This window comes from Streptomyces sp. NPDC107559, assembly GCF_055657365.1.
Genome location: NZ_JBVKBD010000002.1, coordinates 453740 through 511410 on the forward strand (window position 1 = coordinate 453740; position 57671 = coordinate 511410).

Annotated in this window: 44 protein-coding genes and 1 pseudogene (2 of these 45 running past the window's edge); 13 read left to right on the forward strand and 32 right to left on the reverse strand. The window is 72.5% G+C overall.

The genetic code is table 11. The features are described 5' to 3' along the window. A protein-coding gene (locus ACZ7OY_RS08595) for a MarR family winged helix-turn-helix transcriptional regulator (RefSeq protein ID WP_471910705.1) crosses the window boundary here: on the reverse strand, nucleotides 1-88 show its beginning. It extends 353 nt beyond the left edge of the window; only the first 88 of its 441 coding nucleotides appear in the window; its start codon is at nucleotides 86-88; the stop codon falls past the left edge of the window. Between the two features lie 277 nt (nucleotides 89-365). On the opposite strand from ACZ7OY_RS08595, the gene ACZ7OY_RS08600 reads away from it, so the two are divergent. Next, a complete protein-coding gene (locus ACZ7OY_RS08600; protein ID WP_471910706.1) occupies nucleotides 366-2234 on the forward strand; it encodes an exo-alpha-sialidase in 1869 nt (622 codons plus the stop codon). Between the two features lie 27 nt (nucleotides 2235-2261). On the opposite strand, the gene ACZ7OY_RS08605 is transcribed toward ACZ7OY_RS08600, so the two are convergent. After that, complete coding sequence (locus ACZ7OY_RS08605; RefSeq protein ID WP_471910707.1) at nucleotides 2262-3299, reverse strand: bile acid:sodium symporter family protein; 1038 nt, start codon at nucleotides 3297-3299, stop codon at nucleotides 2262-2264. Between the two features lie 142 nt (nucleotides 3300-3441). Here ACZ7OY_RS08605 and ACZ7OY_RS08610 point away from each other — a divergent pair, with 142 nt between their 5' ends. The 3 genes from ACZ7OY_RS08610 to ACZ7OY_RS08620 all read left to right on the forward strand — a co-directional run bounded on the left by ACZ7OY_RS08610 (nucleotide 3442) and on the right by ACZ7OY_RS08620 (nucleotide 7503). Continuing rightward, nucleotides 3442-4353: a LysR substrate-binding domain-containing protein gene (locus tag ACZ7OY_RS08610; protein ID WP_471910708.1), complete on the forward strand. Its 912-nt coding sequence runs from the start codon at nucleotides 3442-3444 to the stop codon at nucleotides 4351-4353. 378 nt (nucleotides 4354-4731) lie between these two features. Beyond that, the gene (locus ACZ7OY_RS08615; protein ID WP_471910709.1) at nucleotides 4732-6558 is read left to right on the forward strand and encodes an AMP-dependent synthetase/ligase; all 1827 of its coding nucleotides are present in this window, start codon (nucleotides 4732-4734) and stop codon (nucleotides 6556-6558) included. Between the two features lie 108 nt (nucleotides 6559-6666). Beyond that, a complete protein-coding gene (locus tag ACZ7OY_RS08620) occupies nucleotides 6667-7503 on the forward strand; it encodes an aldo/keto reductase (RefSeq protein WP_471910710.1) in 837 nt (278 codons plus the stop codon). 22 nt (nucleotides 7504-7525) lie between these two features. Here ACZ7OY_RS08620 and ACZ7OY_RS08625 read toward each other — a convergent pair whose 3' ends face one another. The 4 genes from ACZ7OY_RS08625 to ACZ7OY_RS08640 all read right to left on the reverse strand — a co-directional run bounded on the left by ACZ7OY_RS08625 (nucleotide 7526) and on the right by ACZ7OY_RS08640 (nucleotide 12707). Then, a complete protein-coding gene (locus ACZ7OY_RS08625; protein WP_471910711.1) occupies nucleotides 7526-8227 on the reverse strand; it encodes an SDR family oxidoreductase in 702 nt (233 codons plus the stop codon). Nucleotides 8228-8342: 115 nt separating this feature from the next. Next, nucleotides 8343-9236, reverse strand: a complete 894-nt coding sequence (locus ACZ7OY_RS08630) for a class I SAM-dependent methyltransferase (protein WP_471910712.1) — start codon at nucleotides 9234-9236, stop codon at nucleotides 8343-8345. Nucleotides 9237-9387: 151 nt separating this feature from the next. After that, nucleotides 9388-11088, reverse strand: a complete 1701-nt coding sequence (locus tag ACZ7OY_RS08635) for a glycoside hydrolase family 6 protein (protein WP_471910713.1) — start codon at nucleotides 11086-11088, stop codon at nucleotides 9388-9390. Between the two features lie 131 nt (nucleotides 11089-11219). After that, nucleotides 11220-12707: a cellulase family glycosylhydrolase gene (locus tag ACZ7OY_RS08640; RefSeq protein WP_471910714.1), complete on the reverse strand. Its 1488-nt coding sequence runs from the start codon at nucleotides 12705-12707 to the stop codon at nucleotides 11220-11222. A gap of 275 nt (nucleotides 12708-12982) precedes the next feature. Here ACZ7OY_RS08640 and ACZ7OY_RS08645 point away from each other — a divergent pair, with 275 nt between their 5' ends. Together ACZ7OY_RS08645 and ACZ7OY_RS08650 are read left to right on the forward strand one after the other, a co-directional pair. After that, nucleotides 12983-15901 (forward strand): glycoside hydrolase family 48 protein, encoded by a 2919-nt coding sequence (locus tag ACZ7OY_RS08645; RefSeq protein ID WP_471910715.1) that lies wholly within the window; start codon nucleotides 12983-12985, stop codon nucleotides 15899-15901. A gap of 125 nt (nucleotides 15902-16026) precedes the next feature. Further along, a complete protein-coding gene (locus tag ACZ7OY_RS08650; protein ID WP_471910716.1) occupies nucleotides 16027-18708 on the forward strand; it encodes a cellulose binding domain-containing protein in 2682 nt (893 codons plus the stop codon). Nucleotides 18709-19658: 950 nt separating this feature from the next. Here the strand turns inward: ACZ7OY_RS08650 and ACZ7OY_RS08655 are convergent. The 3 genes from ACZ7OY_RS08655 to ACZ7OY_RS08665 all read right to left on the reverse strand — a co-directional run bounded on the left by ACZ7OY_RS08655 (nucleotide 19659) and on the right by ACZ7OY_RS08665 (nucleotide 21704). Continuing rightward, nucleotides 19659-20009, reverse strand: coding sequence for a hypothetical protein (locus tag ACZ7OY_RS08655; RefSeq protein ID WP_471910717.1), 351 nt, complete (start codon nucleotides 20007-20009; stop codon nucleotides 19659-19661). Nucleotides 20010-20621: 612 nt separating this feature from the next. Further along, a complete protein-coding gene (locus tag ACZ7OY_RS08660; protein ID WP_471910718.1) occupies nucleotides 20622-21368 on the reverse strand; it encodes a class I SAM-dependent methyltransferase in 747 nt (248 codons plus the stop codon). Between the two features lie 30 nt (nucleotides 21369-21398). Beyond that, the gene (locus ACZ7OY_RS08665; RefSeq protein WP_471910719.1) at nucleotides 21399-21704 is read right to left on the reverse strand and encodes a 4a-hydroxytetrahydrobiopterin dehydratase; all 306 of its coding nucleotides are present in this window, start codon (nucleotides 21702-21704) and stop codon (nucleotides 21399-21401) included. 376 nt (nucleotides 21705-22080) lie between these two features. Here ACZ7OY_RS08665 and ACZ7OY_RS08670 point away from each other — a divergent pair, with 376 nt between their 5' ends. Beyond that, nucleotides 22081-22944 (forward strand): helix-turn-helix domain-containing protein, encoded by an 864-nt coding sequence (locus ACZ7OY_RS08670; RefSeq protein ID WP_471910720.1) that lies wholly within the window; start codon nucleotides 22081-22083, stop codon nucleotides 22942-22944. Nucleotides 22945-22959: 15 nt separating this feature from the next. Here ACZ7OY_RS08670 and dnaK read toward each other — a convergent pair whose 3' ends face one another. From dnaK to ACZ7OY_RS08700, 6 genes are all read right to left on the reverse strand, one after another. Continuing rightward, nucleotides 22960-24858 (reverse strand): molecular chaperone DnaK, encoded by a 1899-nt coding sequence (dnaK, locus tag ACZ7OY_RS08675; RefSeq protein ID WP_471910721.1) that lies wholly within the window; start codon nucleotides 24856-24858, stop codon nucleotides 22960-22962. 279 nt (nucleotides 24859-25137) lie between these two features. After that, on the reverse strand, nucleotides 25138-25563 hold the full coding sequence (locus tag ACZ7OY_RS08680) for an OsmC family protein (protein WP_471910722.1): 426 nt from the start codon (nucleotides 25561-25563) through the stop codon (nucleotides 25138-25140). Nucleotides 25564-25627: 64 nt separating this feature from the next. Continuing rightward, nucleotides 25628-27364 carry a vWA domain-containing protein gene (locus ACZ7OY_RS08685; RefSeq protein WP_471911192.1) on the reverse strand — a complete coding sequence of 579 codons (1737 nt, stop codon included), beginning with the start codon at nucleotides 27362-27364 and terminating at the stop codon, nucleotides 25628-25630. Nucleotides 27365-27420: 56 nt separating this feature from the next. Continuing rightward, entirely contained in the window at nucleotides 27421-28482 is a 1062-nt protein-coding gene (locus tag ACZ7OY_RS08690) for an ATP-binding protein (protein ID WP_471910723.1), read from the reverse strand. A gap of 327 nt (nucleotides 28483-28809) precedes the next feature. Further along, nucleotides 28810-31005, reverse strand: a complete 2196-nt coding sequence (locus ACZ7OY_RS08695; RefSeq protein WP_471910724.1) for a phage holin family protein — start codon at nucleotides 31003-31005, stop codon at nucleotides 28810-28812. A gap of 178 nt (nucleotides 31006-31183) precedes the next feature. Further along, complete coding sequence (locus ACZ7OY_RS08700; protein WP_471910725.1) at nucleotides 31184-31615, reverse strand: hypothetical protein; 432 nt, start codon at nucleotides 31613-31615, stop codon at nucleotides 31184-31186. Between the two features lie 83 nt (nucleotides 31616-31698). Here ACZ7OY_RS08700 and ACZ7OY_RS08705 point away from each other — a divergent pair, with 83 nt between their 5' ends. Then, nucleotides 31699-32472, forward strand: a complete 774-nt coding sequence (locus tag ACZ7OY_RS08705; RefSeq protein ID WP_471910726.1) for an MBL fold metallo-hydrolase — start codon at nucleotides 31699-31701, stop codon at nucleotides 32470-32472. Beyond that, the gene (locus ACZ7OY_RS08710) at nucleotides 32472-33128 is read left to right on the forward strand and encodes a DedA family protein (RefSeq protein WP_471911193.1); all 657 of its coding nucleotides are present in this window, start codon (nucleotides 32472-32474) and stop codon (nucleotides 33126-33128) included. The genes ACZ7OY_RS08705 and ACZ7OY_RS08710 overlap by 1 nt, the downstream gene beginning before the upstream one ends. A 94-nt stretch (nucleotides 33129-33222) precedes the next feature. On the opposite strand, the gene ACZ7OY_RS08715 is transcribed toward ACZ7OY_RS08710, so the two are convergent. The 6 genes from ACZ7OY_RS08715 to ACZ7OY_RS08740 all read right to left on the reverse strand — a co-directional run bounded on the left by ACZ7OY_RS08715 (nucleotide 33223) and on the right by ACZ7OY_RS08740 (nucleotide 40568). Then, entirely contained in the window at nucleotides 33223-34419 is a 1197-nt protein-coding gene (locus ACZ7OY_RS08715; RefSeq protein WP_471910727.1) for an MBL fold metallo-hydrolase, read from the reverse strand. Continuing rightward, the gene (locus tag ACZ7OY_RS08720; RefSeq protein ID WP_471910728.1) at nucleotides 34416-35663 is read right to left on the reverse strand and encodes an aminotransferase class I/II-fold pyridoxal phosphate-dependent enzyme; all 1248 of its coding nucleotides are present in this window, start codon (nucleotides 35661-35663) and stop codon (nucleotides 34416-34418) included. The genes ACZ7OY_RS08715 and ACZ7OY_RS08720 overlap by 4 nt, the downstream gene beginning before the upstream one ends. Before the next feature lie 141 nt (nucleotides 35664-35804). After that, complete coding sequence (locus ACZ7OY_RS08725; protein WP_471910729.1) at nucleotides 35805-37463, reverse strand: hypothetical protein; 1659 nt, start codon at nucleotides 37461-37463, stop codon at nucleotides 35805-35807. Nucleotides 37464-37691: 228 nt separating this feature from the next. Next, nucleotides 37692-38060: a DUF6158 family protein gene (locus ACZ7OY_RS08730; RefSeq protein ID WP_471910730.1), complete on the reverse strand. Its 369-nt coding sequence runs from the start codon at nucleotides 38058-38060 to the stop codon at nucleotides 37692-37694. A 152-nt stretch (nucleotides 38061-38212) separates the two neighbouring features. Beyond that, nucleotides 38213-39832, reverse strand: a complete 1620-nt coding sequence (locus ACZ7OY_RS08735; protein ID WP_384726450.1) for an ABC-F family ATP-binding cassette domain-containing protein — start codon at nucleotides 39830-39832, stop codon at nucleotides 38213-38215. A gap of 79 nt (nucleotides 39833-39911) precedes the next feature. Continuing rightward, on the reverse strand, nucleotides 39912-40568 hold the full coding sequence (locus tag ACZ7OY_RS08740) for a histidine phosphatase family protein (RefSeq protein ID WP_471910731.1): 657 nt from the start codon (nucleotides 40566-40568) through the stop codon (nucleotides 39912-39914). 68 nt (nucleotides 40569-40636) lie between these two features. Here ACZ7OY_RS08740 and ACZ7OY_RS08745 point away from each other — a divergent pair. The 3 genes and pseudogenes from ACZ7OY_RS08745 to ACZ7OY_RS08755 all read left to right on the forward strand — a co-directional run. Next, nucleotides 40637-41215: pseudogene (locus ACZ7OY_RS08745) on the forward strand (phosphatase PAP2 family protein); the annotation flags it as partial. Between the two features lie 149 nt (nucleotides 41216-41364). Further along, complete coding sequence (locus ACZ7OY_RS08750) at nucleotides 41365-42186, forward strand: class I SAM-dependent methyltransferase (RefSeq protein ID WP_471910732.1); 822 nt, start codon at nucleotides 41365-41367, stop codon at nucleotides 42184-42186. A gap of 42 nt (nucleotides 42187-42228) precedes the next feature. Continuing rightward, complete coding sequence (locus ACZ7OY_RS08755; protein WP_152894404.1) at nucleotides 42229-42399, forward strand: hydrophobic protein; 171 nt, start codon at nucleotides 42229-42231, stop codon at nucleotides 42397-42399. Nucleotides 42400-42580: 181 nt separating this feature from the next. Here the strand turns inward: ACZ7OY_RS08755 and ACZ7OY_RS08760 are convergent, their stop codons facing one another. Continuing rightward, a complete protein-coding gene (locus ACZ7OY_RS08760; RefSeq protein ID WP_471910733.1) occupies nucleotides 42581-43342 on the reverse strand; it encodes a GvpL/GvpF family gas vesicle protein in 762 nt (253 codons plus the stop codon). 191 nt (nucleotides 43343-43533) lie between these two features. Beyond that, a complete protein-coding gene (locus ACZ7OY_RS08765; RefSeq protein ID WP_471910734.1) occupies nucleotides 43534-45495 on the reverse strand; it encodes a DUF5107 domain-containing protein in 1962 nt (653 codons plus the stop codon). Between the two features lie 154 nt (nucleotides 45496-45649). Between ACZ7OY_RS08765 and ACZ7OY_RS08770 the strand changes: the two genes are divergently transcribed. Next, on the forward strand, nucleotides 45650-45997 hold the full coding sequence (locus ACZ7OY_RS08770) for a DUF6204 family protein (RefSeq protein WP_351614523.1): 348 nt from the start codon (nucleotides 45650-45652) through the stop codon (nucleotides 45995-45997). Here the strand turns inward: ACZ7OY_RS08770 and ACZ7OY_RS08775 are convergent. The 9 genes from ACZ7OY_RS08775 to ACZ7OY_RS08815 form a co-directional block, all read right to left on the reverse strand. After that, complete coding sequence (locus ACZ7OY_RS08775) at nucleotides 45969-46523, reverse strand: GNAT family N-acetyltransferase (RefSeq protein ID WP_471910735.1); 555 nt, start codon at nucleotides 46521-46523, stop codon at nucleotides 45969-45971. The two genes, ACZ7OY_RS08770 and ACZ7OY_RS08775, sit on opposite strands and share 29 nt — an antisense overlap. Nucleotides 46524-46633: 110 nt before the next feature. After that, nucleotides 46634-47557, reverse strand: coding sequence for a S66 peptidase family protein (locus tag ACZ7OY_RS08780; protein ID WP_471910736.1), 924 nt, complete (start codon nucleotides 47555-47557; stop codon nucleotides 46634-46636). Continuing rightward, entirely contained in the window at nucleotides 47554-49518 is a 1965-nt protein-coding gene (locus ACZ7OY_RS08785) for a S9 family peptidase (protein WP_471910737.1), read from the reverse strand. The genes ACZ7OY_RS08780 and ACZ7OY_RS08785 overlap by 4 nt, the downstream gene beginning before the upstream one ends. 4 nt (nucleotides 49519-49522) lie before the next feature. Then, complete coding sequence (locus ACZ7OY_RS08790; protein WP_471910738.1) at nucleotides 49523-50827, reverse strand: M20/M25/M40 family metallo-hydrolase; 1305 nt, start codon at nucleotides 50825-50827, stop codon at nucleotides 49523-49525. Further along, nucleotides 50820-51653 carry a M55 family metallopeptidase gene (locus ACZ7OY_RS08795; protein ID WP_471910739.1) on the reverse strand — a complete coding sequence of 278 codons (834 nt, stop codon included), beginning with the start codon at nucleotides 51651-51653 and terminating at the stop codon, nucleotides 50820-50822. The genes ACZ7OY_RS08790 and ACZ7OY_RS08795 overlap by 8 nt, the downstream gene beginning before the upstream one ends. A 158-nt stretch (nucleotides 51654-51811) precedes the next feature. Further along, the gene (locus ACZ7OY_RS08800) at nucleotides 51812-52159 is read right to left on the reverse strand and encodes a DoxX family protein (RefSeq protein ID WP_351614536.1); all 348 of its coding nucleotides are present in this window, start codon (nucleotides 52157-52159) and stop codon (nucleotides 51812-51814) included. A 153-nt stretch (nucleotides 52160-52312) separates the two neighbouring features. Then, nucleotides 52313-53038: a class I SAM-dependent methyltransferase gene (locus ACZ7OY_RS08805; RefSeq protein ID WP_471910740.1), complete on the reverse strand. Its 726-nt coding sequence runs from the start codon at nucleotides 53036-53038 to the stop codon at nucleotides 52313-52315. Between the two features lie 213 nt (nucleotides 53039-53251). Continuing rightward, entirely contained in the window at nucleotides 53252-55699 is a 2448-nt protein-coding gene (locus tag ACZ7OY_RS08810; RefSeq protein WP_471910741.1) for an ATP-binding SpoIIE family protein phosphatase, read from the reverse strand. Nucleotides 55700-55910: 211 nt separating this feature from the next. Continuing rightward, nucleotides 55911-57671 carry the 3' portion of an MFS transporter gene (locus ACZ7OY_RS08815; RefSeq protein ID WP_471910742.1) on the reverse strand. It continues 648 nt past the right edge of the window, so 1761 of the gene's 2409 nt are visible here — the last part of the coding sequence; its start codon lies off the right edge, out of view; it ends in the stop codon at nucleotides 55911-55913.

Consider the following 57671-nt stretch of genomic DNA (forward strand, 5'->3'; position numbering starts at 1 on the left):
CGGCGACCAGCGTCCGGCCGCGGGCGGCGGCGCGGCCGAGGATCCAGCTGGGCAGGGCGCGGATCGCGGGGATCGGGGCTTCGGACATGAACGCAGCCTAGCGCCGATTCATTGGACTTCCCAATGATACGACGATACCGTTGGTGCTCCCAACGATACCATTGGGGTCCCCAACGACATCCGGCGGCCGAACCCGCGCAAAGGTCGCCCCGATCCCCTGCCGCACGCTCCTTGTCGGGCCTGGACGGCCCCAACTAACGTCTGCAGCACGCCCCTTGGACATGGGATGTCCAGACCTCCGGTCGTCCGGACCTCCATATGTCCGGACCTTCGGATGTCGAGACGCACGAAGGGCAGGTCGCACCATGCCGTCAAGTCTTCGTACACGCCTGAGATCCACCCTCGTCACGGCGTCGACCACCGCCGCGCTGCTCGCGCTGCCGAATCCCGCGCACGCCCGGCCCTCGGCGGCCGGCCCGGAGTTCGGGCAGCAGGTGCTGTTCAAGGCGTCCCAGGACCCCGGGTACGCCTGCTTCCGGATCCCGGCGATCGTCACCACCACGGACGGCACGCTGCTGGCGTTCGCCGAGGGCCGGGTCCTCAACTGCGGTGACGCGGCCGACATAGACATCGTCCTCAAGCGCTCCACCGACGGCGGGCGCACCTGGGGCCCGCTCCAGGTCGTCAACGAGGGCGGCGGCGACACCCACGGCAACCCCGCGCCGGTCGTGGACCGCGAGACCGGCCGCATCCTCCTGGCGGAGACGTACAACACCGGGCGTACGGACGGCGCCGGCTGTGCCGTCCCCTGCGACCGCACCCCGCACCTCCAGTACAGCGACGACGACGGCCTGACCTGGTCCGCGCCGCGCGACCTGAGCTCCGAGATCCTGCCCGCGAACTGGAACTCCTGGTACGCGACCGGCCCGGTGCACGGCATCCAGCTCACCCGCGGCCGGCACGCCGGCCGGCTCGTCCTCGGCGTCAACACCGAGACCTGGGACGGCAGCCGGGTCACCGCCGACCACGCGGCACTCGTCGTCAGCGACGACGGCGGCGACCACTGGCGCCCCGGCGCCGTCGACTCCTGGCCGGTCGCCGAGGACGGCACCTTCCGCCAGAAGCCCTCCGAACTGACCCTCACCGAGCTGATCGACGGCACCGTGCTGGTCAGCGGCCGGGAGCAGGACGGCACGGATCTCGGCCACCGCACCCAGGCGGTCAGCCGCGACGGAGGCGACACCTTCACCGCCCCCTTCCGCGACCTGCCCGACCTCTACGCGCCCCAGGTGCAGTGCTCGACCCTCCGTCTGGGCCTGCGTCTGCTGCTGGCCTGCCCCGGCGACCCCGACCGCCGCCGCGGGATGATGATCCGCTCCTCCTACGACGGCGGCCGCACCTGGGACAGCCTGGACCGCGGCACCACCGTCACCACGGACTTCTCCGGCTACTCCGACCTGACCCGGATCGACGAGGACACCGTCGGCCTGCTGTACGAGGGCGGTGCCGTCGACGCCCGCGACGAGATCCGCTTCGCCCGCTTCTCCGAGGACTGGCTCGTGCCGCCCCGCGGCCCGGACCCGACCACCGCCGACCTGGCCCCGGGCGCCGCCCCCGCGACCGTGCTGGGCGGCGCCCGGGTGACCGACGGGGTGACGGGCGGCGCGCTGTCCTTCGACGGCGTCGACGACGGCGTACGTCTGCCCTACAGCGACCGGCTCCCGCTCGGCACGAAGGACTTCACCGCCTCCCTGCGGTTCCGCTCCACCGCCACCACCGGTGAGCAGCCGCTGCTGTGGATGGGAGGCATGGGCACCACACAACCGCAGATCTGGCTGCGTGCGGAGCCGGCCGGCGACCGGGTGCGCGCCCTGATCACCGTGCGGGACGGCGCGACGGCCGTACGGTCCGCGTCCGTGAGCATCACCGGCACCTTCGACGACGGCCGCTGGCACCAGGTGGCGCTGCGCCGCGGCGGCGGACGGCTGACGCTCTTCGTCGACGGCACGCAGTCGGCCGTCGCCGACGTGACCGGTTCGGTGAGCCGGAACTCTCCGTTCGGCGTCCACATCGGTCAGCGCATGGACGGCCGGGAGTTCTTCACCGGCGTGATCGACGACGTCCACGTGTGGGACCGCGCGCTGAGCGACGCGGAGGTCGCCGGCCCACCGCCCGCCGACCTCGCGCACACCGTGCTGTGGCTGCCGCTGGACCGGGTGCGGGAGGACGGCTGAGCGTTGCCGGGGCCGGCGCGAACGGGGTCAGCGCGAACGGGTCCCCATGACCGTGCCGGTCCGCACCGGGACGGCCGGCGCGGCGGCGCCGGCCGGTTCCGGGTCGTGGGCCCGGCGCTTGGCGATCACCGCGCACACCATCAGCTGCATCTGGTGGAAGAGCATCAGCGGCAGCACCGCGAGCGAGGCGTGTGCGCCGAACAGCACGCTCGCCATCGGCAGTCCGGAGGCCAGGGACTTCTTCGAGCCGGCGAACTGGATGGCGACGCGGTCCTCGCGGCCGAAGCCCAGCGCCTTCGCGCCGTACCAGGTCAGCGCGAGCATCACGGCGAGCAGGACGGCCTCGACCAGGAGCAGCCCGCCGAGCCGGACCGGGCTGATCTGGTGCCAGACGCCCTGGACCATGCCCTCGCTGAACGCGGTGTAGACGACGAGGAGGATGGATCCGCGGTCCACGTAGCCGAGCGCCTTCCGGTGCCGGGCGACGAAACCGCCGATCCAGCGGCGCAGCACCTGCCCGGCCAGGAACGGCGCGAGCAGCTGGAGCACGATCTTGACGAGGGAGTCTGCGGAGAACCCGCCGCCGCTGCCGCCGAGCAGCGCGGCCGCCAGCAGCGGGGTGACGACGATGCCCGCGAGCGAGGAGAAGGAGCCGGCGCAGATCGCCGCGGGCACGTTGCCGCGGGCCATCGAGGTGAAGGCGATCGACGACTGGATGGTGGAGGGGACCAGGGTGAGGAACAGCAGTCCCTGGTAGAGCGAGTGGGTCAGCGGCACCGGGACGAGTCCGCGGGCGGCCAGGCCGAACAGCGGAAAGACCACGAAGGTGCAGAGCAGGACGGTGCCGTGCAGCCGCCAGTGGCGCAGCCCCTCGAGCGCCTCGCGGGTGGACAGCCGGGCCCCGTAGAGGAAGAAGAGGAAGGCGATCGCGGCCGTGGAGGCACCGGAGGCGACCTCGGCGGCCGCTCCGCGCGCGGGCAGGAGCGCGGCGAGGCCCACCGTCCCGAGCAGCAGCAGGATGTACGGGTCGATCGGCATCCGACTCGGCCGGCGCAGGCGTTTCACGGTGCTCCACTTGCTCGTGCGTTGCGGTCCGGGGCCGCTCAGGAGACCCCCCTCCATCGTCCTCTCCCGCTTCGTGATCGGGAATCCGTCATACCGCTCTGACTGTCATCGCGTGACGTGATGGCCGTATACGGTGGTGGGTGTGTACGACCCCTCCCAGCTGCGTACCTTTCTCGCGGTGGCGCAGACGCTGAGCTTCACCCAGGCCGCCGGGCGGCTGGGGCTGCGCCAGTCGACCGTCAGCCAGCACGTACGGCGGCTGGAGGACGCCACCGGCCGCACACTGTTCACCCGGGACACGCACTCGGTGGAGCTGACGGAGGACGGCGAGGCGATGCTCGGCTTCGCGCGCCGGATCCTGGAGGTGCACGAGCAGGCGGCGACGTTCTTCGCCGGCACCCGGCTGCGCGGCCGGCTGCGCTTCGGCGCGTCGGAGGACTTCGTGCTGACCCGGCTCCCGGAGATCCTGGAGGGCTTCCGGCACGACCATCCAGAGGTCGACCTGGAACTGACCGTGGAACTGTCCGGCACGCTCCACGAGCAGCTGGCCGCCGGGAAGCTCGACCTGGTGCTGGCCAAGCGGCGCCCGGGGGACCCGCGCGGCGAGCTGGTGTGGCGCGACGAACTGGTGTGGATCGGCGCGCAACGGCTGCGCCTGGATCCCGACCGTCCGGTGCCGCTGATCGTCTACCCGCCGCCGGGGATCACCCGGGCCCTCGCCTTCGAGGCACTCCAGCGCCAGGGGCGGGCCTGGCGGGTGGCGTGCACCAGCGGCAGCCTCAACGGGCTGATCGCGGCGGCACGGGCGGGACTGGGCGTGATGGCGCACTCGCGCGGGCTGGTCCCGCCGGGCCTGGTGCGGGTGCCGGAGCGGGCGGGCCTGCCGGAGCTGGGCCGCGTCGAGTTCGTCCTGGTGCACGGCCGGCGGCGGACGGCGGCGCAGGGCGCGGCGGACGCGCTGGCCGCGGCGGTCCTCGGCGGCGGGGACCGGCTGCACCGCCGCTGGCGCGGACCCGGCGAGGAGCGCGCCGGCGCGACGGCAGCGGGTACGTGAGCTGCTTGACCCGGCGCAGGAACGGCGTCGTCTCCGCGTGCCGGACCCCCGCGGCCGACCGCCTCCGCGCCAAGCCCCGCCGGACCCCGCACCGGGCCCCGCCGGACCCCGCACGGGGGCCCGGCGGACCCCGCACGGAGGCTCGGCGGGGCTCCCCGAGGATCGTTCAATGTCGTACAGATTCAGTGGAGATTACGGTCGCGAAACTTACTCAACCGTCAGGTTTGTGTCCGGTCCTCCCCGCTATCGACCCTTTTTCCCTCCCCCTGGACAGCCGGAGCCCGCCCTCGCCCGGCTTTCCGCCCCCTCCCGACCTGGCGTTCGGTGGGGTAGCTTTCACGGCGCTGTGCGGTGCGTCACTAGAGCGGGGAGCGGGGTTTGCGCGAGTTCACCAACCCTCCGTCGGCGTCGGCACCGCCGGTCGGCGGCCTGGCCGACGTCGTCTTCCAATATGCCGAGGAAGACCCGCTGCACATCGCGCTCGGCCGCAAGGACGAACAGGGACAGTGGCAGGACGTGACGTCCGCCGAGTTCCGCGACGAGGTGCTCGCCCTCGCCAAGGGGCTGCTGGCCGAGGGCATCCGTTTCGGCGACCGGGTCGCCATCATGTCCCGCACCCGCTACGAGTGGACGCTCCTCGACTTCGCGCTGTGGTCGATCGGCGCCCAGGTCGTGCCGATCTACCCGACCTCCTCGGCCGAGCAGTGCTTCTGGATGCTGTACGACGCCGAGGTGGCGGCGGCGATCGTGGAGCACGAGGACCACGCGATGACGATCGCCACCGTCATCGACCGCCTGCCGCGGCTGCGCCGGCTGTGGCAGCTCGACGACGGCTGCGTACCGGAGCTGTACGAGGCCGGCGCCCATCTCGACGACGAGGTGGTGCACCGGCACCGGGAGGCGGTCACCCCCGAGTCGACCGCCACCGTCATCTACACCTCGGGCACCACGGGCCGCCCCAAGGGCTGCGTCCTCTCGCACGGCAACTTCATGTTCGAGGCGGACACGGTGATCGCCCGCTGGGAGCCGGTGTTCCACTCCAAGAAGGGCGACGAGGCGGCGACCCTGCTGTTCCTGCCGCTCGCGCACGTCTTCGGCCGGATGGTGGAGATCGCCGCGATCCGCGGCCGGGTCCGGTTCGGCCACCAGCCGCAGCTCAACGCGTCCGCGCTGCTGCCCGACCTGGCCGCCTTCCGGCCGACCTTCATCCTCGCCGTGCCGTACATCTTCGAGAAGGTGTTCAACGCGGCCCGCCGCAAGGCGGAGACGGACGGCAAGGCCGGCCCGTTCGAGAAGGCCGTCGAGGTGGCGGTGAAGTACGCCGAGGCGGTGGAGAACAAGGCCTGGGGCCTGGGTCCCGGCCCGTCGGCGGCGCTGCGCGTGCAGCACCAGTTCTTCGACAAGGTCGTCTACGCCAAGGTGCGCGCCGCGATGGGCGGCCGCATCCGCAACGCCATGTCGGGCGGCTCCGCGATGGACCGGCGGCTCGGCCTGTTCTTCGCGGGCGCCGGGGTGCAGATCTACGAGGGCTACGGGCTCACCGAGTCGACCGCCGCCGCGACCGCCAACCCGCCCGAGCAGACCCGCTACGGCACCGTCGGCCAAGCCGTCCCGGGCGTGACCGTGCACATCGCGGACGACGGCGAGATCTGGCTGAACGGCGCCAACGTCTTCCAGGGCTATCTCAACAACCCCAAGGCCACCGACGAGTCCCTGCACGACGGCTGGCTGGCCACCGGCGACCTGGGCTCCCTGGACGAGGACGGCTACCTCACCATCACCGGGCGCAAGAAGGAGATCCTGGTCACCTCCGGCGGCAAGAGCGTCTCGCCGGGGGTGCTGGAGGAACGCGTCCGCGACCACCCGCTGGTCAACCAGTGCATCGTCGTCGGCAACGACCGCCCCTACATCGCGGCCCTGGTCACCCTCGACGAGGAGGCCGTGGAGCACTGGCTCCAGATGACCGGCAGAGCGCTGCCGTCCCCGGCCGAGCTGGTGCGCGACTCGGCCCTGGAGACCGAGGTGCGGCGGGCCGTGGTCGCGGCGAACACCCTCGTCTCGCAGGCCGAGTCGATCCGCACCTTCCGGATCCTGGCCCAGCCGTTCACCGAGGAGCACGGACTGCTCACCCCGTCGCTGAAACTCAAGCGCAAGGCGATCGAGAAGGTCTACGCCGACGAGGTCGAGGCTCTTTACCACGCCTGAGCCGTTCCCCGGCGGTTCGGACGGATTCCCTCGTCAGGAATGCATCACGGCCCGTGATCGTTGACGATGGGAGTACCACTTGACGGACAACCGAAGGATCAAGAGCTCGTGAGCAGCAAGGTCCCCCCGATCATCCTCAACAACGGCGTCGAGATGCCCCAGCTGGGCTTCGGTGTCTGGCAGGTGCCGGACGCCGAGGCGGAGCAGGCGGTCGCCACCGCGCTGGAGGCCGGGTACCGCAGCATCGACACAGCGGCGATCTACGGCAACGAAGAGGGCACCGGCAAGGCCGTCGCGGCCTCCGGCATCCCCCGCGAGGACGTCTTCGTCACCACCAAGCTCTGGAACAGCGACCAGGGGTACGACGCGACTCTGCGCGCGTTCGACACCTCCCTGCACAAGCTGGGGCTGGACTACCTCGACCTCTACCTCATCCACTGGCCGCTGCCGTCCCGGGACACGTACGTCGACACCTACAAGGCGCTCGAGAAGCTCTACGCGGACGGCCGGGTGCGCGCCATCGGCGTGTCCAACTTCCTGCCGGAGTACCTGGAGCGGCTGATCTCGGAGACCTCGGTCATTCCCGCGGTCAACCAGATCGAACTGCACCCCTACCTCCAGCAGCACGTCTCCCGTGAGCTGCACGCGCAGCAGGGCATCGCCACCGAGGCCTGGTCGCCGCTCGGCCAGGGCAAGGGCCTGCTGGAGGTCCCGGCGATCGTCGCGATCGCCCAGAAGCACAACCGCACCCCGGCCCAGGTCGTGCTGCGCTGGCACCTCCAGCTCGGCAACGTGGTGATCCCGAAGTCCGTGACGCCGACCCGGATCAAGGAGAATATCGCCGTGTTCGACTTCGTCCTGGACACCGAGGACCTCGCGGCGATCAGCGCCCTGAACGAGGACCGCCGGATCGGTCCCGACCCGGCGGTCTTCGACATGGGCTGACCTGGCCTGTCGAAGCTCTACGTCAGTTGGGCTGTCCGAGCGGCCGTACGACGACGGTGTTCACGTCGACCCCGTGCGGCTGCCGGACGGCCCAGACGATCGAGTCGGCGATCTGGTCGGCGGTGAGCAGCCGCCCGGGCGGCAGCGAGCCGTTCCCGTCCCAGAACGGGGTCTCCACCCGGCCGGGCGCGACCAGGGTCACGCCGACGCCGAAGTCCGTGACCTGCCGACGGGTGTTCTCGGCGAGGCCGGTCACCGCCCACTTCGTGGCGCCGTAGAGGTTGCCCGGCGTGGGCACGAACCCGGCGACGCTGCCGATCAGCACGATCCGGCCCCGGCTCTCCTTCAGCGCGTCGATCGAGGCCCTGATCAGCAGGGCGGGTCCCAGCACGTTGGTCAGGACCATCTCGGTCCAGCCGGCGGGGTCGCCGTCCGCGACCGCGTCGTGGGTGGCGATGCCGGCGTTGGCGACGACGGTGTCCAGCCGGCCGTAGGCCTTGACCGTGGCCTCGACGGCCGACCAGATCTGCGCATAGTCCGCCGCATCCCCGACCAGGGTCAGCAGGCCCTCGGGGTGGCCGAGTTCCTCGGCGAACTCGGTCAGCCGCCGCTCGCCGCGGCCGGTGACGGCGACCCGCTGCCCCTGGTCCAGCAGCCGCCGCGCGACGGCGGCGCCGATGCCGCTGCCGCCTCCGGTGATGAGCGTGACCGGAGAGTCGGTCATGGTTACCCCCTACGTCTCGGTGAACGTCGGGAGTCCATCATTTGGAGCGCTCTCGAAGTCAAGCGCGGCCGCCGCGGACCCCGCGCGCGGTCGGCCGGGCGGCACCGGGGCGTCGCTACGCGGGCCGCACCGCCGTGTACACGGTGTGCGCCGCCAGCACGAACACGTCCGGCCGGCGGTGCACGCCCGCCTCGTCGTCCGGGTCGAGCAGACGGTCGAGGACGGTGAGGTCCTCGGGGTCGATGTCCTCGGCGCAGTCCTCGCGCAGCCAGGACAGGGACGTGGCCACATAGGCGCGGGCGCGCTCGGACGCGGGCGCGGGCAGATCCAGCAGGAAGGTGCGGGTGCCGGTGTGCTTCAGGCCCGCGGCGCCCAGCAGGGCGGGCCAGTCCTCGCGCCCGGCGACGGACCCCGGCAGACCGGCGCGCATCCGCGCGAACCACGCCTCCAGCACCCCGTCGAGCCGCGACTGGAGTCCGGGGCGGCCCAGGCCCAGGTCGCGCGGCAGGTAGCGGGCGGGCAGCCCGCCCTCCATCAGCGCCAGCGTCCCGCCCGGGGCCAGCCGGTCGGCGAAGGCGGAGAGGGCGGCGCCCTGGTCGCCGATGTGGTGCAGACTGCGGGCCGCCCACAGCAGGTCGACGGGTCCGTCCGACTCGGCCAGCACGGACGGAAGATCACCGGCCAGGGTGGCGAAGCGGTCCGCGAGACCGAGTGCGGCCGCGCGCTGCCGGGCCCGCTCCAGCAGCGGGGCGGCGGCGTCCACGGCGACCACCCGCGCGCCCGGGAACGTCTGGGCGAAGCGGCAGGAGACGACTCCGGGCCCACTGCCCGCGTCGACGATCAGACCGGGCTCGGCCACCTGCTCCCCGAGCCAGGCCAGGACCTGGGTGTACAGCGGCGCGAACAGTTCCGCCTGGGCCTCCAACGGTTCGGCCATCTCGGCCCAGTCCAGGTCGGAGCCGGATACGTCGCCCTCGCCGTGACCGTGGTGATGGTGGTGATGCGCCATGGAAATCAGCCTCTCGTCCGGTTGCCGTCAGCGTGCTCCGACACACCGTGCGACGGCCACCTCCCTTGCCGGGACGGCAACGGCGGGGGGCGGAAGCCGCCACCGGGGCCGGCCCCTGGAGGGGTCGGCCCCGGTGGAGCGGGTCAGTGCTCTACAGCGCCGGGTAGGCGTTCTGCATCAGTTGCTGGAACTGGGCGGAGAACCAGTGGCCGGACAGCGGGGCGTTCGGCAGGGCGCCCGACATGCTGTTGCCGTTGCGGGCGTTGCCCGTGTAGGTCGGGTCGCACATCCGGTCGAAGCCCTTGCCCTCGTCGTTCGCGATGGCGCTGCTGGAGCCGTCGGACTCACCCGGCGGCTTCATCCACACGTACGCGTCGATCCCGGCCGCCGGGGCCGCCTTCGGCCGTTCGCCGAGACCGGCACCGGACTGGTTGCACCAGTTGCCGATGTGGATGCGGCGGTCGTAGCGGCCACCGTCGACATAGGTGTCCACGCTGGTCGTGGCGCCCGGTCCGGCGGGCCGGGCGGTGCCGCCCCAGCCGTTCCTGGAGGTGTCGATCAGCATGCCGATACCGGAGTTGAAGCCCACCGAGACGAGCTGGTTGCGGAAGCCCTGGGCGTACGACAGCTCGTCCACGTACCGGTTCCAGTCGACCCACTTCGACTGGCGCACGGAGGTGCCGTTGACGGTGTCGTTGATGGTGAAGTTGTTCTCCTTCAGGGCGCTGTAGTTGGCCGTGTTGGTGATGAAGCCGTGCACGTCGGCGACGGTGGCACCCTCGGCGTTGGCGGCCTGGTAGAAGAGCTGGGCGGACGGGGCGAAGTTGTCGTCCCAGCCGAGCCAGCCGTGGTGTCCGGCGTCGATGTAGTTGTAGACGTTGGGGATCGCGCCGAGCTTGTGCAGGGCGTAGCCGACGCCCTTCACGTAGTTGCCGTTGGCGAGCATGGTGTCGCAGGCGGGAGTGGCGGTGGCCCGGCTGCCGGTGTTGGTGACGAGGTTGGGCAGCGAGTCGATCTCGATGGTGGTGACGATCCGCAGCGAGGCGTACTTCGAGTCGGCCAGGATCGCCGCGATCGGGTCGATGAACTGCGTCTTGTACTTGTCGATCTCCGTCGGGCCGAGTTCGCCGTTGGAGGCCAGTGCCGCGCAGTCACGTCCGGGCAGGTCGTAGACGACCAGCTGGACGACCTCCTCGCCGGTGCCCTTCTGGGCGAGCGCCGCGTCGAGGTGGGCCCGCAGGCCCATGCTCCCGTTGGCGCCCGCGATGGCGGCGATGCGGTCGAGCCAGACACCGGTGGGCTGGTTGGAGATCCGGCTGCCGCCGGTCTCCGCCGCGGCCTTCGCCGACCACTCGGGGTTCACGTACACCTTGGCCCCGGCGTAGGGGTTGTCGACCCGGGTGCCGGTGCCGCCCCCACCGTCGCCCCCGCCACTGCTCCCGTCGTCGACGTTGCAGGTCACGCCGTCGAGGGTGAAGGTGGTCGGGAGGGCGTTGGTGCCGCTGTAGGAGGCCTGGAAGCCGAAGCTGACCGAACCGCCGGTCGCCAGCGTCCCGTTGTAGCTCTCGTTGTTGGCGGTGACGGCGGTACCGCTCTGGGTGATCTTCGCGTTCCAGCCGTTGGTGATCTTCTGGTTGCCGGCGTAGGCCCACTTCACCGACCAACTGCTCTTGGCGGCGCTGTTGTTGGTGACGGTCACGTTGGCGGTGAAGCCCGTGTCCCACTGGTTCTGCACCGAATAGGCGACGGTGCAGGGGACGGCTGCGTACGCGGGAGCGACCGTGACGGCCGCTCCTGAGGCGCCGGCGATCAACGCCAGTGCGGCGAGTACCGCTGTTCTGCTACGGCTCATGAGTGCGGGTTCCTTCTGTGGTGTTCCGTGATGGATTACGCGATGGACTGCACGGTGGAGCGCGTGACGGATTGCACGGTGGAGCACTTGACGGATTGCACGGTGGAGCGCGTGCCGGACTGCGGGACGGATCAGCCGTTCAGGGCGCGCAGATGGTCACGCAGCCCGGCTCCGTACGACGTGGGTGTGCCGTCGTAGGCTGAGATGAGGGACGGCCCCGATGAGCAGTCCCAGGTGTTCCAGGTCCAGCCCAGGTAGGACAGACCGTGGGCGTCGAACCACTTCATGACCTGGTCGACGAACGCGTGCGAGCAGGTGTTCTCGCCGATCTCCCCCGCCACCAGGGGCACTTGGGCGGCGACCGGGGCGAGGGTGGAGTTCCAGCAGCTCTCGCTCGCGCAGGTGTTGAAGTTGTACACGTGATAGGCGGCGGCGAGATTGCCCGCCGGGTCGGCGGGCCGGTGGGCGAGCCACTGGCTCAGGTCGTTGGAGTAGGCGAGCCCGCCGGCCAGGATCAGGTTGTTCGCGCCGGCGCCGCGGACGGCGTCGACCAGATCCTGCATTCCGGCCACTTCGTAGCCGATGCCGGGGCAGCTGCCGCCGTCGCGCCAGCACTGCCAGGCCTGGGTGGTCGTGGCGGTGGCCCGGTCCGGGTAGGGCTCGTTGAACAGGTCGAACGCGACGGCCGGGTCGGCCTTGAAGGTGCTCGCCACCGACGACCAGAACGTGGGCGAGTACTGCATGTCAGGCATCGGCTTCTGGCAGGTGGCGTGGACGTCGGAGCAGCCGGCCGAGTTGCCGGTGTACTGCCCGTAGGTCCAGTGGAGTTCGACGACCGGCGTCATGCCGTGCGCCTCGACCCGGGCCACCAGGTCCTTCACCGCGCTGATGTAGTTGGCCCCGGAGTACTGGGGTTTGATGTTGGACAGGCCGAGCCAGCACTCCTCGTTCAACGGTATCCGGACGGTGTTGGCCTTCCAGTCGGCGATCGCCTTGACCGCGGCGTCGTCGACCGGTCCGTCCCAGATGCCGTACCCCTGCACGCACATGAACTCGCCGCCGGACCGGTTGACGCCGAGCAGCCGGCGGGTGGCACCGGAGGCGTCGACGAGCTTGTTCCCGGAGACGTGCAGCGCGGGCGCCTTGCCGTCCGAGGGCGGCTCGGTCGGGGTCGGGGTGGGTGTGGGGGTGGGTGACGGCTCCGCGTCGGCGTTGCACGTGGTGCCGTTGAGCTTGAACGTGGCCGGTGGGGTGTTGCCGCCCGACCAGGAGGCGATGAATCCGGCGCTGACGCTCGCGCCGGTACCGAGGGATCCGTTGTAGCTCTCGTTCACGGCGGTGACGGCCGCACCGGACTGGGACCACTTGGCGTTCCAGCCCTGGGTGACCTGCTGGCCGCCGGCGAAGTCGAAGGTGAGGCTCCAGCTGCTCAGGGCGGCCGTGTTGTTGGTGATGCTCACGGTGCCCTGGAAGCCGGAGTCCCACTGACTGACGACGGAGTACTGCACCGTGCACGCCGGCGTGGCCGCCTGCGCTGTGACGACCGGTACGACCGCTGTCCCGATGAGGGCGATCGCACCGGCCACGACTAAAAGACCTGAACGCGGGGGGTGTCGCATGAGCGACTCCTTGCAGCTCGGGCGCGTCGTGGCGGACGCGTCGACTGTTGGAATCGCTCCCACTGGTGCGAAGGAAGGTAGCGCCAAGTGACGGCGAAGAACAGAGGGTGCGCTGACTTTTCCTCAATGTGGCCGACGACGTGTTCATCGAATCTTTTCGACTCTTCAAGTGTCTTGACCGCCCCTACCCCCGTCCTCACTATGGGAGCGCTCCCACTGGTTCAAGCCTTGACTTCTCCGAGCCGCAACAGCCGCAACAAGGAGGAACCAGCACCATGCATCCCCCACCCCGAAGGCGCAGAGCCGTACGACGGTTATGGGCCGCCGCCGTGACGGCACTGGCCCTCCCCCTGTCGATGCTCGCCGTCGGCACGGCCCCCGCCCAGGCGGCCACGCTCCAGTGCAGCGTCGACTACAAGACCAACGACTGGGGCTCCGGCTTCACCGCGGACCTGACCCTCACCAACCGCGGCACGGACGCCATCAGCGGCTGGGCCCTGACCTACGCCTACACCGGCAACCAGAAGCTGGTGAACGGCTGGAACGGCACCTGGACCCAGTCCGGCACCGCGATCACCGTGAACAACGCCTCGTACAACGGGACGATCGCCGCGGGCGCGGCGGTGAGCACGGGCGCGCAGTTCAGCTACAGCGGCACCAACACCGCTCCCGCCTCCTTCGCGGTCAACGGCACCACCTGCGCCGGCGCCCATCAGCCGCCGCTGGCCGTGCTGACCAGCCCGGCCGCGGGCGCGGTCTACACCCAGGGCACCGCGGTCCCGCTCGCGGCCACCGCCGCGGCCGCGGACGGCGCGACGATCAGCAAGGTGGAGTTCTACGACAACACCACGCTGCTCGGCACGGACACCAGCGCGCCCTACTCGCTCTCGGCCTCCGGCTTGACCGTGGGCAGTCATTCACTGCTCGCGAAGGCCTACGACAGTCTGGGCGCGTCGGCGGAGTCCACCCCGGTCGGCATCACGGTCGCCTCGGGTCCCGCCGTGGTGGCCTCGACCAGCCAGCTGGCCGTCCAGCAGGGCAAGACGGCCACGTACAGCGTGAAGCTGTCGACGCAGCCGAGTGCGAACGTCACCGTCACCACCGCGCGCACCGGCGGCAACACCGGTGTGTCGGTCACCGGCGGCGCCTCGCTCACCTTCACGCCGTCCAACTGGAGCACCGCGCAGACGGTGACGGTCACCGCCGCCGCCACCGGCACCGGCGCGGCCACCTTCGACTCGACGGCCACCGGCTACACCAAGGCCACCGTGACGGTCACGCAGATCGCCGCGTCGAAGGAGTACGACGCCCGCTTCCTGGACCTCTACGGGAAGATCACCAACCCGGCGAACGGCTACTTCTCGCCCGAGGGCATCCCGTACCACGCGGTCGAGACGCTGATCGTCGAGGCCCCGGACCAGGGGCACGAGACCACGTCGGAGGCGTACAGCTACCTCCTGTGGCTCCAGGCCATGTACGGCAAGGTCTCGGGCGACTGGACCAAGTTCAACGGCGCGTGGGACCTCATGGAGAAGTACATGATCCCCACCCACGCCGACCAGCCGACCAACTCCTTCTACAACGCCTCGAAGCCGGCGACCTACGCGCCCGAGCTGGACACGCCGAACGAGTATCCGGCCAAGCTCGACACCGCGGTCTCCGTCGGTACGGACCCGATCGCCGGTGAGCTGAAGACGGCGTACGGCACCGACGACGTCTACGGCATGCACTGGATCCAGGACGTCGACAACGTCTACGGGTACGGCAACGAACCCGGCAAGTGCGAGGCGGGTCCGACCGCGACCGGTCCTTCGTACATCAACACCTTCCAGCGCGGCCCGCAGGAGTCGGTGTGGGAGACGGTGCCGCAGCCGACCTGCGACGCCTTCAAGTACGGTGGCACCAACGGCTATCTGGACCTCTTCACCGGCGACTCGTCGTACGCCAAGCAGTGGAAGTACACCGACGCCCCGGACGCGGACGCCCGTGCGGTGCAGGCCGCGTACTGGGCGGACGTATGGGCCAAGGCCCAGGGCAAGGGCGGTGACGTGTCGGCCACCGTCGGCAAGGCGGCGAAGATGGGCGACTATCTGCGCTACGCCATGTACGACAAGTACTTCAAGAAGATCGGCAACTGTGTCGGGCCGTCCACCTGCGCGGCCGGTACCGGCAAGGACGCCTCGGCCTATCTGCTGTCCTGGTACTACGCCTGGGGCGGCGCCAACGACACCAGTGCCGGCTGGGCCTGGCGCATCGGCTCCAGCCATGTCCACGGCGGCTACCAGAACCCCCTCGCCGCCTACGCGCTCAGCACCAACGCCGACCTGAAGCCGAAGTCGGCCACGGGTCAGGCGGACTGGGCCAAGTCCCTCGACCGGCAACTGGAGTTCTACCGCTGGCTCCAGTCGAACGAGGGCGCCATCGCGGGCGGCGCCACCAACAGCTGGGCGGGCCGGTACGCGACCCCGCCGGCCGGTACGTCCACCTTCTACGGCATGTACTACGACCAGCAGCCCGTCTACCACGACCCGCCGTCCAACCAGTGGTTCGGCTTCCAGGCGTGGTCGATGGAGCGGGTCGCCGAGTACTACCAGCAGACCGGGAGCGCCAGTGCCAAGGCGGTCCTCGACAAGTGGGTCACCTGGGCGCTGTCCAAGACCACGATCAACCCGGACGGCACCTATCTGATCCCCTCCACGCTCCAGTGGTCCGGCCAGCCCGACACCTGGAACGCGTCGAGCCCTGGCGCCAACAGCGGCCTGCACGTCACCGTCGCCGACTACACCAACGACGTCGGCGTGGCGGCCGCGTACGCCAAGACCCTGACGTACTACGCCGCCAAGTCCGGGAACGCGCAGGCGAAGACGACGGCGAAGGCGCTCCTCGACGGCATGTGGGGCAACTACCAGGACAGCCTGGGCGTCGCCGTGCCGGAGACCCGGACCGACTACAGCCGCTTCAACGACAGCGTGTACGTGCCCAGCGGCTGGACCGGCAAGATGCCCAACGGCGACACGATCAACTCGTCCTCGACCTTCACCTCGCTGCGGTCCTTCTACAAGAACGACCCGGCCTGGTCGAAGATCTCGTCCTATCTCGCGGGCGGCGCCGCGCCCGTGTTCACGTACCACCGTTTCTGGGCCCAGGCGGACATCGCCATGGCCATGGGTTCGTACGCGGAGCTCCTCGAATAAGTCCCCGCCATCGCTCCGCGTACCGCGCCGGGCGGCCCCCACCCGCACAGGGGGCCGCCCGGTCGTCGCGTCCCGCCCCTTTCTGTTCCTCTCCCCCGTTCCTCCCCGTCAAGGAAGGACCCATCGTGCGAAGAACCCGCATCCTCACGGCCGTGCTCGCGCTCACGGCCGGCCTCCTCGCGGGCACGGCGTCCGCGCTGGCCGCGCCGGACGAACAGGTGACGGTCGCCGCCGAGTCGTACACCTGGAAGAACGCCCGTATCGACGGCGGCGGCTTCGTCCCGGGCATCGTCTTCAACCGCTCCGAGAAGAACCTCGCCTACGCCCGCACCGACATCGGCGGCGCCTACCGCTGGCAGGAGTCGACGAAGACCTGGACACCCCTGCTGGACTCGGTCGGCTGGAACGACTGGGGGCACACGGGTGTCGTCAGCCTCGCCTCCGACCCGGTCGACCCGAACAAGGTGTACGCGGCCGTCGGCATGTACACCAACAGCTGGGACCCCGGGAACGGGGCCGTGCTCAGGTCCACCGACCGGGGCGCCGGCTGGCAGAAGACGGACCTGCCGTTCAAGCTGGGCGGCAACATGCCGGGCCGGGGCATGGGCGAGCGTCTGGCGATCGACCCGAACAAGAACAGCGTGCTGTACCTGGGCGCGCCCAGCGGCAAGGGCCTGTGGCGGTCGACCGACTCCGGGGTGACCTGGTCACAGGTCACCGACTTCCCCAACGTGGGCAACTACGTGCAGGACGCGACCGACACCTCCGGCTACGCCAGTGACAACCAGGGCATCGTGTGGGTGACCTTCGACGAGTCCACCGGCACCTCGGGCACCGCCACGAAGAACATCTACGTCGGGGTCGCCGACCAGAGCAACGCGGTGTACCGGTCGACGGACGCGGGGGCGACCTGGACCCGGCTGGCGGGCCAGCCGACCGGCTACCTCGCGCACAAGGGCGTGCTGGACGCCAAGAACGGCTACCTCTATCTCGCCTACAGCGACAAGGGCGGTCCGTACGACGGCGGCAAGGGCCAGCTGTGGCGGTACGCGACCGCGACCGGCACCTGGACGAACATCAGCCCGGTGGCCGAGGCGGACACCTACTACGGCTTCAGCGGTCTGACCGTCGACCGGCAGCACCCGGGCACGGTGATGGCGACCGCGTACAGCTCCTGGTGGCCGGACACCCAGCTCTTCCGCTCCACGGACAGCGGCGCCACCTGGACGAAGGCGTGGGACTACACGTCGTACCCCAACCGTGCCAACCGCTTCACCATGGACGTGTCCTCCTCGCCGTGGCTGACCTGGGGCGCCAATCCGTCGCCGCCGGAGCAGACGCCCAAACTCGGCTGGATGACCGAGGCGTTGGAGATCGACCCGTTCAACTCCGCCCGGATGATGTACGGCACGGGCGCGACGGTCTACGGCACCGAGAACCTCACCAACTGGGACAGCGGCACCCAGTTCACCGTCAAGCCGATGGTCAAGGGCCTGGAGGAGACGGCCGTCAACGACCTGGCCTCGCCGCCGTCCGGGGCGCCCCTGCTCAGCGCGCTCGGTGACATCGGCGGCTTCCGCCACACCGATCTGACCGCGGTGCCGTCGATGATGTACACCTCGCCGAACTTCACCACGACCACCAGCCTGGACTTCGCCGAGACGAACCCGAGCACGGTGGTGCGGGTCGGCAACATCGACTCCGGTGCGCATGTGGCGTTCTCGACCGACAACGGCGCCAACTGGTTCGCGGGCACGGACCCTTCGGGGGTCTCGGGCGGCGGTACGGTCGCGGCGGCCTCGGACGGCAGCCGCTTCGTGTGGAGCCCGGCCGGCACCGGCGTGCAGTACACGACCGGCTTCGGCTCCTCGTGGTCGGCGTCGAGCGGCATCCCGGCGGGCGCGACCGTGGAGTCCGACCGGGTGGACGCCAGGACCTTCTACGGCTTCAAGTCCGGCAAGTTCTACGTCAGTACGGACGGCGGCGCCACCTTCACGGCGTCCGCCGCGGCCGGACTGCCCAGCGGTGACAGCGTGCGCTTCAAGGCGCTGCCCGGCACGAAGGGCGATGTCTGGCTGGCGGGCGGGGCGAGCGACGGGGCCTACGGCCTGTGGCACTCCACCGACGGCGGTACGACCTTCGCCAAGCTGTCGAACGTCGAGCAGGCCGACACCATCGGCTTCGGCAAGGCGGCGACGGGGGCGTCCTACCAGGCCCTCTACACCAGCGCGAAGATCGGCGGCGTCCGCGGCATCTTCCGCTCCACCGACAAGGGCGCGACCTGGACGCGTATCAACGACGACGCACACCAGTGGGGCTGGACCGGCGCGGCGATCACCGGTGACCCACGGGTGTACGGCCGGGTGTACATCGCCACCAACGGCCGGGGCGTGATCTACGGCGACACCTCGGACCCGGCAGGCGGAGGCGGGGGCGGCACCGACCCGACCCCGACTCCGACGCCGACACCGACACCGACTCCGACCGGCGCCTGCGCGGTGACGTACAAGATCACCAACCAGTGGCAGGGCGGTTTCCAGGCCGACGTCCAGCTCACCAACACGGGTACGGGCGCCTGGAACGGCTGGTCGATCGGCTGGTCCTTCGCCGACGGACAGAAGGTCACCCAGCTGTGGAACGCCGACTACACCCAGTCGGGTGCGGCGGTGACGGCCAAGAACGTCGGCTGGAACGGCTCCGTGGCGGCCGGTTCGTCGGTGGGCTTCGGCTTCACCGGGAGCTGGTCCGGGACGAACACCAAGCCCGTCGCCTTCAAGCTGGGCGATCAGAGCTGCACGGTGACCTGAGGGTCGCGGGGAACGCGCGGGTACGACAACAGGCAGCCCTCGAGCGCCCCGGAACCACTTCTGACAGCAGCGGGCCCCGCCGGGCATCACTCCGGCGGGGCCTCAGCAGCATCCCCGACTTGATCGTTGGATGCTTGTTCGGATCAGACTACTGGCCGCCACTGACATCGCCTGGGCGCGTCGACAGGCCGACCGTTGCGCGCCCTCCAGCCAGTCCGGCATCGACACGGTGACGTGCCGGGTGCAGAGTGCGGGCGTCCTCGTTCGGGCAGGTCGGCGCGGTACGGGATGCGGCTGCTGCCGCCTCCGTGGCGGCCCGTGGGGCGACTGCCCGGCAGGCCGGTCACGGCGTCGGGGGCGGCTGGGCGTCGCTCAGGGCTTGCTCCATCCGGTGGAATTGCCGTTCCGGGCGGCGCGTTGCGGCGTTGAACCTGTATGAGCAGAAGTCGCAGATTCTGGGAGTTAGCCGGCCCTACGGCCGTCGATCAGCTACGGGCCCAGCTGGCTCGCGCGGCTGCCGGGATGTCCAAAGGGAGGCATCGACGGCCGAAGGTGTCTGAGGAAACGCTTCTCCCGGGTGCGGAGCCGGATACCGGCCGGAGTGAAGCGGCGGCATCCGGCTCGGCTTGAACCGACCCACGGGATCCCGAAGACGGCGACCGGTCGGGCGCGCCGACGGACCGCCGCCTCACTGTCGGGCCGGAGCCTGTTTCCCCAGCTCAGCCGGGCTAGGGTGTGTACACCGCGGGACGGGGTGCCGTCGCCATGCCGGAGCCGATGAAGAAGCTCGGGTGCGGATGCACGCCTCGGCGTCGTTCTTGCCGGAGTCCGCACGGGCACAGCGTCTGCGAGCGTATCGGCCGCGTCCCAGGAGCCACAGCGGGCCGTCGGGCCTGAGGGCCACGCCCGAGGCGAGCCTGCGGACCGCGCGGCAGGCGCATGCCTCTCACTCAGGAGACGCAGTATTTTGTCCAGCCGTCGTTGTAACCCCTGTTGTAACCGCTCGAGTAGTCCGCTGTGAGGTACACCGGTGCATACGAGTCGTGGTAGTAGTTGAGGCAGTAGTTGCCAGGGGTGTCCCAGGCGTTGCTGCCGTCGAAGTACCCATCGATGTAACCGTCCTGGTAACCGTCCTCGAAGCCGTCCTGGGGGACGAGGACGCCTGCGGCCGGCGCTGCGACCGTCGCCGAGTTGTGGGAGGCGGCAGCTGTGGCCTGCGGCATCGTCGCCGGCGCGAGCGTCAGGGCGGCTACGGCGACGACCGGGGTTACGGACAGTCCGAGGAATCGTGTCGCGCGCATAGTTGTCCCCTTCCAAGAGACAGGTACTCGCAGTTGGTGCCTTGTCCTGGTCGGGCGCATACTCCATGAGGCAGCGGGCCAGGCGTGAATGCTCACTTGAAGAGCGGTGGGGGCACCATGCGGCCGGCGATTTGGGCCTTCGACGCCGACTGCTCAAATGGCGACCACTATCGGCCATAGCGTCATCGATTTGACCCTATCGAGCCATGGGTGATGTGTCCACTTATGGCCCAATCGCCACAGTTGCCGCGCCAAGACCTGGCGAAGACCTTGCAATGTCGTGTCCCGGTTGATGGTCGACTGAACCGATCAGGGTCCGGTGAAGTCATATGCCCCGGTTCTGTTGGAGTCGGTTTGCTGGACAATTGACGCTCCAGCAGCCTGTCCGGCGGTGCCAACACCTGGTCGACACGGGCCAGTTGCCAGGCACGACCAGCAGCGACCGGTCCGAACTCGCCGCAGCCCGCAAACGCATCGCGGAGGTGGAGGCCGAGTTCGCCATTCACCGGCGGGCTGCCGAGTTGCTGGGCGAGGGTGGTGCCTCCTCGGCGGGTTGCCGTGGTTCCCGGTCCCGGTGGCCGGCGCACGGCACCGCCCGGCCGGGTCTGGACCTCAGCCGGCCGGCTTGCGGTACGCCCGGAGGGTGAAGCGGGGGTCGGGGCGAGGGCGGTCCTGGTCGGGCAGGGCCTGGAGGCGGTCGGCGAACGGCTCGGCGAGCGGGTCGCCGGGCGGCAGCGTGACGAACCAGCCGCGGCGCAGGTCCGCGACCGTCCGGCGGGGACTGCGGCCCTGGCCGTGGCCGTCGAAGCGGGCCTGCCCGGCCGGAGCGAGGCCGTGCGCCAGGGCGTACGACTCCACGAGGGGCGCCGCGTCCCGGGCCGCCCGGTGCGGCCGGGAGGCGAGGACGGCATCGATGTCACTGCCCACGTTGTGCGCGGCGGCCTTGTCGACCGTGGTCACATAGACCCCGCCCGGCCGCAGCACCCGGGCGCACTCGGCGACGATGGTGCGCACGTCCTCGTCGCTGTCCGCCAGGTGCAGCAGCCAGACACTGCACACGGCATCGAACCGTCCGTCGGCGAAGGGCAGTCGGCGGCTGTCGGCGCGTACCACGGCGCCGGGCAGGCGGGCGGCGGCCCGGCGGGCCATGGCGGGCGCGAGGTCGACACCGGTGACCCGCAACCCGTCGCGCCCGGCAGCCAGCCGCCGGGTGACGATGCCCGTGCCGCAGGCGATGTCGAGCAGCCCCCGGGTCCCCGGCGGCACCAGGCCGAGCACGGCCGCCGCGGCGGCCGCCGCCCTGGGCTCGCCGCCGCGGGAGGCGTCGTAGCGTTCGGCTTCCTCGTCGTAGTCCAGCACGCGTCCTCCCCCGTCCCGGTCCGGCCGCGCTCAGTGGGCTCCGTGCCCCGGGGCCAGGTCCTCCACCCTGCGGGCGAGCGCGAAGTCGAGCTCGGTCACGGCTCCGCCCACGCTGTGGGTGTTCACGGTGAGCGAGACCGTGTGGTAACCAAGAGTGAGGTCGGAGTGGTGGTCGAGTTCGTCCTGCACCTGGGCGATGTGCACGACCAGCGCGGCCGCCGCGAAGTGGGAGGACAGCCGGTAGGAACGGGCGAGGCGCTCCCCGTCGTGGGACCAGCCGGGCAGCTCGGCCAGCCGGTCCTCGATCTCCTTCTGCGACAGCGGTTGCACGGCCATGGCGCTCGCTCCCTTCCTGGGTGCCGCGTACCTGTCCAGCCTGCCACATCACGGCCGCGGCGGCGCTGGTCACGGGTATCGCCGGTCCGGCGGCCGGGCAGGCCGCCGATCGGGTGTCGGCCATCGTACGACTGCCGGCCGCCGATGCGGACCGGACGCGGCGGACCGGCACTGCCGTCACAACCCACCGATGGACGTGACCGCCGCCGAAACGGCGCCGGGGCCGTTCCCGCCCGCCGATCCGGCCATCGCCAAGTAGCCCCGCCCGGCGAGGACTTGACGCGACGGTGCGGCATGCAATTCGATCGTCCCCCGGTGCTGCCGCACGTCCCGTGGCACACTGGCCCGGTTGATCGACTCACAGGGGAGACGTGGCGTGAGTGAACGTCGGCCCGCTCCCACCGTGGGCCAAGTCGTGCTCGGCAGACGGTTGCAGGAACTGCGGGAGACCGCGGGACTCAAGCGCGAGGAGGCCGCGCGCGTCCTGCGGGTGGCCCCGGCGACCGTGCGGCGCATGGAGATGGCCGAGGTCGCCCTGAAGATCCCGTACGTGCAGGTGCTGTTGGAGACGTACGGCGTGCCCGCCGAGGAGGCGACCGACTTCGTGAACCTGGCGGAGGAGGCCAACCAGCCCGGCTGGTGGCAGCGCTTCCACGACGTGCTCCCGGAGTGGTTCAGCCTGTACGTGAGTCTGGAGGGCGCGGCCCGGCTGATCCGGTCCTACGAACCGCACTTCATGCCCGGACTGCTCCAGACCGAGGCGTACGCGCGTGCCGTCATGGAAGGCGGGACGATCGCGCAGGAGGGCACCGAGGCGGTGGAACGGCACGTCTCCCTGCGGATGACCCGCCAGCGGCTGCTGGAGCGCGACAACGCGCCGCACCTGTGGGTGATCATCGACGAGACGGTGCTGCGCCGCCCGGTGAGCATCCACCGCAAGGTGATGCGCGACCAGCTCACCAAGCTGCTGGAGATCACCGAGGACAGGAAGGTCACGGTGCAGGTCGCCGAGTTCTCGGCGGGCCCGCACCCGGGGACGTACGCGCCGTTCTCGCTGTTCCGCTTCGCCGAGCCCGAACTGCCCGACATGGTGTTCACCGAGTACCTGACCGGCGCGCTCTACCTCGACTCGCGCCGGGAGGTCGCGGCACACCTGGAGGTCCTCGACCACATGACCACCCACGCCGCGTCGGCCCAGCAGACGAAGAAGATCCTCCAGCGGTACCGCCAGGAGTACTGACGTGTGAAGTGCCGGTCAGGCGGCGCCGCCCCGGGTGTCGCGGTCGTCGTCGACGATCTCCGCGTCGACCACCCCTTCGTCGTCCTGGGAGTCCTGGGGGGTGTGGGCGCCTTGGGGTCCGGGCGCGTCCTGCGCAGCCGCGGACGCGGTCGGGCCCTGCTGCTGCGCCTGGGCGTACATGGCCTGGCCCAGCCGCTGGCTGACCGTGGCCAGCTTCTCGACGCCGGCGCGCAGCGCGTCCGTGTCGGCCTGCCGCTCCAGCAGCGCCTTGAGCTCGGCGATCGCCGACTCGACCTCCGGCCGGGTGTCGGCGGGCACCCGATCCTCGTTGTCGCGGATGAACTTCTCGGTCTGGTAGACGAGTTGCTCGGCCTGGTTGCGGGTCTCGGCCGCCTCACGGCGGGCCCGGTCCTCCTCGGCGTACTGCTCGGCCTCGCGCATCATGCGGTCGATGTCGTTCTTGGGCAGGGCGGAGCCGCCGGTGACGGTCATCTTCTGTTCGCGGCCGGTGGCCAGGTCCTTGGCGGAGACGTGCATGATCCCGTTGGCGTCGATGTCGAAGGCGACCTCGATCTGCGGGATGCCGCGCGGGGCGGGCGGCAGGCCGGTGAGGTCGAAGACCCCGAGCTTCTTGTTGTAGGCGGCGATCTCCCGTTCGCCCTGGTAGACCTGGATGCCGACCGAGGGCTGGTTGTCGGCGGCCGTGGTGAAGATCTCCGAACGGCGCGTGGGGATCGTGGTGTTGCGTTCGATGAGCTTGGTCATGATGCCGCCCTTGGTCTCGATGCCCAGGGACAGCGGGGTGACGTCGAGGAGCAGGACGTCCTTGACGTCACCGCGGATGACGCCCGCCTGGAGCGCGGCGCCGACGGCGACGACCTCGTCCGGGTTGACGCCCTTGTGCGGGTCCTTGCCGGTCAGCTCCCGGACCAGCTCGGTGACCGCGGGCATCCGGGTCGAGCCGCCGACCAGGATCACGTGGTCGATGACGGAGAGTTTCACGCCCGCGTCCCTGACCGCCTGGTGGAAGGGGGTCTTGCAGCGGTCCAGCAGATCGGCGGTGAGCTCCTGGAACTGGGCGCGGGTCAGCTTCTCGTCGAGGTGGAGGGGGCCCTCGGCGGAGGCCGTGATGTAGGGGAGGTTGATCGACGTCTCCGAGGACGAGGACAGTTCGATCTTGGCCTTCTCGGCGGCCTCGCGCAGGCGTTGCAGCGCCATCCGGTCGTTGCCGAGGTCGATGCCGGACCCGGCCTTGAAGCGGGCGGCGAGGTGCTCGACGATCCGCTGGTCCCAGTCGTCGCCGCCGAGCAGGGTGTCGCCGTTGGTGGCCTTGACCTCGATGACTCCGTCGCCGATCTCCAGCAGGGACACGTCGAAGGTGCCGCCGCCGAGGTCGAAGACGAGGACGGTCTGCTCCTCGCCGCGGTCGAGGCCGTAGGCGAGGGCGGCCGCGGTCGGCTCGTTGATGATCCGCAGCACCTTCAGGCCGGCGATCTCCCCGGCCTCCTTGGTGGCCTGCCGCTGGACGTCGTCGAAGTAGGCGGGCACGGTGATCACGGCGTCCGTGACGTCCTCGCCGAGGTAGGCCTCCGCGTCCCGCTTCAGCTTCTGCAGGACCCGCGCGGACAGCTCCTGGGCGCGGTAGCGGGTGCCGTCCACGGAGCCGTGCTCGGGGAACCGCCAGTCCGGGGCACCCATGTGCCGCTTGACGGAGCGGGCGGTCCGGTCGACGTTGGTGACGGTCTGCCGCTTGGCGACCTCGCCGACGAGCACCTCGCCGTTCTTGGCGAAGGCCACGACCGACGGTGTGGTCCTGGTGCCCTCCGCGTTGGCGATGACCGTGGGTTCCCCGCCCTCCAGCACCGCCACCACCGAGTTCGTGGTTCCCAGATCGATCCCGACCGGACGTCCCATCGCTGTCCCCTTCCACCAGGGTCACCAGGGTTCACCAGGGTCGTGCGAGGAGGCCGGGTCGCGGAGCCTCCCGCACTCCAGCACAGAACGTGCGCACGCCGTTGTCAATGGCACGGCCGGCCCGCCTGCGCGGACCACCCCGGCCGGGCGGTCCACGCAGGCGGGCGTACGTTCCGCCGCATCGGACGGATCAGCGCATCAGGCGGATCCGGCGGTTCAGGCGGATCCGGCGGATCCGGCGGTTGAGGTGGATCAGCCGGATCAGGTGGATCAGCCGGATCAGGCGAGCTTCGCCGACAGGGTGATGGTGGTTCCCGTCAGGGCCTGGCTGACGGGGCAGTTCTTCTTGGCGTCCTCGGCGGCGGCGACGAACGCCTCGTTGTCCATGCCGGGAACGTCGCCCTCGACGGTGAGGTGGATGCCGGTGATGCCCTCACCCGGCTGGAAGGTGACGTCGGCCGAGGTGACGAGCTTGGTGGGCGGGGTGCCGGCGCCGGTCAGGCCGTGCGACAGGGCCATGGAGAAGCAGCTGGAGTGGGCGGCGGCGATCAGCTCCTCGGGGCTGGTCTTGCCGTTGGCCTGCTCGGCGCGCGACGGCCACGACACCGACTGCTGGCCGATGCCGGAGGAGTCGAAGGTGACGACGCCCTTGCCCTCGGCAAGGTTGCCTTCCCAGACGGTGTGTGCGGAGCGCGTGGTTGCCACGGTTCTTCCTTTCGCATGGGTCCCGGTTCCGGGATTCCTGCGCACCATCCGATCACATTCCGGCTCACCGCACCCGGAACACCGGCCCGCGCGCGGTGAACGGCAGACGTGCGCCCTGCGGGATCAGATAGGCGTGTTCGCGCCGCACCCGCAGCACGTCGCACCAGCCGTCGGTGATGACGAGGACGGGCGCGCCGGGCGGGAAGTCCTCGGCCCGCTGCAACAGGTCGATCCCGGGCTGGAGCACCGTACCGCCGCGCCCGTGCACCCGTACCCGCCCGGCGATCTCGGTGACCGGGAGGTAGCCGGCGTCGTGCGGGGCGGTGTCGCAGAAGACGACCCGCGCGGCCGGGACGTCCCGGGCCTCGGCGTAGGAGGCGATCGCGCCGAGGGCCTTGCCGAGCAGGGTCCGGTCCATGGAACCGGAGGTGTCGAGGACGACGCCGAAGGTGCAGCGGGCGACCTCCTCGGGCGGGAAGTGGCGTCCGGCGCGCGGGATGTCGGGGGTGGCGGACTGGCGGCGGGAGGGGCGGGCGTAGGAGCGGACGGGCTCGGGACGGGGTACGAACTCGTCGAACCAGCGGGCCAGTCGGGCGTCCCAGGGCAGCGGCGGGTGCGAGAGGGCGCGGATCTCCTCGACGAGACCGCCGGGCAGGAAGCCGCGCTCCTGCCGTTCGTGCAGGTCGAGGCCCTGGGCGAGGCCCCGGCGGTAGAAGCCGTCGAGGTCGACATGGTCGCGCTGCGGGCCGAGCGGGGCGCCGAGGACGTCGCCCACGCCCTTGCCGCGCAGGGTGGCCAGCCGGCGCATCCGGCGCAGGTCGACGGCGATACGGTCGTAGACCTCCTCGGCCGACAGGCCGGTGAGGGAGGGATCGTGCAGCAGTCCGTCGGGCATGGTGCCGACCTGCATCTCGCACAGCCAGCCGTTGACGACGTAGTCGCAGGCGACGTTGAACAGGTAGGGGTCACGGCCGCCGCAGCGGTCGCCGTGCCGCAGGGCGGCGTGCAGCATCTCGTGGGCCAGCACGAAACGCCATTCCTCGTCGTCGAACCGGCGGACGGGGTTGATGTAGATCTCGCCCGCCTCCGCGTCGACGGCGGCGACCGCGATGTCGTGGGCGCGGGCCAGTTCGGCGTCTGCGACCAGCCGGATGCCCGCCGCGATACCGCCGAGCAGCGGGAACGAGGAGACGAACCAGCCGAGCGCCCGCTCCCAGGGCTGCCGTCCGCGTGCCTCGCCGTCGAGGGTGTCGCGTCGGCCGCCCGCCACGTCCATCGCGGCGGACACGGTCCGGGTCAGCGCGCCCGCGAACGCCAGCTGCCAGTCCGGGAGGTGACCGCCGAACCAGCCCACCGCCGGTACGAGCAGCTGGTCCGGTTCGGTGCCCGCGGTGCCGCAGTGCTCGTACGCGGCGGGGAGTCCGGTGCGCCGCCAGCGGGCGGCGAGCCGTTCCTCGTCGCCGTCGGGGTAGCTCAGCGGCAGCTCGTCCGGGACGGTGCCGACGGGGAAGGTCAGCAGGAAGCGGTTGACGACCGTGCAGCGGGCGGCGAGCTCGTGACGGTCGGGCTGGACGCGCTCGCCCCTGGCCGCGGGGAGGTGTCCGAAGCCCAGATGGAGACCGGCGTGGGCGAGCGACCAGGCCCAGTGCGCCGGGTCGGCGATCCGGGCCGGATGGACGTGCAGGAGGCCGGCGGAGTCGGCGCGCACGAGACCGTCCCGGGGGGTCAGCGGACAGTCCTCCGTGCGGCAGACGCTGAGGTCGAGGGCGGCCAGCGCCGGGTTGGCACGGAACAGCCGCATCCCCTCGGCGAACGCCTCCGCGGCGGCGTCCCGCTTCCTGCGGCCGCGCTCCCGGCTCACCGGCGCGCCTCCACCAGCCGGGGCATGTCGCGGGCCGCCTCGACCAGGAACCAGGCGGGCAGTACCGGATTGCCGTCGGCGTCGGCGGCGATGACCGTCTGGGCGACCTCGACGGATATCTCGGCGAGCTGCACGAGCAGCGACTTCGCGCGGTACGCCAGCTGCCGGCCGCTCGCCGGCATGTGCTCCTTGTCGGCCGGCAGCTCCTTAAGGAGCCGGCCGCGGAACGAGTCGGCGAGGTAGTAGAGCAGGTCGCGGTCCTCGACGCGGTGCGGCCAGGGGGCGTCGCCCCTGAGGACGGCCTCGATGCCGTACCGGCTTCGGACGATCTTGACGTAGCCGCAGAAGGCGACGGCGTGCGCGGGGGTGAGCGTGCCGTGCGCGAGGACCTTCAGGGTGTCCTCGTCGAGGTCGCGGCCGAAGGAGTGCAGGGCGTCGGAGAGCATGTGCCAGGAGCGGGGCGTGGAGAACGGCTCCTCGGTCTTCGGCGGCCTGGACCACAGGTGGTCGGGCCGGTCGGTGAGGTGGTCGAGGATCCAGGGGTGGACGGCGTTGGCGGCGGCCCAGCCGAGCCAGTCCTTGGCGGAGGCCTCCAGGTGCACATGGGTGAGGCGGTTGACGAGCGCGGAGGCGATCGGGCGGGCCAGGGCGTTGTCGGTGGCACGGTTGCCGGCGCCGATGACGATCGAGCCCGCGGGCAGCTCGTAGGAGCCGATACGGCGGTCCAGGATGAGCGAGTAGAACGCCTTCTGCACGTCCGGCGAGGCCGCGTTCAGCTCGTCCAGGAACAGGCAGTACGGCTGGTCGCGGGCGATCGCCTCCGGCGGGCAGAACACCGAGCGTCCGTCCCGGATCTGCGGCACGCCCATCAGGTCCTCGGGCGCCAGCTGGGTGCCGAGCAGGCTCACGCACTCCAGGCCCAGCGACTCGGCGAACTCCCTGACCAGGGAGGACTTTCCGATGCCGGGGGCGCCCCAGACGAAGACGGGCCGCACGGTGGCGAGGCCGAGCAGCAGCTCCGGGAGGCGGGCGGGCGTGACGGTGACGGCAGCCTGCAAAGCAGGGACTCCTTGCGGGGGGTGGAGGCGGGCGCGCCGTGGTGCGCGCCGCCGGACGCGACCAGTGTGTGCGTACGCGTCCGCCCGCGCAGCCGATTTATCGGGCGGCACGCTGCTGCCGCCCGGCGGTACGGGCCGCTCACCGTCGGGCCGCCCGGCGGTGCGGGTCGCTCGCCGTCAAGCCGTCCGACGGTACGGGCCGCTAGCCGTCAGGCCGTCCGGCGGTACGGGCCGCCCGGCGGTACGGCGCCGTCAGGCCGTCCGGCGGTGCGGGCCGCCCGGCGGTGCGGCGCCGTCAGGCCGTCCGGCGGTGCGGGTCGCTCGCCGTCAGGCCGCGCACTCCTCCTGGCCTTCCCGGCCGTCCCGCTCCGTGCGCCCGTCCGGCCCGTCGTTCGGCCGCATCGCGCTGCGCGGGTCCGTCGCCAACGGCACCTGGGGGCCGTCCGGCTCGCGCAGCCAGCGGCGCAGCACCCGGTGGACGTGTTCGGCGCCGACGAGCTCGGCGCCGTCCTCGACCGGTGCCGAGAAGGCGAGCGGCGACATCAGGAAGGGCCGGCTCTGGGCGCCGCCGAGGCCGCCGTGCGAGCCGATCTGCTCCTCGAAGGCGAGGACTTCGCCGGCGGCGGGGTCGTGCCAGGAGTTGATCATGATGTCGGCGGTGTGCGGGAAGGAGTGGGTGCGGCGGACGGCGTCGGCGGCACCCGGCCCGAACACCGCGAGCGGCCCGGGGTCCTCGTCGAGCCGGTCCAGCGGGATCTCCGCGCCGCCGGGACCGAGGACCAGACCGCCGTGCTCCTCGCTGCGTACGAGGAGGAAGCCGATGCCGGGATGGTTGGCGAGGGCGGGCAGCAGCGCGGGGTGGCGGGCGTCGATCTCCTCCCTGGTCATCCGGTGCGGCACGTCGGGGAAGGACACCAGGCCGAGGTTGCCGGAGGCCAGCACGACCGGGTCCGAGCGGCGGTCCGCCGGGCGGTGCCGGTCGTGGCGTTCCTCCTCGACCGGGCGGTGCAGCGCTGCACGGACCGCGGCACGGGCCTCGGTGCCGGTCGGGGGCTCGCCCGCGCGGGCGGCGCCGACGGCGTGGGCCAGGGTGCGGTCGGCCCGGCGCGGGACGGGCAGCCCGCAGCCCGCCCGCACCAGGTCGCCGAGGGTGAGCCCGTAGCGGGAGCGAAAGGTCTCGCCGGGGCTCTGCCCGTGGTCGGACAGGACGACGATCCGGTACGACCGCGGGGCGTGCTCGGCGACCTTGCCGAGCAGCGCGAGGGAGCGGTCCATGCGCCGCAGGACCTGCTCGGCGTCGCGGCTGTGCGGTCCGGAGTGGTGGGCCACCTCGTCGTAGGCGACCAGGTCGGCGTAGACGGCCGTACGGCCGACGAGCATGTCGCCGATCACCGCGGCGACGACGACGTCCCGTTCGACGACGGTCGCGAAGGCGCGGACGAGGGGGTAGAGGCCGCCGCGTCTGACCCGAGGGAGCTGCCCCCGCAGCCGGGCGCGGGTCGACTGGTGGATCTCGCGGCCCACCTCGGCGACGAAGGACAGCGCGGTGCGCACGGCGTTGGCGGGGTCGCAGAAGTAGGCGAAGTAGCCCGAGCGGGACCGGGTGCGGCTGCCGCGGCGGCCGATGGCGATGGACAGCACGAGCGCCTGCTCGTCGGCGCCGCCGCCGAACAGGTTGCCGCGGCTGGCGCCGTCCAGGGTGAGCAGTCCGCCGTCGCCGGTGCGCTCGACCGCGCGGCGTTGGAGCTCGGCGGCGCTGGTCGGGCGGTTGCAGACCATCACCTCCCGGCTGTCCTTCTCGTACCAGCGGAAGGCGGGGATGTCGAAGTTGCTGGCGTGCAGGATGCCGAGCTGGCTGGCGCCGGTCTGGCTGGACCAGTCGGTGCGCCAGGACGTCAGCCGGTGCGTGGGCGGGGCGGGGGGCTTGTCGGGGCCGGTGCCCAGCCAGCCGGCGACGGTCGGCATCAGCCCCTTGCGGACGGCGTCCATGAGCACGTCGTGGCCGACGCCGTCGAACTGGAGGAAGACGGTGCCGGGGGTCTGCGGGCAGGGCGGGCCGCCCCGGCGGCGGCGGACGGCGAGCCGGGAGAGACGGCGGCGGTATGCCTCGTCGTCGCGCACGGCCAGGGCGGCGCCGGTGGCCGAGGCGACGGCGGACATCACGGCGGCGACGACGACCGCGGTCTCGGGAGCCGCCTCGCTGCTGCCGGACGGCGTCAGGCGCAGCGCCAGCAGCAGCAGCGAGCCGTTGAGGAAGAAGACCAGCAGGCCCAGCACGAAGGCGGGGACCAGCAGCAGGAGCCGTACGAGCAGGGGCCACACCAGGGCCGAGAGCAGACCGAAGAAACCCGCGCCGAACGCGGCCGTGACGGCGATGCTGGTGGCGCTGTCACCGTCGGCGGACTGGAGCTGGAAGTCCGGCAGGATGCCCGCGAGGACCAGCATGGTGACCGTGGAGACGGCCCACACCACGATGCTCCGCCCGGTCTGACTGACGATCCGCCGCCAACGCACGTCCCGCACGGCCCGTACACCTCGCGTCCCGGCCCCACGCCGGCCGCGGGCCCTCACCCCTCCACCCTGCCACAGGCGGGATGACGAACCGCGTGACGATGTCCGCCGGGATCCGGTGCCACGCACGCCGGACCCGGCCGCCGGGATCCGCGTCAGCGGCCGTCGTAGCCGGCCGTCGGGATCCGCGTCAGCGGCCGTCGTAGCCGGCCGTCGGCATGGACAGCCGGCGGTGCACCCGCGCCTTCATCTGCGCGTCGTACAGCGGTTCGGCCCGCCCCACCGTCTCGACCCGCACCCCGCGCCGCAGCGCCTCCGCGGTGAACTCCTCGACGGACGACAGCGCGCTCTCCAGCACCCGCCGGCTGGGCGCCACGAACAGGTCCACGCCGGGCCGGACACCGTCCCACAGCACCACGTGATCGGGGCGCAGCCCGCACACCAGCAGCTCCCGGGCGACCACGTACCCCCGCTCGGCGGCCCAGCGCGCGCACATCGCGTGCTGGCTGCGGGAGTCCACCAGGAAAGGATCGTCGTCCAGTTCCTCCAAGGGTGTCAGGCTCGCGATCGCCGTCACCCGCACCGCGTCCGGCCCGCCGGAGGCACCCCGCACCTCTCCCATGGCGTCCCCCTCACCTCCGGGTTTCGCCGCCGACCCTACTCCTGCCCGTAGGCTTCGGGGAGTCGCGCGAAGGAGGCAAAGAGGTGCCGGTGGAGATCACCTGGTGGGGCCACGCGACCTGCGCGGTCGAGGATTCGAACGTACGCGTACTCACCGATCCCCTGTTCACCGGCCGGCTCGCGCATCTGCGTCGGCGCCGTGGCGCGCTGCCCCCGGCGGACGCCCGGCGCGCGGACGTCGTCCTCGTCTCCCATCTGCACGCCGACCATCTGCACCTGCCGTCGCTGAGGCGGCTCGCGCCGGGCACGCGCCTGCTGGTGCCCCGGGGCGCCCCGCGCGCCGTCCCCGGACTCCGCCGGCTCACCCACCTGGACCTGCACGAGATGGCCCCCGGGGACGAGACGGCGGTCGGCGCCCTGGTGGTGCGTGCCGTGTCCGCCCGGCACGACGGGCGGCGGCTGCCCATGGGGCCGCGCCGCTGCCCCGCGCTCGGCTACGTCGTGACGGGCGAGGCGCGCACCTACTTCGCCGGGGACACGGGGTTGTTCGACTCGATGGCCGAGGAGGTCGGTCCGGTCGACACGGCACTGCTGCCGGTCGGCGGCTGGGGCCCGTACCTCGGTGAAGGGCATCTGGACGCCGGGCGGGCGGCCGAGGCACTCGCCCGGCTCGCGCCGCGCAGCGCTGTGCCGGTGCACTACGGCACGTACTGGCCGATCGGGCTGGACGCCGTGCGCCCCCACGAGTTCCACGCGCCCGGCGAGGAGTTCGTGCGCCTTGCGGCCGAGTGCGCGCCGGAGGTCGTGGTGCACCGGCTCGAACACGGGGAGAGCGTGCGCCTGGGGGTCACCTCGTGATACCTCCGGCCCTGACGTCGCTGTCGGCAGCTCCGGTGCTGTCCGCCGTCGCGCGGACCGTACCGCCGGAGTCCACACAGCAGGCGCTGGGCTATCCGTCGCTGTTCCTGCTGGTGCTGATCGGGGCGCTGGTGCCGGTGGTGCCGACGGGGGCGCTGGTGAGTTCGGCGGCCGTGGTCGCCTTCCATCAGACGGCGCCGTTCGCCTTGGCGGCGGTCTTCGTGACGGCGTCCCTGGCCGCGTTCCTCGGCGACGTGGCGCTGTACTGGCTGGGCCGGCGCGGGATGCGCTCGAAGAACGGTTCGCGCTGGCTGGAGGCGATCCGGGCGCGGGCGCCCGAGGACCGGCTGACGGGGGCGCAGCACCAGCTCGCCGAGCACGGGGTGGCGGTCCTGGTGCTGTCCCGGCTGGTGCCCGCGGGGCGGATCCCGGTGATGCTGGCCTGTCTGATGGCGGACTGGCCGCTGCGGCTGTTCGCCCGGGGCAATCTCCCGGCCTGCATCGCCTGGGCGGTGACGTACCAGCTGATCGGGATCCTCGGCGGTTCGCTGTTCAGCGAGCCGTGGGAGGGCGTGGTCGCGGCGGTGGCGCTGACCGTGCTGATCGGTGCGGCGCCGACGGTGTGGCGCCGGGTCCGCGGGACGGCCGGCGCCTGAGCCCTGCGCCTGCCCCTGCCCCTGCCCCTGCCCCTGCCCCTGCACCTGCACCTGCACCTGCACCTGCACCGCGGGCGGCCGGCGCCCGCCGTGCTCAGCCGTACCGGCCGTACTGCCCGGGGAGGATCCGGGAGCCTCCGACGGGCAGGTCCCACAGGTCGTCGCGGGCCAGGCCCGCCTTGTCCCAGGCGGCACGCACCCGGGTGAGCGGTTCGAGCACCGGTTCCGCCGACAGCACGAACGTGGCCCAGTGCATGGGGGCGAGCCGGCGCGCGCCGAGGTCCTGGGCGGCCCTGACCGCCTCCTCCGGATCGCAGTGGACGTCGCTCAGCCACCAGCGGGGGGCGTACGCACCGATGGGGAGCAGGGCGAGGTCGATGCCCGGGTAGCGCTGCCCGATGTGGGCGAACCAGTGACCGTAGCCGGTGTCGCCCGCGAAGTGGACCCGCTGTCCGTCCGGGTCGGTGAGGACCCAGCCGCCCCACAGACTGCGGCAGGTGTCGGTGAGGCTGCGCTTGGACCAGTGGTGGGCGGGCACGAAGTCGAAGCGGACGCCGCCCAGTTCGGCCGCCTCCCACCAGTCGAGCTCGGTGACGGTGGTGAAGCGGCGGCGCCGGAACCAGCCGGCGAGCCCCGCGGGCACGAACACCGGGGTGTCGCGCGGGAGTCTGCGCAGCGTCGGGGCGTCCAGGTGGTCGTAGTGGTTGTGGCTGATGACGACGGCGTCGACCCGCGGCAGGGCGTCCCAGGCGACGCCGACGGGGGTGATGCGGGCCGGGGTCCCGAGGATGCGACGGGACCAGACCGGGTCGGTCAGGACCGTCAGCCCGCCGACCCGCAGCACCCAACTGGCGTGCCCCGCCCAGGTGACGGCGACGGTGCGGGTGTCCACGCGGGGCAGCGGGCCGGGTTCGCAGGGCAGCAGGGGGATGTCCGCCAGGCCCGCCTTGCCAGGGCGGACGGAGCCCTCGCGGGCGAAGCGGGCGAGGGCCTTGAGGCCGGGCAGCGGGGCGGTCAGCCGGTCGTGGAAGGTACGCGGCCACTGCCGCCGCTCCCCCAGCGGCCGGGGGGCGGCGAGCGGCGGGCCCGGGGGCGCGAGCGGGGGCGTACGGGCCGCGGGTCCGGATTCCCGCGTGGTCGCGGTCGAGTTCACAGAGGTGGACGTGCTCAATGAGGTGGGCGTGCCCGGCGAGGTGGATGCGCGCGAAGAGGTGGGCGTGCCCGGAGAGGTGGATGCGCTCGAAGAGGTGGTCGTGCTCGGTGTGGTGGTCGACTCGGACTGCTGCGTCATCGAGGAGGCTCCCGTCGCTGAGCGTCGTCGCGGAGATCGTCGAAGACCGACCTCAGGGTGGTCAACGCGCGTTGCACGTGGGGCAGTTCCCACGGTGCGGGTGAACCGAGGCAGAGGGCGCGCTCCTGCTCCGTACCGCCGAGCAGCGGCGCGGTGGACAGGCGGACGCGCAGTGCGCCGAGGTCGTCACCGAAGCGGTGACCGCCGGGCGCGGGCATCCCGAGCCGGGCGGAGAGGTGGTCCTCCAGGTCCTGCGCGTCGCCCACGCCGTGCGGGGCCAGCCCGGTCCGCAGCGGGCCGAGGTCGGCGTAGAGGTGCCGTCCCGCCCGGGGCGGCCGGGCGAACGCGCCCGCGGCGACCACCACGCCGTGCACGGCGGCGGCCAGGTGCGCGTGCGTCCGCACGGCGGCGGCCACACGCGCGGTGACCGGCCCGGGCTCGGCGAGGGCGTACTCGGCGGCCGCCGCGACCGGCGCCGCGACGCGGGCGTCCAGCGCGGTCAGCACGTCGAGCACGCGCGCGTGCAGGTCGGCCCCCTCAGGACCTTCGGCGAAGCGGGCCACGGCGGCCGGCCAGCCGGGCGGCAGCAGCGCCCCGGCCAGGTCACCGACCACCGTGACCCCATCCGGCAGCATCTCGGCGGGGCTGAACAGCACCGTACTGTGCGGGTCGTGCACGGTGTCGCGCCAGGTCTCGTCGCTGACCAGGTGCAGGCCCGCGCCCGCGGCGGCCTCGAGGGCCTCGTGCAGCGCCTCGGGCGGGGCGACGGTGGCGGTCGGGTCGTCGGCGACGGACAGCACCAGCAGCCGCGGGTCGCCGCCTTCCGCGCGGACTCTGCGGACGGTCTCCAGCAAGGCGTACGGATCCGGTACGCCGCCGCATTCGGCCGGGGTCGCCACATGGAACACGGGTCTGCCCAGCAGCCGTGCGTACGGGCCCCACCAGGCGGCGCAGGGGCGCGGCACCAGGACGTCGCCGCCGAGCGCGGCGGTCAGCGCGACCAGGAGCGCCGGGGCGCCGGGCGCCGCGGTCACCCGGCCGGGGGCGGCGGTCAGGCCGCGCCGGGCCCAGTAGCCGCAGGCCGCGTCCCGCAGCGTCGTACCGCCGCCGACCGGTTCGGCCTGCGCCCGGCCCGCGGCGGCGGCGAGCACCTCGGACAGCTCCGGGAGCAGCGGCAGCCCGTCTTCGGGCAGGGGCGGCCCGTAGCGGACGGGGCCGTGTCCCTCGCGGTCCGTGCGCCCCATGCCTACCTCCGCGCAGTCCTGGTGCCCTGTTCCACCGCTGTGCTGCCCTGTACTCACCAGCCTCCCAAGGACAACGGGTACCCCGCCCGTCGCGTCACCATGAGCGCTCCTGTCGCCGCGCCCGTGACACCGTGGGACGGCTCAGTCCTTCCAGCCGGGTTCACGGCGCCACAGCCGGTGCGCGGCGGCGCCGAGCGCGCCCACGATCAGCAGGCCGCCGGTGACGACCGCGGGGACGGACCCGGTGAACGCGCCGCCCTCCCCGGCCTCCACACCCTGCGGCAGCGCGTCCTTCGCGCAGGATTCGGTACGCATGGCGGTGCGTGCGGCGGTGTGTGTCAGCACCTTCGGGTGCGTGCCGGAATCCGCGCCCCGATCCGACGTCGAGTCCGGTGCCCCGCCCGTGCCCTTGTCCGGTCCCCGGCCCGTGCCCTTGTCCGTGCCCTTGTCCGTGCCTTTGTCCGTGCCCTTGTCCGCGTCTCCGCGCGCGTTCCCGCCCGCGTCTCCGCCCCCGTTCTCGTCGGTACGCGGCCCGCCGCACGCCTGCTCGCCGTCCCGGCCGCTGTCGCTGCCGCCGTCCCGGCCGGTGTCGCTGCCGCCGTCCTGTCCCGCGTCCCGACCGCTGTCGCCGGCGCCGTCCCGGCCGCTGTCGTCTCCGCTGTCGTCTCCGCTGTCCCGGCCGCCGCCCCCGTCGGTGCTCCCACCGTTGTCGGCGCCGCTCTCCCGTCCGGCGTCGGTGCCCGTGTCCGGTCCGGCGCCCGTCTTCGATTCGGCGCCCGTGTCCGGACCGACACTCGTGTCCGGGGTGACGCCCGCGTCCGGAATCACGCCGGTGTCCGGAACGGCGCCCGTGTCCGGAGCGACGCCCGCGTTCGCGTCCGGTCCGGTGGCGGTACCGGCATCGGTACCCGTGTCCGGTCGGGTACCGAGACCAAGTCCGGCGCCGGCGCCCGTGTCCGGTGCGACAGCGCTGCCACGTCCGGCGCCGATGCCCGCATCCGGTCGGGCGGGAGCGGTACCAGGTCCGGCGCCTGCGCCTGCGCCCGCATCCGGTCGGGTACCGGTGCCGGTACCGGTGTCACGTCCGGCTTCCCCGCCGATGAGTCCCGTACCGGGGCCGATACCGGGGCCGGTACCAGTACCGGGGCTGGCACCGGAGCCGATACCGGGCCTGGTACCAGTGCCGATACCGGGGCTGGCACCAGTACCGGGGCCGGCCTCGCGTCCGGCGTCCCCGGCAGGGTCCCGCCCGGCGACACCGGCAGTGCCCAGGCCGCCGCCCCTCCCGGCAACACCGGGGGTGCCGAGGCTGCCGCCCCGCCCGGTGACGCCGGCGGCGGGGCTGCCACCGGCCCCGGCGACAGCCCGGCCGCCGCCCCCGCTCACGGTGAACTGCGCGCTCCACACCCTGCCCCGTCCGCCCGGCGCGGCCGGGCAACTGCCGGCGACGGTCCACACGGCGTGCCCGGCGGCGCTGCCCGGCACGGCCGGCAGGTCCGTGGCGGCCGCGATGTGGGCGATGCCCCGGTAGGTGGCGGCGGCCGACGTCCGGCCATGGGCCGCGGCGACCCGGCTCAGCCTGACGGTGCCCTCGTCGAAGGCGGGTGACATGGCGTCGATGGTCGCGGGCGGGGATCCGCCCAGGGTGCCGCAGCCGACCGAGACGACGACGCTGTCCCCTGGAACGGATGCGCCGGGGCTGACCTGCGCGGCCGGGTCCGCGGACGCGGCCGGCGCGGATACCGTTAAGGCGGCACCGGCCACGGCGACGGCGGACAGGAGACGGGCGGTGCGGCACATGGGAAGGGCTCCTTAGGCCTGACGGCTGTCGGGACACTCCGGTCGTGCCCCACAGCCATCACAGCCCGCCCGGCACGGGGCCGCGCGCGGCCGGACACCATTCGCGGGACAGCCCGCCGCCGACCGGGTGAACGAGCCGTCGCCGCCACGGCACCGCCCCGGGAACGATTAACGGCACGCCCCGCAGGCCGCCGTCAGGCCTCGACCGCCACCGAGCCCCGACCGCCGTCAGGCCCCGCCGTGTCCCGCCCCGGGGCCCCACTTGCCCACCGGTGTCCGGCCCGCCGACCCGGCGGCGGCCCGCACCCGCGCGCCGTCCCGGGTGCGGGACGGGGAGACGAAGCGGCGGGGGTTGCGCCGAAGGTACTCGCCCTCCAGCTGGGCCATGCGGTGATTGTGGGTGCGCAACGCGTCGTTGGAGCCGTACAGCAGGGTGTCGTGGCGCGTGCGGTGGATGTTCTCCAGTTCCTTCATCAGCTGCTGGTCGTCCAGTCGCGCCGGGTCGACTCCGCTCATGGTGGTACCCCGCTCGTCGTGTCCGTCCCTGCGGTCCGGTCCCGTGGGCGATCCATCGGGCGGGATCCGGGAGGGAGCCATGGAACGCGCCGCGTCAGCCGGGATCGCCCGCGGCGAAGCCCGACCGACACGGCACTGGCGTCTCTGCATCCACTGTACGAACATTCCGGCCCCCGGGCCTGCGACCGCGTCACCGCGCGGGCGCCGGGGCCCCGGGAACCGTCGGACAGGCCCTACCGGGCCCGTTCCACCCTGCGCTCGTCCCAGACCGGCTCGGGGGTCTCCCGTACCCGGCCGTCGCTGCCGAAGACGAGGTAGCGGTCGAAGGAGCGGGCGAACCAGCGGTCGTGCGTGACCGACAGGACGGTGCCCTCGAAGGCCTCCAGGCCTTCCTGGAGGGCCTCGGCGGACTCCAGGTCGAGGTTGTCGGTGGGCTCGTCCAGGAGCAGGGCCGTGACACCCGCCAGTTCCAGCAGCAGGATCTGGAAGCGGGCCTGCTGGCCGCCGGAGAGCCGCTCGAAGCACTGTTCGGCCTGCTGTGTCAGCTCGTAACGGCGCAGCCGGGACATGGCGGCGCCGCGGTCCTGGGCGTGCTCCTTCCACAGGATGTCGAGCAGGGTGCGGCCCTGGAGCTCGGGGTGGGCGTGGGTCTGGGCGAAGTGCCCGGGCACGACCCGCGCGCCGAGCTTCCAGGTCCCGGTGTGCGCCACGTCCTCACCGGCCAGGAGCCGCAGGAAGTGCGACTTGCCGGAGCCGTTGGAGCCGAGGACGGCGACCCGTTCGCCGTAGAAGACCTCCAGGTCGAAGGGCTTCATCAGGCCGGTCAGTTCGAGCGCCTCGCAGGTGACGGCCCGCACGCCGGTGCGTCCGCCCTTCAGCCGCATGGTGATGTCCTGCTCGCGCGGCGGCTCGGGCGGCGGCCCGGCCTCCTCGAACTTGCGCAGCCGGGTCTGGGCGGCCTGGTAGCGGGAGGCCAGCTCATGGCTGATGGAGGCCGCCTGACGCAGGCTCAGCACCAGCTTCTTCAGCTGGGCGTGCTTCTCGTCCCAGCGTCTGCGCAGTTCCTCGAAGCGGGCGAAGCGTTCGCGGCGGGCCTCGTGGTAGGTGGCGAAACCGCCGCCGTGCACCCAGGCGTCGGCGCCGGCGGGGCCGGGCTCGACGGACACGATCTTCTCGGCGGCGCGGGAGAGGAGTTCCCGGTCGTGCGAGACGAACAGCACGGTCTTGCGGGTCTCCTTCAGCCGCTCCTCCAGCCAGCGCTTGCCGGGCACGTCGAGATAGTTGTCCGGCTCGTCGAGGAGGAGCACCTCCTCGGTGCCGCGCAGCAGCGCCTCCAGCACCAGCCGCTTCTGCTCACCGCCGGAGAGCGTCCGTACCAGCCGCCACTGCGCCTTCTCGTACGGCACGCCCAGCGCGGCCGTGGTGCACATGTCCCACATGGTCTCCGACTCGTACCCGCGCACCTCGGCCCAGTCCGAGAGCGCCTGCGCGTACTGGAGCTGGGCGGCCTCGTCGTCGACGGTCATCATGGCGTGCTCGGCCCGGTCGACGGCCTGCGCGGCCTCGCGGATACCGGCCGGCGCGACCGACACGAGGAGGTCCCGTACGGTCGTCTCGTCCCGTACGGAGCCCACGAACTGGCGCATCACGCCCAGGCCGCCGCTGACGGTGACGGTGCCGCCGTGCGGCTTCAGCTCTCCGGAGATGAGCCGGAGCAGGGTCGTCTTGCCCGCGCCGTTGGGCCCGACGAGGGCCACGACGGCTCCCTCGCCCACCCGGAACGACACATCGCCGAGCAGCGTCCTCCCGTCGGGGAGGTGGTACTCGAGGTGCGCGGCTTCCAGATGTCCCATGGAGAGGCATTCTGCGGTCTCCCGCCCGACCGGCCAAATGCATATCCGAATGCCGGTCCGGTCCCGCGGGCGGGAGCGCTCAGCCCGTCTCCTCCAGCGCCCGGCCCGTCGGGCCGCTCTCGCCCGCCGGGGCGACGGTCGCACCGGCCCAGGTGAGGGCCTTCCAGCCGTCCGCCGGGCTGCCCTCCAGGATCACCACGCCGGTGTTCGCCAGGCGATGGGCGGTGGCGAAGGGCACATCGACGTTGTCCGCGCGGGCGGCCGTCCACAGGCGGATCGCCGCGCCGTGGCTGACCAGGGCGACCGTTCCGGCCTCGCGGTCCGCCGCCTCCGCGACCACGGCGTCGTAGCGGGCGAGGACCTCGGCGCCGCTCTCGCCGCCCGGCATCCGCAGCCCGGTGTCGCCTGCCGCCCAGGCGAACACGGTCCGCATGTAGCGCAGGCCCTGTTCCGATTCGCCGGGCAGCAGCTCCAGATCGCCCGCGGAGATCTCCCTGATGCCGTCGCGCACGGTCACCCGAAGGCCGCGGGCGGCGGCCAGCGGGGCGGCGGTGAGCTGCGTGCGGAGCATGGTGGAGGCGTAGACGGCCTCGATGTCCTCGTCGGCGAGGGCCGCGGGCAGCCGCGCGGCCTGCTGCTCGCCGAGTGCGGTCAGACCCGGCCCGGGGACCGTGGTGTCCAGCAGGAAGTCGACGTTGGCAGGGGTCTCGGCGTGGCGGACGAGGAGCAGACGCATGCGGTGGCCCTTCGACGGCGGGTTCGGTCCGGCGCAGGAAACGGCCACTTCAGGGTACTCATCCCTGCATGAGCCCAGATGTCGACCTCACCGTCCTGCGGCCGGGGCACCACGCCCTGCGCGATCGGCTGCTCGCCCTCGACGGGCGCCTGTTCGAGTTCGCCGCCGAGCGCCACTGGCCCGGCGCCGAGCCCGTGCTGCCGCGGCTGAGCCGGAGCGCCAACCACGGTGTTCTGTGGTTCGCCACGGCCGCCGTCATGGCGGCGAGCCGTACGCCGCGGGGGCGCCGGGCGGCCGCTCTGGGGCTCGCCTCCCTAGGCCTGGCCTCGCTGACGATCAACACCCTGGGCAAGCGGTCGGTGCGCCGGCCGCGACCGGTGCTGGACCCCGTACCGCAGGTCCGGCAGCTGAAACGGCAGCCGATCACCACGTCGTTCCCGTCGGGGCACGCCGCCTCGGCGGCGGCGTTCGCGACCGGGGTCGCCCTGGAGTCGCCGCGGTGGGGGGCGGTGGTGGCACCGGTGGCGTTCTCGGTGGCCATGTCCCGGGTGTACACCGGCGTGCACTTCCCGAGCGATGTGCTGGTGGGCGCGACGCTGGGCGCGGGGGCGGCCTTCGCCGTACGGGCCCTGGCGCCGAAACGCGCCTGAACTCATTGCTCCTGACGATCCGTCAGTCCACATGTCAAAACGCCGTTCTCACCATTCGGATCATGCGCGTACGGTGACAGACATCGCCCGCCGGGCCGTGAACCCCGGTGGGCGGATACGCGGATCCGACGAAGAAGGGCACAGCCATGCCGGAAGCACGGGAGACCGCCGTCTACACGCACGGGCACCACGAGTCCGTACTGCGCTCGCACACCTGGCGCACCGCCGCCAACTCGGCCGCGTACCTGCTCGGCTCGCTGAAGCCCCATATGAAGATCCTGGACATCGGCTGCGGGCCCGGGACCATCACCGCCGACCTGGCGGAACTGGTCCCGGACGGGCACGTCACCGGGGTCGACCACGCTCCGGAGATCCTGGAGCAGGCGCGGGCCACGGCCGCCGGGCGGGGCCTGGCCAACACCGACTTCGCCGTGGCCGACGTGCACGCCCTGGACTACCCGGACGACACGTTCTGCTTGGTCCACGCCCACCAGGTGCTCCAGCACGTCGGCGATCCGGTGCAGGCGCTGCGCGAGATGCGGCGGGTGACGAAGCCGGGCGGGTTCATCGCGGTCCGCGACTCGGACTACTCGGCGATGACCTGGTACCCGCGGTCCGCCGGGATGGACGACTGGCAGGACCTCTACCTGCGGGTGGCCCGCGCCAACGGCGGGGAGCCGGACGCCGGGCGGCGGCTGAGGTCATGGGCGCTGGCGGCGGGGATCACGCAGATCACGGCCACGTCCAGCACCTGGACGTTCGCCACGCCCGAGGAGCGTGCGTGGTGGAGCGGTCTGTGGGCGGACCGGACCGTCGCCTCGGCGTACGCGCAGCGGGCCACCGAGGGCGGGCACGCGTCCGCCGGGCAGCTGCGGGCCGTCTCGGACGCCTGGCGGGAGTGGGGGGAGCAGGCGGACGGCTGGTTCAGCGTGCTGCACGGAGAAATTCTCTGCCGCAAGGATGCCTGAATCCCGATTTCCGGGAAACACGGCGAGAAGGAGGTTCACATTATGGTTCCCATTCTTCTCGTCCTGCTGCTGGTACTTCTTCTCTTCGGCGCCGGATTCGCGGTGAAGCTGCTCTGGTGGGTCGCCGTGGCGGTGCTCGTGGTCTGGCTTCTCGGATTCCTGTTCCGCGGCACGAGCGCGGCCGGAGGCCGGGGCCGGTGGTACAGGTGGTGAATGCCTCGCCGGCGGCGAGGAGCCCGCGAAACGGAATCGGAGATGCCGGAGAATTCCGCTCTCGCATCCGGTGACACGGGCGAGACGGTGGACCGAACGGCCCGGGGCCCTGCACAGGGCCCCGGGCCGCGGTCCGGATCCACGAGACCCGCGGGCCTACGAGACCTGCGGCTCTACGGTTCTACGAGGCCCATGTCCGCTTCGCCCGCTGCGCCCCAGCGAACTCCGCCGTCCCGGCGGACTCCGGGTTCTCCGTCTTCTCCTCGTTCTCCCCGGTGAAGGAATAGGCCGCCCAGGGACCGGTCAGTTCGACCTGGAGTCCGGGGGCGTCGGCCTTCAGCCGGTCCACCAGTTCCACGAATTGCTCGGAATCCGTCCGCGACACCAGATAGGACGCATTCAGTACGGTGTGGCCGGCGCGCCCCGCCGCACCGAAGAACATGGAGTCCTCCGGTTCGTGGAAACACGACTCTTCGGCGTATCGGGAAAGCAGGCCGTGCAGCCGGGTCACAAATGTCTCGGCTTCCTCGGACAGGGCGGTCGGCTGCTTCTCGCTGTACACGTTGACGCTCCACTCGACCCGTCCTTCCAGCCGGTCGAGGGCGCGCGTGAACTCGGCGCCGTGCGTCTCCAGCATCAGCCGCAGGGCGCTGTCGTCCGGGCAGACGGTCGCCGCGCGCAGCGGCAGCGGTGTGGTGACGGCGGTGAGCGCGTCGACCACACCCCGATGGGCGCGCGCGACGGCGGCCCGCCACTGCGGGTCCGCCCAATGCGCGTGCAGTGGCTCCTCTGCGAAGTCCCGCTCGGGCACCGTGGAGACGACGGCGACCAGACCGTGATGGCCGAGCAGGCCGACGGGCGCGCCCGCCACCCCGGTGAGCTGGGCCTGAAGGGCCGCGCGAAAGGGACGGCAGACGGCGTACACGTACCGCGGTCCGGCCATGGTGCCTCCTTCTGGGCTCGGTCCGCCTCCCGCGGGCCCGACCGTCCGCACGGTCCGGCCCGACGAAGAGGCTCGACGACCTCATACCCGTGTGGCCGTGTGCGCCACGCCCAAACCCTCGCGCGGCCGACGCGAGCCCCCACCGGTCACGGGAGCGACGACCGCTCGGGGTGCGGACGGCCGACGACCGCTCAGGGTGCGGACGGCCGCATCCGGAAGTCGTAGCGCGCCGGGAGCGGCGCGTCACTCACCCTGGCCCACAGCCGGCCCAGTGTCTCGTCGCCCTCCCGCAGGTCGGCGACCTCGAATCCCGCGTCGAAGACCGCCCGCGCCTCCTCGCGGCGTCCCTCCGCGCACAGGATCTCGGCCTCCAGCAGCCGGAATCTGCCGCGCGCGCGGGTCTCGGGGCGCAGTCGCTCCCACACGGCCCGCGCCCCGGCCGGCCGCCGGGCGGCGAGCAGTGCGCCGACCGCCTCCCGGCCGAGCGCGGCCATGGCCGCCGTCCAGGACTCGCCGCTGTCGCGCCGCTCCCGGCACAGGTCGTCGAAAGCCTCCGTGTACCGGTCGGCGGCCCGTTCGTGGTTGCCGCTCTCCTGGTCCGCGACGGCGAGGCAGCGCAGCGACGGCCAGAGCGAGGGCGCGAGTTCCAGGGCCCGCTCCCAGCTGCGCACCGCCTGTGCCCGGTCGCCGGCGTGCCACTGGGCGACGCCCAGGTGGTACTCGGTGAGCGGGGTCGCGGGCGCGGTCTCCAGCATGTCCCGCCAGTGCGGGGCGACGAGGGTCGCACCCGGCGGCCGTACCCGGCGCGGCTCGGGGAAGGAGCCGGTGCGCAGCAGCTCCCGCCAGGATGCCTGCTCCTCGCCGAGGGTGTGCTCGTCGAAGGGGGTGCCGGGCAGCTTCCGGTCGGTGCGCAGCACCTCGAGCGCGCCCCAGCCGGATCCGGTGGCGAGGATCTCCTCGGGCTCGGTGTCGGCGTGCGCCTTCCAGGTCGCGTGGGCGGCTTCGACGGCGGCTCGCGGAAGGACCGCTTCGAGCCGTTGCTCCGCCCCGTCCAGCACCGCGTCCCACTCGCCCTCGGGCGGTGCGCTCAGCGGTCCGTACGCCTCCAGCCAGGACACCTCGCTCTCCGCCGCCAGGCTCACGTGCTCCAGCTGGGTGCGGGCCAGTCCGGCCTGTATCTCGCAGTAGCCCTCCGTGCCGGGCTCGGTGAGCCACTCCTGCCAGCGCCGTCCGCCGGGCCCCGTGCCCCACACGAACAGCTTGCGGCCGCGCAGCTCGTCCGTGGACGTCTGCACCAGTCCGTGCCCCTCGCCGTCGAGCGCGGCGATCCAGCGCCGCCGCCCGTCGGGGACGTCGTAGAAGTAGTCGGCGGCGAAGGTGCTGTGCAGCGGGTACGTGCGGTCGGTCCCGTCGTACGCGGGGACCGGCACCCGGCGCAGCCGGCGCTCGTAGCCGAAGTGCCAGGCCGCGGCCGCGGGGGCGAGGACCCGGCGTTCCTCGGGCACGGCGATGTTGGACCACCAGTAGGTGGGCACGGGGTGCTCGTGGGGGTTGCGGACGCGGACGCCGACATGGAGGAAGTCGGAGCCCTCCGGCAGCCACAGGTCGATCTGGAACGGCAGGTCGCGCAGCCGTTCCCACTCCCACAGCCGGAGCATCTCCCCGCCGTCCGGGGCGGGGACGCGGGCGGCGTGCAGGGGTGAGCAGGAGAGGGTGGTGTGGCCGGTGGCGCCGATGTTCCACTCGATGCCGCCGGAGTACCAGGCACCGTTGAGAGCGAAGTTGGCGGGCTGCAACACCGGGTTGCGGTAGAGGAGTTCGCGGCCGGTGGGCTTGTGCAGCAGCGAGGCGATCCGGCCGCCGAGGGCGGGCAGCACCGTGGCGCGCAGCCGGTCGTTCTCGAGGATCAGGGCGTCGGTCCGCAGCGGTTCGCGGGCCCGTCCGTAGCCGTCGCGCACGGGCACGGGCAGCAGGCTGTGCAGCGGCGCGTGGCCGATCTGCCGGGCCATGTCGGCCGGAAGATTCTCCCGGTCCCGCTCGTCGATGCGATGCATCTCGTCGAGCGGGCGCAGCGGGGGCAGCGGGTTGTCGGGGCCCGGCAGCGCGGCGGGCAGTGTCACTACGTCGCGTCGGATCGTCGTCACGATCACCATGGAACCCGGCAACCGTGGCGCTGACCAGGGGAGCTGCCGGTCAGGATTGCGCAAAGGCGGGGTCGGCGCCTGGCCGGGGATATTCCGCGTGCGGTCCGTCGTCGCCGACATAGAGTCGGGTACGAGGAGACCGGACAAGGAGACGGAACAGCACATGAGCGAGCAGCACACCTACCGGGTGATCGTCCGGGGCACCTGGGACGGTCTCACCGACGAGGCGCGTGCCCGGCTGCTCGCCGAGGCCGGCGAGCACGGAATGACCAGCATGCGGTTCTGCGAGGAGGGCTCGCTGTCGTACGAGCCGTCGCCGCTGAAGCACTTCTCGATGCGCTACGTCGTGGTGTCGGACGCGGCGGACGGCGAGGAGATGGCGGGCGCGATCGCCGAGGACCGCGCGGAGCGCACGCTGCGGGAGGCGGGCTACGGCTTCGGCGCGCTGAAGTCGACGGTGACGGACCTCGACACGATGAAGGTCAACCGGAAGCCCTCATCTCGGCGGTGATCGCCCAGCGTTCGTGGTCCCGCCAGGCGCCGTCGATGAAGAGCATCCTCGGCGAGAAGCCCTCCAGCCGGAAGCCGCAGCTGCGGGCGAGGGCGATCGAGGCGGTGTTGGCGGGCTGCGCGTTGATCTCCAGCCGGTGCAGCCGCATCGGCCCGAAGGCGTGTCCGAGCACGAGGTCCAGTCCCTCGCGCATCAGTCCGCGCCCGGCGGCGTGCGCGAAGGCGCCGTAGCCGAGGGCACCGCTGAGGAAGGCGCCCTCGACGATGTTGTTGATGTTGACGAACCCGGCGATGGCCCCGCCGTCGTCCTTGTCGCAGACCAGGAACCCGGCCTTGGTCCGGTCCGCGATCAGCCGGCCCGCGTAGGCGGTGTACCCGTCGGCGGTGTCCGGCGGGAACAGCCACGGATGGTGCAGGTCCTTGCTCTCCCGGGCCCGGGCGGTGAACTCGGCGCCGTCCTCGTGACGGAAGTGGCGTATGCCCACGCGAGGGCCCTCGGCGAGGTAGCGGGATGCGTTGTGCGGCATCCCGTCACTCTACGACGCCCGCACCACACCCCGCCGGAGGCGTCCGGCCCCGGGTCCGGCCGCCCGGATCGCCCCCGCTGCGTGGGGGCGATCACCCCGGGTCCGCCCGCTCAGCGCAGGGCCGGCTCGTCGAAGGTCAACGTTCCGGCGTCCGCGTCGAGTTCACCGCTCATGCCGAAGGGGACCGTCAACGCCCCCTCGCCGTGCCCGAAGCCGAGTTCCTCGACGACGGGGACTCCCAGGCCGCCGAGGCGGTCGGCGAGGACGGCGTGCACCGCGTCGTAGGGGCCGCAGCCGGCCCAGGAGCCCAGCGCGACGCCGGTGACGCCGTCGAGCCAGCCGGTGCGCAGGAGTTGGGTCAGCATCCGGTCGATGCGGTACGGCTGCTCGCCGACGTCCTCCAGCATCAGCAGCCCGCCCCGGGCGTCCGGGCGGGCGTGCGGCGTGCCCAGGTCGGAGACGAGCATGCTCAGACAGCCGCCGAGCGTGACACCGCGCGCCCGGCCGGGGGCGAGCGCGCCGCCGCCGGAGGTGAGGGTGCGGACCTTCTCGGGCGCGAACAGCGTGTCCCGCAGGTGTTCCTGCGCCCGTGCGTGCTTGATGAAGTCCACGCCCGCGGCGGCGGGTCCGTGCAGGGTGACCAGGCCCAGCCGGGTGGCGAAGGCCTGGTGCAGCACCGTGATGTCGCTGAAGCCGACGAACACCTTCGGGCCCGCCGCCCGCATCGCCGACCAGTCGAGCAGGTCGACCATCCGCTGGGCCCCGTAGCCGCCGCGCGCGCACAGCACGGCGTCGACGGCCGGGTCGCACCAGGCGGCCTGGAGGTCGGCGGCACGGTCCGCGTCCGTACCCGCGAGGTGGCCCAACGCGCCGTGCCGGTCCAGCACATGGGGTGCGGCCACCGGATCGAGGCCGAAGCCGCGCAGCACGTCGAGCCCGGCCTGGAGCCGTTCCTCGGCGACGGGTCCGCTGGGTGCCACGACGGCCACCCGGGCGCCGGGGGCGAGCCGGGCCGGGCGAAGGAGTTGCTTCATCCGGCCAGCTCCAGGGTCGGGGCGTCCGGCGGATTCAAGCCGAACACCTTTGAGTAGAGGGCGAGTTCGGCCTCCAGGGCGCGCACCATGGTCTCGGCCCGCCGGAATCCGTGCCCCTCCCCCTCGAAGGCGAGGTAGGCGTGCGGCACTCCCCGGCCGCGCATCCGCTCCAGGAAGCGTTCGCACTGCGCGGGCGGGCAGATCACGTCGTCCAGCCCCTGGAGCAGCAGGAAGGGTGCGGTGATCCGGTCGGCGTGCTCGGCCGGGGAGCGCTGCGCGTACCTGGCGGGCACCTCGGCGAGCGGTCCGACCAGGGTCTCCAGGTAGTGCGACTCGAAGTCGTGGGTCTCCCCCGTGGCCCAGCCGGCCAGGTCGAGGATGGGATAGCTGATGGTGCCGCAGGCGTAGACGTCGGTGGCGGCGAGGGAGGCCGCGGTGGTCCAGCCGCCGGCGCTGCCGCCGCGGACGGCGAGCCGCTCGCGGTCGGCGGTGCCCTCCTCGGCGAGGGCGAGGGCGACGGCCGCGCAGTCCTCGACGTCGACGACGCCCCACTGCTCGCGCAGCCGGTTGCGGTACTCGCGGCCGTACCCGGTCGAGCCGCCGTAGTTGACCTCGGCGACCCCGATGCCGCGCGAGGTGAAGTAGGCGATCTCCAGGTCCAGCACCAGCGGCGCGTGTCCGGTGGGGCCGCCGTGCGCCCAGACCACGTACGGGGGCAGCTCGTCGGCCGGCGCGGTGTACCCGGGGTGGTGCGGCGGGTAGACGTGCGCGTGGATCTCGCGTCCCTCGGGGCCGGTGAAGACGCGGATCTGCGGCTCGGGGTAGTGGGCCGGGTCCGTCGCGTCCTGGTGCGCGGAGCCGATCACCCGGGCCCGGCCGGTCCGGGTGTCCAGTTCGACGACCTCGTAGGCGCTGCGCGGGCTGGCGCCGACGGCCACCACCCGCTCGCCGTGCACCGCGAGAGTGGGCGCGAACTCGGTCCAGGGACCGGCCGCGTCGACGACCTCGCCGGTCTCGGGGTCCAGTATGCCGAGGGTGGTCGCGCCACGGCCGTGCACCACGGCGACCAGGCCGTTGTCCAGCGGCGCGAACCAGCGGTGCCCGAGTTTCCACAGCGGCCCGCCGAACTCCTCCTCGCGGGGGCAGAGCGGCTCGCCCTCCCGGTAGAGGTTCCACCAGCCGCCGCGGTCGCTCGCGTACAGCAGCAGGCCGTCCGCCGACCAGTCGGCCTGCGCGATGGACTCCTCAGGACCGCCGGCCACCGTCCTGGCCTGCCGGAACGTCCCGTCGTCGGCCACCTCCGCGACGACCAGCTCGGTGCCGTCCCAGGGCATCCGCGGATGGTCCCAGGCGAGCCAGGCGGCCCGCCTGCCGTCCGGGGACAGCCGTGGCCCGGTGACGAACCGCTGCCGTGCGTCGGTCAGCTCCCGCACGGCGTCCCGGTCCTCGGCGGCCGAGCCGTCCAGCGGCACGGCCACCGGGACCCGGCGGACGTCCGTGGGCGCGTCGCCGGTGAACTCCTCCAGGACGCACCACACCTCACCGAGCTCCGGGCGCAGCTGCGGTTCCGCCCAGCGCAGTCCGTCGCCCACCGGGGAGACGGGGGTGAGCGGGCGCGGCTCGCCGCCGGGCTCGTACCGGTAGAGCCGCTGGTCGGAGAAGTTCACGAACACCACGAGCGGTACGCCGTCGCGCAGGATCCCGGCCCAGGGGTGCCCGCCGTACTCGATGACACGGCTGCGCACGTTCCAGGGCGCGGAGAGCACTGACTCCTCGGTGCCGTCGGCGCGCCGGCGCACCAGGGTGCGCCGGCCGCCCTCGGCGGGCCGGGGCTCGGTCCACCAGACCTCGTCGCCGACGAAGCCGAGGTACTCCGGATGCCCGTCGTGGGCGGCCGCGAGGGCCGCCCCGATGGGCGAGGGCCAGGAACCGTATGCCAGGGTCTGCACGTTCTCCCCCACTCGCCTAGACCGTCCGCAGGAACCGGTCGAGCACGCGGACGCCGAAGTGGAGCGCCTCCACCGGGACCCGCTCGTCGACACCGTGGAAGAGGGCCTGGTAGTCGAAGCCCTCCGGCAGCTTCAGCGGCGCGAACCCGTATCCGGTGATGCCGAGCCGCGAGAACTGCTTGGCGTCCGTGCCGCCGGACATGCAGTACGGCACCACATGGCCCTCGGGTGCGAACTCCTCGACCGCGGCGCGCATCCGCGCGAACGTCGGGGAGTCCACGGGCGCCTGGAGGGCGACCTCCCGGTGCTCGAACTCCCACTCCACGTCGGGCCCGGTCAGCCGGTCCAGGGTGCTGCGGAACTCGTCCTCGCCGCCGTGCAGGAAACGCCCGTCGACGTAGGCGACGGCCTCGCCCGGGATGACGTTGATCTTGTACCCGGCGTCCAGCATGGTCGGGTTGGCGCTGTTGCGTACGGTCGCCTCGACGAGCTTGGCGGCCGGGCCGAGCTTGCCGAGCAGCCCGTCCACGTCGGACAGGTCGGTGTCGACGCCGTACAGGGCGGCGAGTTCGGTCAGGGCCGCGCTCACCGTCGGGGTGAGCCGGAGCGGCCACTCGTGCTCGCCGATGCGGGTGATCGCGGCCGCCAGCCGGGTCACCGCGTTCTCCCGGTTGACCTTGGAGCCGTGCCCGGCCCGCCCGCGCGCGGTCAGCTTCAGCCAGCCTGTGCCCCGCTCACCGGCGGCGATGGGATAGATCTGGCGGCCGCCGCCGTCGTGGAAGGTGAACGCGCCCGACTCGCTGACGCCCTCCGTGCACCCCTCGAACAGCCCGGCGTGCCGGTCGGCGAGGAAGCCGGAGCCGTCCTCGGCGCTGGCCTCCTCGTCCGCGGTGAACGCCACGACGACGTCCCGGCGGGGCCGGACCCCGTTGCGCGCCCAGTCCCGGACCACGGCCAGGATCATCGCGTCCATGTTCTTCATGTCGACCGCGCCGCGGCCCCAGACGACCCCGTCGCGCACCTCGCCGGAGAACGGATGCACGCTCCAGTCCTCGGCCTGCGCGGGCACCACGTCGAGGTGACCGTGGACGAGCAGCGCGTCCGCCGACGGGTCGGTGCCCTCGATCCGGGCCACGACGTTCGTCCGCCCCGGGGTGCGCTCCAGCAGGACGGGTTCGAGTCCCGCGCCGGCCAGCTGCTCGGCGGCGTACTCGGCGGCGGGCCGCTCCTGGCAGTCCCCGCCGCCCCGGTTGGTGGTGTCGATCCGGATCAGGTCGGACGTGAACCGGACGACCTCGTCGAGTGCCTGCTGGTCAGCCATACTGTTCCTCCACCGCGGCCGAGACGATCGTGGTGACCGCCTTGAAGCTGCGGATTCCCTCGTACATGGTGTCGCTGGTGTAGGCGACCTTCCGCTCCCCGGTCCGCTCCACGCCCGGCACGACGGTGGCCGCCATCGCCAGGTGCTCCGCGTCGAACTCCAGGGCGATCGTGAAGGGTCCGGCGGAGACCGGTTCGTGGCGCACGGCGAGCGCGGCCGCCTCCTTGGCCGCCGCCCGGATGTCGGCGGCGGTCCTGGTGGGGGTACGGCACACGGCCGCGTACCGCGACACATGGTCCTTGACCGCGACCTTCAGTGCCCCGGGCGCGTACCCGAGAGCGTCCTCGCAGGCCACGTCGTCGCCGGTGACCAGGATGACCGGCACCCCGTACTCGGCGACGACATGCGCGTTGAGCAGGCCCTCGCTGGCCCGTACGTCGTTCAGCCACACCCCGGTGATGGAGTTCGCGAGGTAGGTGTGGGCCAGGACGCCCTCCGCGCCGGCGCCCGCGTGGTAGCCGACGAAGGCGATGCCGTCCACGTCGCCGTGCTGCACGCCCTCCACCATGGACAGCGACTTGTGCCGCCCGGTGAGCATCTCGGCGCGCTCGTCGAGCCGCTCCAGGAGCAGGTTGCGCATGCTCCAGTGGGCCTCGTTGACGAGCACCTCGTCGGCGCCGCCGTCGAAGAAGCCGAGCACGGCGGCGTTCACGTCCGAGGTGAACATGCCACGGCACCGCTCCCACTGCGGGGTCCCCGGCAGCACGTCGGCCGGCCAGGTGACGCCGGTGGCACCCTCCATGTCGGCGCTGATCAGGATCTTCATGGTGCGCCACGTTACGCGCCGACGGCAGAACGGGCCAGGATCCGTTCCCGCCGACGGCCCGGCCGCGCCCCGGCAGGCCCTCCGGCGACACCCGGCACGGGCGCTGCGGGAGGGCCGGGAGCAGGCCGGGGCGCACGGGTGCCCGGTCGCCCGGACGCTCAGGCCGTGAGGGCCAGGACGACGGACGCGGCCGCCGGAGCCGCGTACAGCAGGGGGAACGGCACGTGCGAGAACCAGCGGGCCCGGACCACGGTGACCACCGCCCCGGCGAAGTAGAGCACCAGACCGATCCCGGCCAGCACGCCGAGCGGCCGCACGAGCAGACCCGCCAGCAGACCGGCCGCGCCCGCGGCCTTGGCGAGACCCAGCGGGGTCCACCACGAGCGGGGCACCCCGTACTGCGTCAGCGGCTCGACCACCCAGGCCACGCGCAGCAGGAGAGAGGCGGCGGAGAAGCCCGCCATGGCGGCTCCCAGAACGGTGACGACGACATACGCGGGGGACATGGCAGGCTCCTCATCGGTGGCGCCCGGTACGGATCCGGGCGGCTTCCGCAACTTCCGTCACCGCCCTGACGCCACGCGGCCGGGGAGTGTGACAGGAGAAGACCGCACCGACGGGTGACGGGGGTCACATCTCGCGACGGCCCCACCCGGTGGTCACCTCGCGCCGCCCACCACCAGCCATTGCGACGGCAGCTCGACCCGGGTGCCGTCCGGCATGAACTCGGTCGTGAACAGCGGCAGTTCGCCGCTCGCGAGGACGGCGAGACCGGCCGCGGCCAGATGGTCGAGGACCGCGTCGTCCTTCACCTTCATGGGGGCGATGCCGTGCCGGAAGATCGGCGCGAGCTTCGGCGGCGGGCCCGACGGGCTCTGGGCCAGGCCGCCCAGCACGGCGCCGGCCGCCTCCACCGGCTCGACCAGGAACGCCCGGCCGCGCTCGCCGACGAGTGCGGCGATCCCGTCCACCAGGGGCTGTCTGACGTCGGGCTCGCACTGGTGCAGCACGCCGCGCATATAGATGTTGACGTCGCCGAGTTCGGCGTGGAGCGACTCCGTCGCGCTCTTGTCCGAGGCGTCGAGCAGCCGGTACGACGCCCGGCCCACGGGGTCCGCGCGGCGGGCGTGCTCCAGCGCCGCGGGGGCCAGGTCGGCGCCGACGACCTGCGGGAAACGGTCGGCGAGGAAACGGGTCTGGGTGCCGTTGCCGCAGCCGAGGTCCACCAGGGGCAGTGCGGGATCGGTCAGATACGGCTCGAAGAAGGCGAGTTGGGGTCCGACGGTGAGCGTGGGCTCGGCATCCCAGAACACGGCCCCCGGTTCGTCGGAGGCCTCGCGCCAGAACCCTTCCCAGGCCTCTCGGTACCGACTGGTCACGCTCATGCCCAACTCCCCAGGATCCGAAGCCGATCCGCCATAAGTGACGGGCCGGTACGGTCTATCGCTCCCGGAGCACGGCGACAAGTGCGGTGGCCGTTCCTTCACACCACGTTCGAGCCGCGTACGCCGACGCGCGCCGGACGCACCCGTTCGACGGCGGGGGAGGGCCGGTCCAACGGCGGGGCAGGGCCGGTCCAACGGCTGGGCAGGACCGGTTCAACGGTGGGGCACGGTCAGTTCGAACCAGACGGTCTTGCCCGCGCCCCTGCGGCTGGTGCCCCATTCTCGGGCCAGTGCGCTCACCACGCGCAGTCCGCGCCCGCGCTCGTCGTCCGGACCGGCGCTGAGCAGGCTCGGCAGGTCGTGGTCGTCGTCGTCCACCTCGCACAGCAGTGTCTCCCCGTACACCAGGCGCAGGACGACCGGCCGGCCGTGCGAGTGGCGTACGGCGTTGGTGACGAGTTCGCCGACCAGCAGCTCGGCGTTCGCGGCCTGCCGGGCCAGGCCCCAGTCGTGCAGCTGCTCACGGACCGCGGCACGGGCCCGGCGGACCTCGGCCGGGTCGAGGGCGAGCCGCCACTCGGCGACCCGGTCGGGGGCGATGCCGTTGAGCCGGGCCATCAGCAGGGCCACGTCGTCCTTGCGTCCGCCGCGGGTGTTCAGGGCGCGGATGATCGTGTCGCAGGCGTCGTCCATGGAGGCCGCGGGGTGGGCGGCGGACTCGCAGAGCGTGGCCAGCCCCACGCCGATGTCCTCGCCGCGCATCTCCACCAGCCCGTCGGTGCACATCACCAGCCGGTCACCGGGTTCCACGCGCACCCGCACCGACTCGAAGGGAACCCCGCCGACGCCGATCGGCGCGCCGGTGGGCAGGTCGAGCAGTTCGCTGCGCCCGTTCCCGGCGCGGACCAGGACCGGCGGGATGTGGCCCGCGTTGGCGAGGTGCAGTTCGCCCGCGACGGGGTCGTAGACGGCGTACAGACAGGTCGCGAGATAGCCGTCGCCGAGCCGCTGGGCGAGGTCGTCGAGGTTGCGCAGCAGCTGCGCGGGCGGCAGGTCGAGCGCGGCCATGGTCTGCACGGCGGTGCGCAACTGCCCCATCATCGCGGCCGAGTTCAGGCCGTGGCCCATGACGTCGCCGACGACCAGGGCGGTGCGGGCGCCGGGCAGCTTCACGGAGTCGAACCAGTCGCCGCCGATCCGCCCCAGCAGGGTGCCGGGCAGATAGCGGGTGGCGATGTCGCAGCCCGCCATGCGCGGCGGGATGTGCGGCAGCATGCTGTCCTGGAGGGTCTCGGCGACGCTCTCCTGGTAGGTGTACATGCGCGCGTTGTCGAGCACCAGGCCCGCGCGGGCGGCGAGTTCGGCGCCGGTGACCCGGTCCATGTCGTTGAACTCGACACGCTCGGGATGACGCAGCAGGATCATGAAGCCGAGCACCACGTCGCGGGCCTTCAGCGGGACCACCAGCATCGAACGGCCGGTGATCAGCGGCCGGATGTCGCGCTTCTCGAACTGCGCGGCGATCGCGTGCCCCATCTGCTCACTGATCCGCGGCACCAGCACCGGCTGCCCGCTGGTCATGCACTGGAAGAACGGGGTGTGCGCCGGGAACGGCATGGCCTCGCCGACCGGCACCACGTCGTCCCAGCGGCCGGGTTCGTCGGTGTGCTCCAGGGCCACCCGGTGCCACATGGTCGTCGTGTCGGGTACGCCGTCCGGGAACCCCTCACCGGCGACGACCTGTTCGCGCAGATAGGTGCCGGCGACGTCGGTGAAGCGGGGCACGACGGCCTTGCTGACCTCGGTGATGGTCCTCGCGAGGTCGAGGGAGGTGCCGATCCTGCCGCTGACCTCGGTGAGGAACTCCAGGCGTTCGCGGACGGCGGCGTACTCCAGGTCCTCGGCCTCGTCGGCGGAGTCCGCGGGCATGGGCAGGCCCTGCGCCACCGCGCGGGCGGCGCGCGCACGCCGTGCCTTGCGCTCGGCGCGCCGGGGCACGCCCCAGTCGGGGGTGACCGGCACCCGGTCGTTCTGGCTGAACTCCAGCACCGGATAGCCCAGTTCGAGGACCTGGGCGACGATCCGGGCGCCTTCGCCGACGCTCATGCTGGGCAGGATCTCGGGCAGCCGCCGGGCGAGCTCGTCGGCGCCGGGGAAGTCGGTGTGCAGGGCGAAGGCGGGGGCGATGCGCTCGAAGTCGGCACCGGCGTCGGGCCGGTCGGGGCGCAGTCCGTCCGCGTCGGCGGCCAGCACCAGCAGCCGCTCGGTGCCGGGGCCCACCAGCGGGTACGCCCACCACAGCACGTCGACGCGGTCGCGGTCGGGCGCGCCGAGGCGGGCGCGTCCGGCGGCCGGATAGGACAGTTGGCCGTCCAGCGAGGACTCCAGGTCGGGGCCGAGGCCGTCGTCCGCCGCGTACCCGTCGAACGGGGTGAGGGCGTCGTGCTCGTGGAGAGCGCCGGAGACCGGGAGCAGGTCGAGCGCGGGGCGCCCGATCGCCTCCTCCTTGGGCGCGCCGAACAACCGGCGTGCGCCCCTGCTCCAGTGCGAGACCAGACCCTCCCGGTCCACGACGACCACGGCCAGCGGGACGCGCCCGGCCGCGACGTGACCCGCGGGAGGTGCGCCCCTCTCGGTGCCACGGTCGGTGCCACGGTCCATGGTCCAGGCCCTCTCTCCCCACGGCTCCGCAAGATCTGTGCGGCCATCCTCCACCGTACGGGGGCGGCCGTCGGCGATGTGGGGCAATTCTGGAATTCGTTCCACCGCACCGCTCCGGCGCGCAGGTCCGCGCCCCTCCCCCGGCTCCGGCGCGCGGTTCGCCCCTTCTCCCACCGCTTTCGGTGGGGTCGGCGCCCCGCGCGACGCCGGGTCAGTCCTCGTGGCCGAGCTGGAGGTCGCGTTCGGTGCGCCCGCCGCCCGCCATGTGCAGCACGGTGGCGACGGGCGGATACCCGGCCGCGATCACGGTGTACTCGCCGGAGGACAGGTCGACGAACCGGAACGTTCCGTCGGGTCCGGTGGTGAGGGTGTCGACGACGTTGCCCGCCGCGTCGAGCAGGGTGACCCGCGCGTCCTCGACGACCCTGCCGCCGCCCGCCCGCACGGTGCCGCGCAGCACGGCGCCGCCCGCGAGCTCGACGTCCTGGCGGGTCTCGCGCGAGGCCTGGACGGTGACGGGCAGGGCGGCCGGACGGAAGGCGGGCGCGCTGGCGGCGAGGGTGTACTCGCCGGCCACCAGCTCGGTGATGACATAGCCGCCGTCGCGCCCGCTGCGGGTGGTGCCGACGACCTCGCCGTGGACGTTGGTGAGGGTGACCGCGGCGTCCCGGACGGGGGTGCCGTCCGCGGTCAGTACGGCGCCCGCGAGGCGTCCGGCGCCGCCGAGGAGGACGTCCAGCTCGACGGGACGCTCGCCGACGGTCACCTGGACGGCCTGCGGCTGGTGCCCGCCCGCGGCGGCGATCAGGACGTACGATCCGCTGCCCGGCGTGGACAGGGCGTACCGTCCGTCCTCGCCGCTGGCGCCCCGGCCGATCTGTGCGCCCAGGACGTCGATGAGGGTGAGGGCGGCCCGGGGGACGGCGGTGCCGTCGGGGTGCTGCACGGTGCCGCAGACGGGGATGCCCGCGGTGTGCGGCGAACGGGCGTGCGGGACGGCGGCGTTCGCCCGGGCGGACTCCGGTGCCGTGCCGTTCGCGGGGGTCTGAGGGGAGGCTGCGCTGGTCAACAGGGGGGTCTCCTTGAGGAAGCAGGCGATGAGCAGGCCGAGGACGAGCACCGGCACCAGGTACAGGAAGATCCGCGGCATGGCGTCGGCGTAGGCCCTGATGTAGGCGTCGCGCAGCGCCGGGGGCAGCGCGTGGACGAGCTGCGGGGTGAGGGACTGCGGGTCGGGCAGGCGGGCGCCCGCGCGTGCGGGCAGGCGCCGCGCGAGGGCGTCGGCGAGCCGGTCGGCGAAGAGGGTGCCGAAGACCGCCGCGCCGACGCTGCCGCCGATCTGCCGGAAGTAGTTGTTGGCGCTGGTGGCGGTGCCGAGGTCGGCGGGGCGCACGGAGTTCTGCACGGCGAGGACCAGCACCGGCATCACCATGCCGATGCCGGCGCCGAGGACGGCCATCCAGATGCTGTAGTGCAGCCGGGGCGTGTCGATCTCCAGCCGGGACAGCAGCCACATGCCGAGGGCGGAGAGCGCGCCGCCGAGGACGGGGAAGATCCGGTAGCGGCCGGTGCGGCTGATGAGCTGCCCGGAGACGATGGAGGCGACGACGATGCCGCCCATCATGGGCAGCATGAGCAGCCCGGACCCGGTGGCGCTCGCTCCGTCGACCATCTGGAGGAAGGTCGGCAGATAGCTCGCGGCGCCGAACAGGGCGACGCCGACGACCAGGCCGACCAGCGCGGTGACGTTGAAGACGGGGTCCCGCAACAGCCGCAGCGGCAGGAGAGGTTCGACGGCGTGGTGCTCGGTGAGCAGGAACAGGGCGGTGGCGACGGCCGCTCCGGCGCCGAGGCCGAGGATGACGCGCGAGCCCCAGGCGTACTCGGTGCCGCCCCAACTGGTCAGCAGGACCAGGCAGGTGGAGGCCGCGGCGAGCAGCAGGGCGCCGAGGACGTCGAAGCGCGCCCGGAC

Coding starts and splice junctions, on each gene's coding strand:
- ACZ7OY_RS08700 (WP_471910725.1), bottom strand. CDS start 31,615: ATGGGAGAGGTGCGGGGTGCCTCCGGCGGGCCGGACGCGGTGCGGGTG.
- ACZ7OY_RS08740 (WP_471910731.1), bottom strand. CDS start 40,568: ATGCGTCTGCTCCTCGTCCGCCACGCCGAGACCCCTGCCAACGTCGAC.
- ACZ7OY_RS08810 (WP_471910741.1), bottom strand. CDS start 55,699: ATGGACCGTGGCACCGACCGTGGCACCGAGAGGGGCGCACCTCCCGCG.
- ACZ7OY_RS08625 (WP_471910711.1), bottom strand. CDS start 8,227: ATGACCGACTCTCCGGTCACGCTCATCACCGGAGGCGGCAGCGGCATC.
- ACZ7OY_RS08795 (WP_471910739.1), bottom strand. CDS start 51,653: ATGAAGATCCTGATCAGCGCCGACATGGAGGGTGCCACCGGCGTCACC.
- ACZ7OY_RS08735 (WP_384726450.1), bottom strand. CDS start 39,832: ATGGGACATCTGGAAGCCGCGCACCTCGAGTACCACCTCCCCGACGGG.
- ACZ7OY_RS08780 (WP_471910736.1), bottom strand. CDS start 47,557: ATGAAGCAACTCCTTCGCCCGGCCCGGCTCGCCCCCGGCGCCCGGGTG.
- ACZ7OY_RS08775 (WP_471910735.1), bottom strand. CDS start 46,523: ATGCCGCACAACGCATCCCGCTACCTCGCCGAGGGCCCTCGCGTGGGC.
- ACZ7OY_RS08645 (WP_471910715.1), top strand. CDS start 12,983: ATGCATCCCCCACCCCGAAGGCGCAGAGCCGTACGACGGTTATGGGCC.
- ACZ7OY_RS08770 (WP_351614523.1), top strand. CDS start 45,650: ATGAGCGAGCAGCACACCTACCGGGTGATCGTCCGGGGCACCTGGGAC.
- ACZ7OY_RS08725 (WP_471910729.1), bottom strand. CDS start 37,463: ATGTGCCGCACCGCCCGTCTCCTGTCCGCCGTCGCCGTGGCCGGTGCC.
- ACZ7OY_RS08755 (WP_152894404.1), top strand. CDS start 42,229: ATGGTTCCCATTCTTCTCGTCCTGCTGCTGGTACTTCTTCTCTTCGGC.
- ACZ7OY_RS08760 (WP_471910733.1), bottom strand. CDS start 43,342: ATGGCCGGACCGCGGTACGTGTACGCCGTCTGCCGTCCCTTTCGCGCG.
- ACZ7OY_RS08640 (WP_471910714.1), bottom strand. CDS start 12,707: ATGCGACACCCCCCGCGTTCAGGTCTTTTAGTCGTGGCCGGTGCGATC.
- ACZ7OY_RS08720 (WP_471910728.1), bottom strand. CDS start 35,663: ATGGGGCGCACGGACCGCGAGGGACACGGCCCCGTCCGCTACGGGCCG.
- ACZ7OY_RS08800 (WP_351614536.1), bottom strand. CDS start 52,159: ATGTCCCCCGCGTATGTCGTCGTCACCGTTCTGGGAGCCGCCATGGCG.
- ACZ7OY_RS08665 (WP_471910719.1), bottom strand. CDS start 21,704: ATGGCCGTGCAACCGCTGTCGCAGAAGGAGATCGAGGACCGGCTGGCC.
- ACZ7OY_RS08685 (WP_471911192.1), bottom strand. CDS start 27,364: ATGCGGCTGTTCCGTGCCAACCCGGCGCTGGCCGCCCTCGACCTCAGC.
- dnaK (WP_471910721.1), bottom strand. CDS start 24,858: ATGGGACGTCCGGTCGGGATCGATCTGGGAACCACGAACTCGGTGGTG.
- ACZ7OY_RS08630 (WP_471910712.1), bottom strand. CDS start 9,236: ATGGCGCATCACCACCATCACCACGGTCACGGCGAGGGCGACGTATCC.
- ACZ7OY_RS08715 (WP_471910727.1), bottom strand. CDS start 34,419: ATGACGCAGCAGTCCGAGTCGACCACCACACCGAGCACGACCACCTCT.
- ACZ7OY_RS08655 (WP_471910717.1), bottom strand. CDS start 20,009: ATGCGCGCGACACGATTCCTCGGACTGTCCGTAACCCCGGTCGTCGCC.
- ACZ7OY_RS08730 (WP_471910730.1), bottom strand. CDS start 38,060: ATGGCTCCCTCCCGGATCCCGCCCGATGGATCGCCCACGGGACCGGAC.
- ACZ7OY_RS08750 (WP_471910732.1), top strand. CDS start 41,365: ATGCCGGAAGCACGGGAGACCGCCGTCTACACGCACGGGCACCACGAG.
- ACZ7OY_RS08805 (WP_471910740.1), bottom strand. CDS start 53,038: ATGAGCGTGACCAGTCGGTACCGAGAGGCCTGGGAAGGGTTCTGGCGC.
- ACZ7OY_RS08635 (WP_471910713.1), bottom strand. CDS start 11,088: ATGAGCCGTAGCAGAACAGCGGTACTCGCCGCACTGGCGTTGATCGCC.
- ACZ7OY_RS08765 (WP_471910734.1), bottom strand. CDS start 45,495: ATGGTGATCGTGACGACGATCCGACGCGACGTAGTGACACTGCCCGCC.
- ACZ7OY_RS08790 (WP_471910738.1), bottom strand. CDS start 50,827: ATGGCTGACCAGCAGGCACTCGACGAGGTCGTCCGGTTCACGTCCGAC.
- ACZ7OY_RS08600 (WP_471910706.1), top strand. CDS start 366: ATGCCGTCAAGTCTTCGTACACGCCTGAGATCCACCCTCGTCACGGCG.